Annotated in this window: 44 protein-coding genes and 3 pseudogenes (2 of these 47 cut by a window edge); 30 read left to right on the forward strand and 17 right to left on the reverse strand. The window is 64.1% G+C overall.

The features are described 5' to 3' along the window. Positions 1–48 carry the 5' end (the start) of a YhdP family protein gene (locus ABIA96_RS08250; RefSeq protein WP_354136548.1) on the reverse strand. Its footprint begins 3,774 nt before the window's first position, so only the first 48 of its 3,822 coding nucleotides appear in the window; its start codon is at positions 46–48; its stop codon lies beyond the left edge, outside the window. A gap of 195 nt (positions 49–243) precedes the next feature. On the opposite strand from ABIA96_RS08250, the gene ABIA96_RS08255 reads away from it, so the two are divergent. Together ABIA96_RS08255 and ABIA96_RS08260 are read left to right on the forward strand one after the other, a co-directional pair. Further along, positions 244–978, forward strand: coding sequence for a peroxiredoxin (locus tag ABIA96_RS08255; RefSeq protein ID WP_354136549.1), 735 nt, complete (start codon positions 244–246; stop codon positions 976–978). A gap of 111 nt (positions 979–1,089) precedes the next feature. Next, positions 1,090–2,457 (forward strand): M23 family metallopeptidase, encoded by a 1,368-nt coding sequence (locus ABIA96_RS08260; RefSeq protein ID WP_354136550.1) that lies wholly within the window; start codon positions 1,090–1,092, stop codon positions 2,455–2,457. A 67-nt stretch (positions 2,458–2,524) separates the two neighbouring features. On the opposite strand, the gene ABIA96_RS08265 is transcribed toward ABIA96_RS08260, so the two are convergent. From ABIA96_RS08265 to ABIA96_RS08295, 7 genes are all read right to left on the reverse strand, one after another. Further along, positions 2,525–3,760 (reverse strand): ABC transporter substrate-binding protein, encoded by a 1,236-nt coding sequence (locus tag ABIA96_RS08265; protein WP_354136551.1) that lies wholly within the window; start codon positions 3,758–3,760, stop codon positions 2,525–2,527. A 110-nt stretch (positions 3,761–3,870) separates the two neighbouring features. After that, positions 3,871–4,782: a DMT family transporter gene (locus ABIA96_RS08270; RefSeq protein ID WP_354136552.1), complete on the reverse strand. Its 912-nt coding sequence runs from the start codon at positions 4,780–4,782 to the stop codon at positions 3,871–3,873. A gap of 123 nt (positions 4,783–4,905) precedes the next feature. Next, complete coding sequence (locus ABIA96_RS08275) at positions 4,906–5,094, reverse strand: hypothetical protein (RefSeq protein ID WP_354136553.1); 189 nt, start codon at positions 5,092–5,094, stop codon at positions 4,906–4,908. A 14-nt stretch (positions 5,095–5,108) separates the two neighbouring features. Continuing rightward, positions 5,109–5,990 (reverse strand): NAD(P)-dependent oxidoreductase, encoded by an 882-nt coding sequence (locus ABIA96_RS08280; RefSeq protein ID WP_354136554.1) that lies wholly within the window; start codon positions 5,988–5,990, stop codon positions 5,109–5,111. Further along, positions 5,990–7,121, reverse strand: a protein-coding gene (gene prfB / locus ABIA96_RS08285) for a peptide chain release factor 2 (protein ID WP_354136555.1) whose coding sequence is annotated in 2 segments (ribosomal slippage) — positions 5,990–7,051 and positions 7,053–7,121 — 1,131 coding nt in all. Because the reading frame shifts where the segments join, the coding sequence is not laid out codon by codon here. Before prfB ends, ABIA96_RS08280 begins: the two co-directional genes overlap by 1 nt. Positions 7,122–7,234: 113 nt before the next feature. Next, complete coding sequence (locus tag ABIA96_RS08290) at positions 7,235–9,742, reverse strand: penicillin-binding protein 1A (protein ID WP_354136556.1); 2,508 nt, start codon at positions 9,740–9,742, stop codon at positions 7,235–7,237. 228 nt (positions 9,743–9,970) lie between these two features. Further along, positions 9,971–11,269, reverse strand: a complete 1,299-nt coding sequence (locus tag ABIA96_RS08295; protein ID WP_354136557.1) for an N-acetylmuramoyl-L-alanine amidase — start codon at positions 11,267–11,269, stop codon at positions 9,971–9,973. Positions 11,270–11,973: 704 nt separating this feature from the next. Here ABIA96_RS08295 and ABIA96_RS08300 point away from each other — a divergent pair. Beyond that, positions 11,974–15,057: an Rne/Rng family ribonuclease gene (locus ABIA96_RS08300; protein WP_354136558.1), complete on the forward strand. Its 3,084-nt coding sequence runs from the start codon at positions 11,974–11,976 to the stop codon at positions 15,055–15,057. A 64-nt stretch (positions 15,058–15,121) separates the two neighbouring features. Continuing rightward, on the forward strand, positions 15,122–16,354 hold the full coding sequence (locus tag ABIA96_RS08305; RefSeq protein WP_354136559.1) for an NAD(P)/FAD-dependent oxidoreductase: 1,233 nt from the start codon (positions 15,122–15,124) through the stop codon (positions 16,352–16,354). A 123-nt stretch (positions 16,355–16,477) separates the two neighbouring features. On the opposite strand, the gene ABIA96_RS08310 is transcribed toward ABIA96_RS08305, so the two are convergent. Then, complete coding sequence (locus ABIA96_RS08310; RefSeq protein WP_354136560.1) at positions 16,478–17,311, reverse strand: helix-turn-helix transcriptional regulator; 834 nt, start codon at positions 17,309–17,311, stop codon at positions 16,478–16,480. Positions 17,312–17,402: 91 nt separating this feature from the next. Here ABIA96_RS08310 and ABIA96_RS08315 point away from each other — a divergent pair, with 91 nt between their 5' ends. After that, on the forward strand, positions 17,403–18,281 hold the full coding sequence (locus ABIA96_RS08315) for an SDR family oxidoreductase (protein WP_354136561.1): 879 nt from the start codon (positions 17,403–17,405) through the stop codon (positions 18,279–18,281). Positions 18,282–18,311: 30 nt separating this feature from the next. Here the strand turns inward: ABIA96_RS08315 and ABIA96_RS08320 are convergent, their stop codons facing one another. The 3 genes from ABIA96_RS08320 to ABIA96_RS08330 all read right to left on the reverse strand — a co-directional run bounded on the left by ABIA96_RS08320 (position 18,312) and on the right by ABIA96_RS08330 (position 21,560). Continuing rightward, positions 18,312–19,646, reverse strand: coding sequence for a dicarboxylate/amino acid:cation symporter (locus tag ABIA96_RS08320; protein WP_354136562.1), 1,335 nt, complete (start codon positions 19,644–19,646; stop codon positions 18,312–18,314). Between the two features lie 84 nt (positions 19,647–19,730). After that, a complete protein-coding gene (locus tag ABIA96_RS08325) occupies positions 19,731–20,285 on the reverse strand; it encodes a biotin transporter BioY (protein ID WP_354137113.1) in 555 nt (184 codons plus the stop codon). Positions 20,286–20,372: 87 nt separating this feature from the next. Beyond that, positions 20,373–21,560, reverse strand: a complete 1,188-nt coding sequence (locus ABIA96_RS08330; protein WP_354136563.1) for a pyridoxal phosphate-dependent aminotransferase — start codon at positions 21,558–21,560, stop codon at positions 20,373–20,375. 189 nt (positions 21,561–21,749) lie between these two features. Between ABIA96_RS08330 and ABIA96_RS08335 the strand changes: the two genes are divergently transcribed. The 10 genes from ABIA96_RS08335 to aat all read left to right on the forward strand — a co-directional run bounded on the left by ABIA96_RS08335 (position 21,750) and on the right by aat (position 31,662). Continuing rightward, positions 21,750–23,153 carry a M48 family metalloprotease gene (locus ABIA96_RS08335; RefSeq protein WP_354136564.1) on the forward strand — a complete coding sequence of 468 codons (1,404 nt, stop codon included), beginning with the start codon at positions 21,750–21,752 and terminating at the stop codon, positions 23,151–23,153. Positions 23,154–23,305: 152 nt separating this feature from the next. Further along, positions 23,306–24,073 (forward strand): DsbA family protein, encoded by a 768-nt coding sequence (locus ABIA96_RS08340; RefSeq protein ID WP_354136565.1) that lies wholly within the window; start codon positions 23,306–23,308, stop codon positions 24,071–24,073. 209 nt (positions 24,074–24,282) lie between these two features. Further along, positions 24,283–25,065 carry a DUF1236 domain-containing protein gene (locus tag ABIA96_RS08345; protein ID WP_354136566.1) on the forward strand — a complete coding sequence of 261 codons (783 nt, stop codon included), beginning with the start codon at positions 24,283–24,285 and terminating at the stop codon, positions 25,063–25,065. A 256-nt stretch (positions 25,066–25,321) separates the two neighbouring features. After that, positions 25,322–25,789 (forward strand): type II 3-dehydroquinate dehydratase, encoded by a 468-nt coding sequence (gene aroQ, locus ABIA96_RS08350; protein WP_354136567.1) that lies wholly within the window; start codon positions 25,322–25,324, stop codon positions 25,787–25,789. A 37-nt stretch (positions 25,790–25,826) separates the two neighbouring features. Beyond that, on the forward strand, positions 25,827–26,318 hold the full coding sequence (accB, locus tag ABIA96_RS08355; protein ID WP_354136568.1) for an acetyl-CoA carboxylase biotin carboxyl carrier protein: 492 nt from the start codon (positions 25,827–25,829) through the stop codon (positions 26,316–26,318). Between the two features lie 82 nt (positions 26,319–26,400). Next, positions 26,401–27,759, forward strand: a complete 1,359-nt coding sequence (accC, locus tag ABIA96_RS08360) for an acetyl-CoA carboxylase biotin carboxylase subunit (protein WP_354136569.1) — start codon at positions 26,401–26,403, stop codon at positions 27,757–27,759. Between the two features lie 104 nt (positions 27,760–27,863). Continuing rightward, a complete protein-coding gene (locus tag ABIA96_RS08365; protein WP_354136570.1) occupies positions 27,864–29,381 on the forward strand; it encodes a sensor histidine kinase in 1,518 nt (505 codons plus the stop codon). Beyond that, positions 29,378–29,818: a response regulator gene (locus ABIA96_RS08370; protein ID WP_354136571.1), complete on the forward strand. Its 441-nt coding sequence runs from the start codon at positions 29,378–29,380 to the stop codon at positions 29,816–29,818. Before ABIA96_RS08365 ends, ABIA96_RS08370 begins: the two co-directional genes overlap by 4 nt. After that, the gene (locus ABIA96_RS08375) at positions 29,815–30,918 is read left to right on the forward strand and encodes a sensor histidine kinase (RefSeq protein ID WP_354136572.1); all 1,104 of its coding nucleotides are present in this window, start codon (positions 29,815–29,817) and stop codon (positions 30,916–30,918) included. Before ABIA96_RS08370 ends, ABIA96_RS08375 begins: the two co-directional genes overlap by 4 nt. 63 nt (positions 30,919–30,981) lie before the next feature. Continuing rightward, positions 30,982–31,662: a leucyl/phenylalanyl-tRNA--protein transferase gene (gene aat, locus ABIA96_RS08380; RefSeq protein ID WP_354136573.1), complete on the forward strand. Its 681-nt coding sequence runs from the start codon at positions 30,982–30,984 to the stop codon at positions 31,660–31,662. Positions 31,663–31,665: 3 nt separating this feature from the next. On the opposite strand, the pseudogene ABIA96_RS08385 reads toward aat, so the two are convergent. Further along, positions 31,666–32,684 (reverse strand): annotated as a pseudogene (locus ABIA96_RS08385) (DUF2155 domain-containing protein). Positions 32,685–32,893: 209 nt separating this feature from the next. On the opposite strand from ABIA96_RS08385, the gene lipP1 reads away from it, so the two are divergent. Both lipP1 and ABIA96_RS08395 read left to right on the forward strand, forming a co-directional pair. Next, complete coding sequence (gene lipP1 / locus ABIA96_RS08390; RefSeq protein ID WP_354136574.1) at positions 32,894–33,841, forward strand: LipP1 family hormone-sensitive lipase; 948 nt, start codon at positions 32,894–32,896, stop codon at positions 33,839–33,841. A gap of 16 nt (positions 33,842–33,857) precedes the next feature. Next, a pseudogene (locus tag ABIA96_RS08395) lies at positions 33,858–34,865 on the forward strand (Na+-dependent transporter). Positions 34,866–34,914: 49 nt separating this feature from the next. Here the strand turns inward: ABIA96_RS08395 and ABIA96_RS08400 are convergent. Continuing rightward, the gene (locus ABIA96_RS08400; RefSeq protein WP_354136575.1) at positions 34,915–35,817 is read right to left on the reverse strand and encodes a LysR substrate-binding domain-containing protein; all 903 of its coding nucleotides are present in this window, start codon (positions 35,815–35,817) and stop codon (positions 34,915–34,917) included. A 99-nt stretch (positions 35,818–35,916) separates the two neighbouring features. Between ABIA96_RS08400 and bla the strand changes: the two genes are divergently transcribed. After that, complete coding sequence (bla, locus tag ABIA96_RS08405; protein ID WP_354136576.1) at positions 35,917–36,801, forward strand: class A beta-lactamase; 885 nt, start codon at positions 35,917–35,919, stop codon at positions 36,799–36,801. A gap of 18 nt (positions 36,802–36,819) precedes the next feature. Here bla and ABIA96_RS08410 read toward each other — a convergent pair whose 3' ends face one another. Beyond that, positions 36,820–37,758, reverse strand: a complete 939-nt coding sequence (locus tag ABIA96_RS08410; RefSeq protein WP_354136577.1) for a GlxA family transcriptional regulator — start codon at positions 37,756–37,758, stop codon at positions 36,820–36,822. 91 nt (positions 37,759–37,849) lie between these two features. On the opposite strand from ABIA96_RS08410, the gene ABIA96_RS08415 reads away from it, so the two are divergent. Then, positions 37,850–38,536, forward strand: a complete 687-nt coding sequence (locus tag ABIA96_RS08415; RefSeq protein ID WP_354136578.1) for a DJ-1/PfpI family protein — start codon at positions 37,850–37,852, stop codon at positions 38,534–38,536. A 293-nt stretch (positions 38,537–38,829) separates the two neighbouring features. After that, positions 38,830–39,498: a glutathione S-transferase family protein gene (locus tag ABIA96_RS08420; RefSeq protein WP_354136579.1), complete on the forward strand. Its 669-nt coding sequence runs from the start codon at positions 38,830–38,832 to the stop codon at positions 39,496–39,498. A 490-nt stretch (positions 39,499–39,988) separates the two neighbouring features. On the opposite strand, the gene ABIA96_RS08425 is transcribed toward ABIA96_RS08420, so the two are convergent. Then, positions 39,989–40,396, reverse strand: a complete 408-nt coding sequence (locus ABIA96_RS08425; RefSeq protein ID WP_354136580.1) for an NADH:ubiquinone oxidoreductase subunit NDUFA12 — start codon at positions 40,394–40,396, stop codon at positions 39,989–39,991. 246 nt (positions 40,397–40,642) lie between these two features. On the opposite strand from ABIA96_RS08425, the gene ABIA96_RS08430 reads away from it, so the two are divergent. The 3 genes from ABIA96_RS08430 to ABIA96_RS08440 all read left to right on the forward strand — a co-directional run bounded on the left by ABIA96_RS08430 (position 40,643) and on the right by ABIA96_RS08440 (position 44,398). Next, positions 40,643–41,278: a BA14K family protein gene (locus tag ABIA96_RS08430; protein WP_354136581.1), complete on the forward strand. Its 636-nt coding sequence runs from the start codon at positions 40,643–40,645 to the stop codon at positions 41,276–41,278. Positions 41,279–41,729: 451 nt separating this feature from the next. Next, complete coding sequence (locus ABIA96_RS08435) at positions 41,730–42,143, forward strand: response regulator (protein ID WP_354136582.1); 414 nt, start codon at positions 41,730–41,732, stop codon at positions 42,141–42,143. Beyond that, entirely contained in the window at positions 42,140–44,398 is a 2,259-nt protein-coding gene (locus tag ABIA96_RS08440; protein ID WP_354136583.1) for a CHASE3 domain-containing protein, read from the forward strand. The genes ABIA96_RS08435 and ABIA96_RS08440 overlap by 4 nt, the downstream gene beginning before the upstream one ends. Here the strand turns inward: ABIA96_RS08440 and ABIA96_RS08445 are convergent. Then, on the reverse strand, positions 44,395–45,291 hold the full coding sequence (locus ABIA96_RS08445) for a DMT family transporter (protein ID WP_354136584.1): 897 nt from the start codon (positions 45,289–45,291) through the stop codon (positions 44,395–44,397). The two genes, ABIA96_RS08440 and ABIA96_RS08445, sit on opposite strands and share 4 nt — an antisense overlap. A 766-nt stretch (positions 45,292–46,057) precedes the next feature. Between ABIA96_RS08445 and ABIA96_RS08450 the strand changes: the two genes are divergently transcribed. The 7 genes and pseudogenes from ABIA96_RS08450 to ABIA96_RS08480 form a co-directional block, all read left to right on the forward strand. Continuing rightward, positions 46,058–49,831, forward strand: coding sequence for a vitamin B12-dependent ribonucleotide reductase (locus ABIA96_RS08450; protein WP_354136585.1), 3,774 nt, complete (start codon positions 46,058–46,060; stop codon positions 49,829–49,831). 410 nt (positions 49,832–50,241) lie between these two features. After that, on the forward strand, positions 50,242–52,533 hold the full coding sequence (locus ABIA96_RS08455) for a P-loop ATPase, Sll1717 family (protein ID WP_354136586.1): 2,292 nt from the start codon (positions 50,242–50,244) through the stop codon (positions 52,531–52,533). Positions 52,534–52,934: 401 nt separating this feature from the next. Further along, positions 52,935–53,347, forward strand: a pseudogene (locus ABIA96_RS08460) (zinc ribbon domain-containing protein). A gap of 1 nt (position 53,348) precedes the next feature. Continuing rightward, complete coding sequence (locus ABIA96_RS08465) at positions 53,349–54,077, forward strand: SOS response-associated peptidase (protein WP_354136587.1); 729 nt, start codon at positions 53,349–53,351, stop codon at positions 54,075–54,077. 152 nt (positions 54,078–54,229) lie between these two features. Further along, a complete protein-coding gene (locus ABIA96_RS08470; RefSeq protein ID WP_354136588.1) occupies positions 54,230–54,733 on the forward strand; it encodes a hypothetical protein in 504 nt (167 codons plus the stop codon). A gap of 3 nt (positions 54,734–54,736) precedes the next feature. Continuing rightward, positions 54,737–56,518 (forward strand): ATP-dependent nuclease, encoded by a 1,782-nt coding sequence (locus ABIA96_RS08475; RefSeq protein ID WP_354136589.1) that lies wholly within the window; start codon positions 54,737–54,739, stop codon positions 56,516–56,518. Beyond that, positions 56,511–57,671, forward strand: partial view of an ATP-dependent helicase gene (locus ABIA96_RS08480; RefSeq protein ID WP_354136590.1) — the 5' portion only. 618 nt of this gene lie beyond the right edge of the window; the window shows 1,161 of its 1,779 coding nt (coding positions 1–1,161); the start codon lies at positions 56,511–56,513; the stop codon falls past the right edge of the window. Before ABIA96_RS08475 ends, ABIA96_RS08480 begins: the two co-directional genes overlap by 8 nt.

Genomic DNA, 57,671 nt, shown 5'->3' on the forward strand with positions numbered 1-57,671 from the left:
GCAGCCGTCGACGGGAATCGACGCTCCCCGCCCCGGCGTTGCCGCCATACCTCGAATGTTCCTGCTGTTCGTCATTTCGCCCCGGGAGCGCGTTCAACGAGCAGTGGGGTGGTGCGTGGAATTCCTTGTAACCATACCGCGGCGCCGTAAAACTTGCCCAGCCGAGGGCGCGAATCCGGCACGCCGGACGAGAGCTGCAATACCGCTTTGGTTGACCCGCCGAAAGCGACGAAAGGAAGGCGTATGTCCAAGAAATCCCGAAAGAAATCGTCCAAAAGGCCCTCCGGCAGTCCGACCGCAAAAAAGAAGCCCCTGAAAACACGGGCATCGTCTCAAACGCGTGGCGCGAAAACACAGCCGACATTGGCAAGCAAATCGAGCAAAGCAGCCGCTGAGGCAGCATCGCACACGGCCGCATCGAAACGGTTAAAATCTTCTGAAAAGGCCTCCAAGCCCCCCGCTTCAGCGTCCGCCGTGTCAGCAAAATCCTTGTCAGCAAAATCGCTGTCGGCAAAGTCATTGGCCGAGGGCCAGAAGGCGCCGGCCTTCCGCCTGCTCCGTGACGGCGGCAATGTCGTCACCCTGTCGGACTATGCCGGCCAGAAGCTCGTCCTGTTCTTCTACCCCCGCGCCGACACGCCGGGCTGTACCCGCGAGGCGATCGACTTCACCCGGCTGAGAGACGCCTTTACCGCTGCCGGCGCCGCCGTGCTCGGCATTTCGGCCGATCCGTTAAAGGCCCAGGAGAAGTTCCGCGACAAGCACAGCCTCGGCATCCCTCTGATCTCGGACGAACAGCACGAGATGCTGGAGGCGTATGGCGCCTGGGGCGAAAAATCTATGTATGGCAAGAGTTTCCTCGGGGTTCTTCGCACCACGGTTCTGATCGGATCCGACGGTAAAGTGGTCAAGGTCTGGCGCAATGTCCGGGTCGACGGCCATGCCGATGACGTGCTGGCTGCAGCAAGAAGTCTTTAACCAGCCCGTTAAAATCGAGCGCCCCCGTTTCCGGAAAATTAACCATGACCGGCCCAGATTGCTGCGGCAATTAAGCCGCAAGGAACCGTTCCGACCGGCGCGGGAGTGCCGATGTCGAAAAGTTCTGCCCAATATTCGCAGTACCCCCAGCATCAGCCCCACGACCACGGACGTGCCTTCCACCGTCGTCCTGTCACTGCTGCGGCAGCTGCTGCGATCCCTCTTCCCGACGCCGACGACGCCTACACCATCGTGCATCATGGCAAGCAGGTCCGCCTCGGGCCCGTGGTGTTCTGGATCGTGGTCGGAACTGTCGTTCTGCTCGGCCTGTGGTCGGCCGCGACCGCCACCTATTTCGCCTTTCGCGACGACGTCCTGACCCGCCTGATCTCCCGTCAGGCCGAGATGCAATACGCCTATGAGGACCGCATCGCCGAGCTGCGCGCCAAGGTGGACCGCACCACCAGCCGCCAAATGCTCGACCAGGAGCAGTTCGACCAGAAGCTCGATCAAATCATGAAGCGCCAGACGGCGCTGGAGTCCCGGGCCACGGCGCTTGGCGCCATGCCAGATGTCACCGGATCGATCCCACGCTCGACGCCGCAGCGCGGCGATGCCAACCAGACGACGACGCAAGGCACGCCCAAGCCGTCGCCGATCAGCGATACCGTGATCTTCGTGGCGCCGCCCGACCGCGAAGCGCGGCTCGAATCGCGCGCGCCGGCCGTGATCGCCCCGCCCGTCAATCAATTCGCCAAGAACCAGGGTTTTGACAATGTCCTGGTCCGGCTCACGAACTCGCTTGATCAGGTCGAGCGCCGCCAGGTTGCGGCGCTCGGCGCCGTCGAGGAAGGCATGGATTCGCGGATGCGGCGGATGCGTGGCGTGGTCAGCGACCTCGGCCTGAACCTCGCCAATCTCGAGGCCTCCGTGCCGCGCGCCGCGATGGGCGGCCCGTTCGTGCCGGTGAAGCTCACCGCCAATGCGGGCCCGTTCGAGAAGCAGCTCTATCGCATCAACATCACCCGCGCCGAAATGGACCGGCTCAACCGCACGCTGGCGCAGGTGCCCTATCGCAAGCCTGTCGTCGGCGAGGTCGAATTCACCTCCGGCTTCGGCGTGCGCAGCGATCCCTTCCTCGGCCGGCCCGCGATGCATACCGGCCTCGATTTTCGCGCCGCGACCGGCGATCCCGCGCGCGTCACCGCGAACGGCAAGGTGGTCTCGGCCGGCTGGTCAGGTGGTTACGGCCGCATGGTCGAGGTCGATCACGGCAACGGACTGTCGACCCGCTACGGCCATCTCTCCGAGATCAACGTCAAGGTGGGCGAGATCGTGAAGATCGGCCAGGTCATCGGCCTCGTCGGCTCGACGGGACGTTCGACCGGTCCGCACCTGCACTACGAAACCCGCATCGATGGCGAGGCCGTCGACCCCCAGAAGTTTCTGCGCGCCGGCGTGCGTCTCAGCGCGGGCTAAGCGCACCTCGGCATAGTTGTCCAGCCTCCAGGCGAAAGCAGAGCACACGAAAGGCAGCCGCCCCTGACTATTGGCTCCGCTCGTGGCCGACCTCGCCGGTGATGACGTCGCCGAACAGCTCCCAGGCCTGTCCGTTGAAGCGCATCAGCTGCATCTGCTCGATCGGAAAATAGTCGTCGGCTGAGGTGTTGACCATGATGCCGGGCAGCATCAGGTCGGTGTGGAAATTCTTCAGGCTTGCGGCCTGCTTCATGACATTGTCGCGCGTGAGAGTGTCGCCGCACTGCTTCAGGACCTGCGCCATCGCCTCCGCCTGCACATAGCCATAAAGGTTATTGGCGTTGGCCTTGTCGCCTTCGGGATAGTACTTGTCCATGAACGCGCGCCACGCGATCACGGCCGGATCCTTGTCCCAGGTCGGATCGGTGGGATCCTTCAGATACGCGGTCGAAATGATATTCTTGGAATAGTCGAGCCCGGCCGGCTTGAGCACGGATGCGATGGACGTCGCAGTGTTGGCCAAAAAGAACTTCGGCTTCCAGCCGAGCTCGCCGACCTTCCGGATCGCCTGTGCCGAACCCTTGGGCGCGGCCCACGAAAAGAAGATGTCGGCCCCTGAATCATGCAGCGCGACGATCTGCGAGTCGATCGAGGGATCGCTGACCTCGTAGGATTTGTCGGCGATGATCATGTTGGCCTTGTCGCCGAGCCCATCCTTCAGGCCCTTGAACTGATCCTTGCCGGCATCGTCGTTCTGCCAGAACACCGCGATCTTGCCGTTCGGGAAATTGTCGCGAATGTACTTTGCGTAGATCCGCCCCTCGCTCTGGTAGTTGGGCTGGAAGCCCATGGTCCACGGGAAGTTCTTGGGATCTCCGAACTTGGTGCCGCCGGAAGCAACGAACAGCTGCGGCACCTTCTTGGCGTTCATGTATTTCATGATCGCGGAGTTCGAGGGCGTGCCGAGCGGCTGGAAGATCAACAGCACCTCGTCGCTCTCGACCAGCTTGCGCGCCTGTTCGATCGCCTTTGGCGGCGAGTAGGCGTCGTCATAGCTGATGAAGTTGACCTTGCGGCCGTTGATGCCGCCCTGATCGTTGATCATCCTGAAGAACGCGGCCTCGGTCTTGCCGATCACGCCATAGGACGATGCCGGTCCGCTGTAGGGCATGATGTTGCCCATCTTGATTTCGGTATCGCTGGCACCGGGATCGTATTTCTTCTGCGCCAAAGCCGGTGTCGTGACGAGCACTCCGGCCGCAAGCATGGCGAGGGCAGCAAGGCTTTTGCGACGACCCGACATCGTTCTCTCCCCTATATTTTATCGTTCTTATTGTGAGGGAGTGTCGCAAGCAGGCCCGACGCTGGCAAGCGGCAGTATTTTCCGCAAGGTGAAACGCGAAAGACAGGAACTTATGCGACGCGCTGCAGCATGCTCACCGCTCGCCCATCAATCACGAGCAATGCGCTGCCGATGATGGTCGCACCCGCGATCTCGCGCACCGAGATCGGCTCGCCCAGCACCAGCCACCCCAGCAGGATCGCGGTTACGGGAATGAGCAGTGTCACCAGCATGACATTGGTTGGACCCGAACGCCGCAGGATCTGAAAGAACACGATATAGGCCAACGCCGTCGAAAGACTGGCGAGGCCAAGCACGGCAAGCCAGGTCGCGATGCCGGGCATCGGCAAGCGCCACGGCTGCTCCACTGCGCCGGCGACGATCGCCATCATCACTGTCGACGCCATAAGCTGGAACGTTGCCGTCCCAAGCGGTGGCGAATCCTTCAGCAGTCGCCGCGCAGCCAATGCCGCAAGCCCATAACTGAAGGCGCCGCCGAGGCAGAGCAGAATGCCAAGCCCCTGCCCCGCGCGCGACTCGACGCCCCATCCCCTCAGGATGATCACGCCCACGAGCCCCAGCGCCACCCCGGCCACGCGCCGCACCTGCAACGCCTCTTGTCCGGCTGCCGCCATCACCAGCACGGTGAACAACGGCGTGGTCGCATTGAGGATGGAGGCGAGCCCGCTCGGAATGAAAGTCTGTCCGATCACGATCAGCGAGAACGGAATGACGTTGTTGACCAGTCCGATCACGACAAAAGCTCGCCAGCCCGCCAAGCCCTTGGGAAAGCTGATCCCCTGCACACGCAGCAACGGCAGCAGAATGGCCGCGCCAAGCGCGACGCGCAGGAACACCAGCGTCAGCGGTGGCAATTCCCGCAACGCCGCACCATTGAAGAAGAACGAGCCGCCCCAGAGGATCGAGAGCACTGCGAGCAGCGACCAGTCTCGCGCGTCGATCCGGTTGTCGTTCGGGGGCATGCGTTTTACCTCGGCGGTCGGGCCTGCCGCCTAGGCCAGCGCGACGCATCTCGCCACCCGATTTCCGACAAGACGATGCTCATGAAGATTCACGCATCCGCGCACCCCACGCGATATCAGCGATCACCGCCCCGACCACCAGCGCGCCGCCAATGAGCGCATGCACGGCAGGCACTTCGCGAAAGCCGATCCAAGGATCGTCCAGGCATCGAACGGCAGGAGCCGCGTGAAGAACGGCGCGGTGCTCCAGGCAATCGCCGCTGCGGCAACGAGGGCAATACCGAGACCGCGTTCCGATCGAGGCTGCCCCATCTCGAATTGCCCGGTTAGGACGGCTTCTTCGGCCGCGACACCAACTCGATCATCTTGCCTTCGTCGTCGTCGGGCATCGCAGCCTTGGCCTGTGCGTAGGACTCAACCGCGGCGCGCGAGACCAGCGGCTTGTCAGCCAGCAGGCTCTCGGCGAGCTTCACGGCGTAGGCGGCATCCTTGTGCCGCAGCGCGGCCGTGAACGTCGCGCCGCTGAAGTCGCGGGCGACCATGCGCTTGGAGTGGCGCTGTACCTGCGGGCTCGCGGCAACGCCGGCCTGGATCGACTCCAGCACCAGATTCATGTCGAGCCCGGCCTGCTCGGCGATCGCGAGGCCCTCGGCGAGGCCCGCAATCTGGATCGCACCCAGGAGATTGTTGATGAGCTTGTAGACCGTGCCGGAACCAACCGCGCCGAAATGGCGGATCGTCGAGCCGATCGGTTCGAGGAACGGCCGCGCCCGCTCGAGGTCGGCCGCGTTCGCGCCGGCGAGCAGCGTCAGCTTTCCGCTGGCTGCCGCATCCGGCAATCCGGTCACGGGGCAATCGATGTAGATCAGCCCGCGCGCATTGAGCTCGCGGCCCATCTCTCGCGCATGGTCATAGGACACGGTGGAGCACTCGATGGCGACGCTGCCTGCCTTGGCCGTCTTGGCCGCGCCGTTGGGCCCGAGCCAGACCGCGCGCGAGGCCTCGTCGTCGGCGACCATGGTCACGACGGCGTCGGCATCGATCGCGGCATCCTCAGGCGAGGTCGCCCAATGCGCGCCGCGCGCGATCAGGTCTTCGGCTTTGGCCTTGCTGCGATTCCACAGCGTCACCGTGAAACCGGCATCAAGATAGCGGCCGGCCATGCCGTGGCCCATCCGCCCGAGGCCGATGAACGCAACACGCGGCATCAGTCCACGTCCTCGATGTCAGCGCCGGTGGTGCCGAAGGCGCGCTGCGCCAGGGTCGCGGCCATGAAATCGTCGAGCTCGCCATCGAGCACGCCGGATGTATCTGACGTCTGCACGCCCGTGCGCAGATCCTTCACCATCTGGTAGGGCTGCAGCACATAAGAGCGAATCTGGTGGCCCCAGCCGATATCGGTCTTGGCGGCCTGGTCGGCGGCGGCCTTTTCCTCGCGCCTCTTCAGCTCCATCTGGTAGAGCCGCGCACGGAGCATGTCCCACGCTTGCGCCCGGTTCTTGTGCTGGGAGCGGCCGGCCTGGCAAACCACCGCGACGCCGGTCGGGATGTGCGTCAGCCGCACCGCGGATTCGGTCTTGTTGACGTGCTGGCCGCCGGCGCCGCCCGAGCGCATGGTGTCGGTGCGGACGTCGGATTCCTTGATGTCGATCTTGATGCTGTCGTCGATCACCGGAAACACGGCGACCGACGAGAACGAGGTGTGCCGCCGCGCGTTGGAATCGAACGGCGAGATACGCACCAGCCGGTGTACGCCCGCCTCTGTCTTCAGCCAGCCATAGGCGTTGTGTCCGGAGACCTGAATGGTCGCGGACTTGATGCCGGCCTCTTCGCCCTCGGACTCTTCGAGGAACTCGACCTTGAAGCCGTGGGTCTCCGCCCAGCGCGTGTACATGCGCAGCAGCATCTGCGCCCAGTCCTGGCTCTCGGTGCCGCCGGCTCCGGCATGCACCTCGAGATAGGAATCGAAGCCGTCGGCTTCGCCCGACAGCAGCGCCTCGAGCTCGCGCCGCGCGACTTCCTTCTTGAGCGCTTTCAATGCAGCTTCAGCCTCGGCGACAACGCCCGTATCGCCCTCGGCCTCGCCGAGCTCGATCATGCCGATGTCGTCTTCGAGCTGCCGCTCGACCTTGCCGATGCCCGAGAGCGAGTCCTCCAGCGAGGTACGCTCCTGCATCAGCTTCTGGGCTTTTTGGGGATCATTCCAGAGGTTGGGATCTTCTGCGAGCTTGTTCAGCTCAGCGAGGCGCGCCGTCGATTTATCGACGTCAAAGATGCCTCCTCAGCAGCCCGACTGACTGCTTGATCTCTTCCACCAACCGCTCGATTTCGGCGCGCATGTCGTTCTCTGGTCTCGCGGAATTTGCCCGCGCGTAATTCAGTTGGGGGATGTAGCGGCGGCGGCTGCAAAGCGCAACCGCCGGAACCGCAATCGTCTGCCTTATCCGCTAGCCTAGTACAGGCCGCCGGTACCCGGCCGCATGAAGAAGCCGGAATCCGGCTGCTGTTGCTGCGACGCCGGCACGCCGCGGCCGTCAGCATCAGCGACACCAATGACGGAGTAGTTGTCCGGCGGCGCCGTACCCGGCTTGAAGGCTTCCAAAATGGTTCCACTGGTCTCGCCTGGGCCGGCGCGCATGCCGGTCTTGGCGACGACGCGGATCAGCTTGATCCCGGCCGGCACCTTGAACGGAACAGCGGGCTTGTCGGCGAGCGCGAGCTTGAGGAAATCGCGCGCGATGGGAGCGGCCAGATGGCCACCGGTCGCGGCGTTGCCTTTGCCGAGCGGACGCGGCTTGTCGTAGCCCATGTAGATGGCGACCGCGATATCAGGCGAGAAGCCGACGAACCAGGCGTCCTTGGCCTCGTTGGTCGTACCAGTCTTGCCGGCGATCGGCTTGCCGACTTCCCTCACAACGGTCGCCGTACCGGCCTGGACGACGCCTTCCAGCAGCTCGGTGATCTGGTAAGCGGTCATGGAGTCCAGCACCTGCTCGCGGCGGTCGATCAGCTGCGGCTCTGGCTGGTTCTTCCAGCCGCCGGGCGCGTCGCAGCCGCGGCATTCGCGCTGGTCGTGCTTGAAGATGGTGTGGCCGTAGCGATCCTGGATACGGTCGATCAAGGTCGGCTTCACGCGGCGGCCGCCATTGGCGAGCATCGAATAGGCCGTGACCATGCGCATCGCCGTGGTCTCGCCCGCGCCGAGCGCGTAAGAGAGATAGTTCGGCAACTCGTCATAGACGCCGAAGCGGCGGGCATATTCGCCGATCAGGGGCATGCCGATGTCCTGCGCGAGGCGCACCGTCACCGTGTTGAGTGACTGCCGCAACGCGTTCCGCAGCGTCACTGGTCCCTGATATTTGTTCACCGAGAAGTTTTCAGGCCGCCACACGCCGGCGCCCTGGCCCTGGTCGATTTCGATCGGCGCGTCGAGCACGACGGTCGACGGCGTGTAGCCGTTATCGAGGGCTGCCGAATAGACGATCGGCTTGAACGACGAACCCGGCTGGCGATAGGCCTGCGTAGCGCGATTGAACTGGCTCTGGTCGAATGAGAAGCCACCGACCATCGCGAGCACACGGCCGGTCCAGGGGTCCATCACCACCATCGCACCTGACACTTCGGGGATCTGGCGCAGACGGTACTGACCTTCGACCGGCTGTCCCTCCTTGCTGTAGAGCGGATCGGCATAGATCACGTCGCCGGGCTGGAGCACCTGCGCCACCGACGTCGCCGCCCTGCCCTTCGCGGCTCCTTGCGCCGCCTTCGCCCATTTGACGCCATCGAGCGTGATGAGGCCGGTCTCGCGCTGCTTACTGACGGCGCCGCCGAGTTCGCGGCTCGGCTGGAAGCCGACGCGCGCCGACTGGTCGCTGGTTTCCAGCACCACCGCCATCCGCCACGGTGAGATATCGGAGAGCGACTTGATCTCGGCGAGCTTCACACCCCAGTCGCCCGAAATATCGAGCTTGCTGATGGCGCCGCGATAGCCCTGCTGCTCGTCATAGTTCACGAGGCCGGCAACCATGGTCTTGCGCGCCATGACCTGGATCTTCGGATCGAGCGTGGTGCGCACCGAGAGACCGCCCTCGTACAGCTTCTTCTCGCCGTAGCGCTCGAAAATATCGCGGCGGACTTCCTCGGCGAAATATTCGCCGGCGAAGGTGTGGGCACCGTTGGAGCGGTTGGTGACGGCCAGCGGCTCCTTGCGCGCCTTCTCGGCGTCGGCCTGCTTGATCCAGCCGTTCTCCTGGAGACGATCGATCACGTAATTGCGGCGCTCGATGGCGCGGTCGCGGTTGCGCACCGGATGCAGCGTCGCCGGCATTTTCGGCAGCGCCGCGAGGTAGGATGCTTCGGCAACGGTGAGTTCGTTCACCGACTTGTCGAAATAGACCAGCGAGGCGGCTGCGATGCCGTAGGCGCCGAGGCCGAGATAGATTTCGTTCAGGTACAGTTCGAGGATCTTGTCCTTCGAATAGGTCTTCTCGATGCGCATCGCGAGCAAGGCTTCCTTGATCTTGCGCGCGAACGAGACCTCGTTGGTCAGCAAGAAGTTCTTGGCGACCTGCTGGGTAATGGTCGAGGCGCCCTGCGGACGGCGGTTGGAGCCATAGTTCTGGAGATAAACGAGACCCGCGCGCGCCATGCCGGTGTAGTCGATGCCGCCATGCTCGTAGAAATTCTTGTCCTCAGCGGCAAGGAACGCGTTGATCACGAGCTTCGGCACCGCCTGGATTGGCAGGTAAAGCCGCCGCTCCTTGGCGTATTCGCCGAGCAGCGAGCCGTCGACCGCGTGCACGCGGGTCATCACCGGCGGCTCGTAATCCTGAAGCTGAGAGTAATCGGGCAAGTCCTTGGAGAAATGCCAGATCAGGCCTGCCACGGCACCGACACCGACAAGGAACACCACCGTTCCCGCAGCGAACAGGAAGCCCATGAACCGCACAAGCAAGCGCATTATGTGTTTATCCGTTCAATCCCTGGATCAGCCCAAGATCAGCCTAAGGCGCCCCAAACGGACGCCATCCTCACGTCGCGAATTCACCGGCCTACTCAATACCATCCATGCCGGACCGAAAGACGCTTGCCGGACGGGATTCTCGTCGATTCCGGAACCCGCTACGTCGTTTTTATAAGGCGTCCGCTGTGGCCAAACTAGGGCTTAACACCGGAACCGGCATCCCGCTCAATTGCCAGCCCCCGCCGTGGCCATCCGCCTGGTCACGAACGTGTCGATCGCCTGGGCCATCGAGCCCACCGCACGCGACCGCCAGCCCTCGGACACGAGGTGCTCCAGGTCGCCCTTGTTGGAGACATAGCCGATCTCGACCAACACCGAGGGCACGTCGGGCGCTTTCAGCACCCGGAAACCGGCCGACTTCAGGGGATGCTTGTGCATCCGCATGGTCGACTTCATTTCGCCCATCAGCAAATGCGCAAAACGGTTTGAAAAGGTGCGGGTTTCCCGCTGCGTGAGATCGATCAGGATGTCGGCGACGTCGGTCGGCTCTTCCGCCAGATTGAAGCCGGCAATTGCGTCCGCACGGTTTTCGGCATCAGCCAGGCGCTGGGCCTCGGCGTCGGAGGCCTTGTCCGACAGCGTGTAGATGGTGGCGCCCTGCGCGTCGCCCTCGGCCTTCGGCAGCGCGTCGGCATGGATCGAGACGAACAGCGCGGCGTTCAGATTGCGGGCGACTTTAGATCGATCATTGAGCGGGATGAAGGTGTCGTCGTCGCGCGTCATCACCACCCGGTATTTGCCGGCCTTTTCCAGCCGGTCGCGCAGCGCCAGACCAAAGGCCAAGACTAGGTTCTTTTCGCTCTCGCCGCTCGACTGGGTGCCGTTGTCGATGCCGCCATGGCCGGGATCGATCACGACGACCGGACGGCCATCGGCCGGCGTCCCAGGCTTCTGCGGCGCCGTTTCGGGTGCGGCAAGAATCGTTGCCGGCGGCGCGGCGGCAATCGTCGGCCGCAGCTCGGGACGATTCTCCGGCGCGGGCGTCTGCACGAAGGCCGCGCGGTCGACCTCCTCCAGCTCGAGCACCAGCCGGGCCGGCTGGCCATTGGCCGCTTCGAGCACATAGGAATTGGTGATTTTGGCGGGCCCGGTCAGGTCGAACACGATTCGGGAGCCGCCGGGCATCACGAGGCCGTAGCGGAAGGCCTTGACCAGCCCTCGCCCGGCCCCGGTGCCGGGAGCCAGCTGAAAATTCACCTGGGGAACATCAACCACCACCCGGTAAGGATCGGCGAGCGTCGCGGCGCGGAAGCTGACGGTCCGGTCGAGGTCGAGAATAAAGCGGGTCTGCTTGCCGTCGCCGGCTAGGCGTGCGGCCGTGGCAATCGGAAAATTCACCGTCGCAACAGAGGGTTGCGATGGGCTCTCGGCCGCGCTCAGACGAGAAGAATCGGCGCACGGCAATGCTACGGCGCACAATAGCGCAACCCCCAGCAAAACCCGTTGATTTGTGCGGCTCGCCACCGAATCCGTGCCTCCGAGCGGCCCTCTTTAACGCAATAGAACCACAGGGTTAATCGATCCTTAATGACGAAAGCGCGAAACTCTCCGACTGTGACCGGCGTGCGACGCTCCCTTGCACGGATGGCCCATTCCTCGTATGTACGGATTGCTGACGGCCAATAATTTCCGGTTGTGTCGCATTCAGCCTCCCGGTGCAGCGCCGGAACTCCCAAGGTTTGGGAATTCCAGCGTTTTTCTGTTCCCCTCTAAGACCAGCGCGGTGCGCGGCAGCGAGGCGGAACGGGGCAAGCCCCGGCGGCGGACGGTTTCCGGTTACCACACTGTTTCCGGGACAGTTTTGACAGCGACGCGGCCAGTTACCCGGTCCCTTAATCCCAAGGGAGCGGTTCGTAATCCAGGGCGAGCGCGCACGCGCCATGCCTGGCTAGCAGCAACTGATTAGGGGCGGCCCCGCCGCCCGATGTTTCATACGGGCCGACGCTTGATGCGCCAGACTGTGCCGACGAATTCTGAAGGACCTTTCGCGACGCTGCGGAGTGACACTCCCGCGCGCCGCCTTGGTCCTCCGGCTTCCGATTCGGCAAGGCGCGAGAGACGGCGTTTCGGCCTTCCCCTCACCCCCGAATCAGGTGGACCGTCGCGTCACCCGGCAGCGCTCTTCGCGCCCACGGTCGATCGCGCCCGCCGCCGCCAAGAGTTAAGACATGCCCAACAAGATGTTGATCGATGCCACCCACCCGGAAGAGACCCGGGTCGTCGTGGTCCGCGGCAACCGCGTCGAAGAGTTTGATTTCGAGACCGCGCAACGCAAGCAACTGCGCGGGAATATCTACCTCGCCAAGGTCACAAGGGTCGAACCCTCGCTTCAGGCCGCCTTCGTTGAATATGGCGGCAACCGCCACGGCTTCCTCGCCTTCAGCGAAATCCATCCCGACTACTACCAGATCCCGGTCGCTGACCGGCAGGCGCTGATCGAAGCCGAGGAACAGGCCCATCGCGAAGCCGAGGAAGAGAGCGAGAATCGCTCCCACGGCCGCCGCCGCTCGCGCCACCGCAACTCCCGCCGCCGTGGTCACGGCGAACGCGTCCGCAGCGACGTCGTCGAGGGTGCCGATCCCGCGGCCCAGCCGGTCGAGGGTCAGGCACTGCCGGAGCACGTCGACGGCGCTCCGCATGACGGCGAACACCTGCACGCCGACGCCGAACATCATGGCGAGCACGAAGGCCACGATCATCACGACCACGATCATCATGACCATGATCACGGGCATGACGATCATGAGCACGACGATCATCATCATGCCCATGATCATGACGACCATGGTCATGGCGATCATGGTCATGACCATGAGCACGACCATCATGACCATGATCATGCCGACGAGACGCCCATGCCTGTCGCGGCTATCGGCGCTGAGCCCGTCGTCGCGGCCGAGACGGTTGCCGAAACCTTTGAAACGCACGCCGAGGCTCTCGCCGAAGCCGTGACGTCCGCCGCCGCTGAACCTGCCGATGCAGTGTACGGCGAGAGCGCCGAAGCGCCGCATGCCGAGGCCACGGAAGCAGCCGGCGATGACGACGAGGACGAAGACGACGAGGACGCTGAAGAGGAAGTCGTCGAATCCGTCGGCGGTGACGACGTGCTCGAGGAAGTGCCGGAGCGCACCTTCCGTCCGCGCCGCCAGTACAAGATCCAGGAAGTCATCAAGCGCCGCCAGGTGATGCTGGTGCAGGTCGTCAAGGAGGAGCGCGGCAACAAGGGCGCGGCGCTGACGACTTATCTGTCGCTGGCCGGCCGTTATGCCGTGTTGATGCCAAACACCGCCCGCGGCGGCGGCATCAGCCGCAAGATCACCTCTGCCCAGGACCGTTCGCGTCTGAAGGAAGTGGTGCAGGATCTCGACGTGCCCGAGGGCATGGGCATCATCCTGCGTACCGCAGGCGCCGCCCGTACCAAGCCCGAGATCAAGCGCGACTTCGAGTACCTGATCCGGATGTGGGAGACGGTGCGCGACCTGACGCTGCAATCACAGGCCCCGACCCTGGTCTACGAGGAAGGCTCGCTGATCAAGCGCTCGCTGCGCGACCTCTACAACAAGGAGATCGACGAGATCCAGGTTGCCGGTGAAGCCGGCCACCGCGAAGCGCGCGACTTCATGAAGATGCTGATGCCCGCCAATGTCGGCGCGGTGAAGCAGTATCGCGACGGCCAGCCGCTGTTCTCGCGGATGGGTGTCGAAAGTCAGCTCGATGCGATGTTCTCGCCGACTGTCCAGCTACGCTCCGGCGGCTACATCGTGATCAACCAGACGGAAGCGCTGGTCTCGATCGACGTCAACTCCGGACGATCGACGCGCGAGCACCACATCGAGGACACCGCGCTCAAGACCAATCTGGAAGCGTCCGAAGAGGTCGCCCGCCAGCTTCGCCTGCGTGACCTCGCCGGCCTGATCGTCATCGACTTCATCGACATGGACGAGAAGCGCAACAACCGTGCGGTCGAGCGCAAGCTGTCCGATTGCCTGCGGCAGGATCGCGCGCGCATCCAGGTTGGACGCATCTCGCATTTCGGCCTCTTGGAGATGTCGCGCCAGCGCATCCGCGCCAGCATGCTGGAATCCTCGACCGATCCCTGCCCGCATTGCGGCGGCACCGGCCACCTCCGCTCGGTGTCGTCGGTCGCGCTGCAATTGCTGCGCGGGCTCGAAGAGATCCTGATGAAGGGCGCGACCCACAATCTCGTGGTCCGCACCCGCACCGACGTTGCACTCTATGTGCTGAACCACAAGCGCGGTCATCTGCGCGATCTCGAAAATGGCTTCAAGGTCGCGCTGTCTGTCATCGCCGACCCCAGCGTCAGCGGGCCGCAGGCCTACATCATCGACCGCGGCGAACCGGTGCATACGCTCGAAGCCGCCAAGGCGCTGCTCGCAGCACAAGCAGCTACAAGCCCGCCGCCGCTGGTCGACGAGACCTTTGACGACGAGGAATTCGATCCGGAGCTGGAATCCGAGGTCGAAACCGAAGAGACGGAAGGTCTCGCCGAGGAGCAGGCCGCAGGCGAAGCGGCCCCAGATCAGGACGGCCAGCGTGGCCGGAAGCGCCGCCGGCGTCGCCGCGGCCGCGGTGGCCCGCGCGAGGGTGAGCCTCGCGAGGACGGCGCTCCCGCTTCTCCGGAGGGAGCCGTGACGGCCGCCGAAGGCGATGAGGATACCGAGTCCGAACAGGACGGCGAGGAAGGCGAGGAGCAGGCCGCCCGTGGCGACCAGCAGGGCAGCAGCGATCGCCGCCGCCGGCGCGGTCGTAGGGGTGGGCGTCGTCGGCGCGGTGGCAGCGAGGACGGTCTCGCCGGCTCCATCGGCGACGAACTCGGCAGCAATCCGCCATCGGAAGCGACCGAGGCAGTGGCTGATTTCGATAACTCCGGCAGTGAGACGGCTCCGTCGATTGCTCATTCGGACCACATCGCCCCGGTTGAGCCCCAGACAACTGAGCCCGAGCTTCAGTTCCAGGCGCCAGTTGAAACACCGGTGCAGCCCGCGCCTTCTGCCGCTGTTGCTGAGGAAGAGGCCGCGTCCGACGACAAGGCGGCACGACGCCGCTCCACCGTCCGGGAAAAAGTGAGCTTCCTGTCTAGCGCTCCGCCGGAGCTTGCGGCGCCCGTCGCGTCAACGCCGGAGCCCGTTGCTCCGCCTGCGCCTGAACCAGTGCCGGAAGCAACCGACGAGACACCGGGCGCACCGCGTCGCGCCGGCTGGTGGTCACGCCGTTTCGGCGGCGGTGAATAGAACGAAATCCAGATGAAACCGCCCGGCAAAGCCGGGCGGTTTTGATTTGGCGAGGTCAGATCCAATGCAAAGCGCAATTGTTCTCGGCGGCGGCATGGTAGGTATCGGCGCCGCCTTGCATCTGCGGCAGCGCGGCTGGACTGTGACGCTCGTCGACCGCAGGGAGCCGGGGCGCGAGACCAGCTACGGCAATGCCGGGATGATCCAGGCGGAGGCGGTGCGGCCCTATCCGATGCCGCGTGATCTCGCCTCCCTCCTCAAGATCGCGACCGGCCGCACCAACGACGTGCGTTACAGCTTCTCGTCGCTTCATCGCCATGTCGAGCCCCTGCTCCGCTATTGGTGGCATTCGGCGCCGAAGCGGCATCGAGAAGCAATCGCCGCCTGGGCGCAGCTGATCGCCTATGCGACGCCCGAGCACGACATCCTCATCCGCGAAGCCCATGCCGACAATCTGATCCGCCGCGCCGGCTATCGCGTGCTGCATCGCGACCCCGCGTCTTTCGACGCCGCGATCAAGACCGCGGAAGAAGATCGTCGCGAGTTCGGCGTGAATTTTCGTGTGCTGTCGGGCAGCGAGCTGACCAAGGCCGAGCCGATTTTGCGCGACGACCTGCCCGGTGCGATCCATTGGCTCGACACATGGACCGTGTCCGATCCGGGCGCGCTGGTCACGGCCTATGCTGACCTGTTCCAGCGCCTCGGCGGCACCATCGTGCTCGGCGACGCGCAGTCGCTGCAGCAGACCGACACCGGTTGGTCAGTCAACACCGACAACGGACGCATCGATGCAGCCAACGCCGTCGTCACGCTCGGGCCGTGGTCGCCGGACCTCCTGCACAAGTTCGGTTATCGGATTCCGCTGGTGCGCAAGCGCGGCTACCACATGCATTACAGCGGCGGTGCCGCGCTCGATTTGCCGCTGGTCGACAAGGGCGGCGGCTATGCCATGGGCCCGATGGCCAAGGGCATTCGCATCACCACTGGCGCGGAGCTGACCGGACCGGATGCGCTGGCAACGCCCGTGCAGCTCGCCAGTGCCGAGGCCTCTGCGCGCGAACTGATCGATCTCGGCAAGCGCGCCGAACCGGAGCCATGGTTCGGTACCCGCCCCTGCACGCCCGATATGGTGCCGGTGCTCGGTCGCGCCCCGCGCCACCCCGGCCTTTGGATGAATTTCGGCCACGGTCATCAGGGATTTACGCTCGGTCCCGCCACCGGACGCCTGCTCGCGGAGATGATGAACGGCGAGACGCCGTCGATCGATCCGACGCCTTACCGGCCGGAGCGGTTTTAGCACTCCGCTTTCGCGGCAAGCACCGCGAGCGGGGCCGTCAGACGCATCAGCGGGTCATCGCCCACGATACCATCGCCCCCGACATCAGAGATGCCGGTTAAACGCGCGAGGCCGTCAATTCCGTCAGTCGATATGTGTGGCAAGGACTTTTCTGATGCGCTCGGCGTCCACCGGCGTCGCCGGATTGTAGACGACCATGCCGAGATCGGGCCGGCCGTCGACCGAGAAGGCCGAATATTCGAACGCGATCGGGCCCAGCACAGGATGACGCAGATGCTTGACGCCCTCGCCATAGGAGCGGACGTCGTTGTCAGCCCACAGCCGCGCGAAGTCGGGGCTGAGACGACAAAGCTCGTCGACCAACTCGGCGACATGCGAGACCGCGCCGGCGCGCGCCGCGTCGGCCCGGAACGCCGCGACCACGAAGCGGGCGACGCTCTCCCAATCATATTGCGCGGCGCGCACGCGCGGCTCGCAGAAGATCAGGCGCAGGATGTTGCGCCGTTCCGGTGCGAGTTTGGAATAGTCGGTCAGCACGAGCGTGGCCGCGCGATTCCAGGCGACGACATCCCAGGTCACCGTCCTGATGATGGCGGGACTCGTCTCCAGCGCGTCGAGCACGCGCTGAAGCCGTGGCGATACACTTTCACTTGCCTGGTAGCGGACCTCGGGCGGACGGCCGAGCCCGATCAGGAACAGATGCTCACGCTCGACGTCGGTCAGCATCAGCGCGACTGCGATGCGGTCGAGCACGTCGGCTGACGGCGCGCCGCCACGGCCTTGCTCCAGCCATGTGTACCAGGTCGGGCTGATGTTGGCCCGCTGCGCCACCTCCTCGCGCCGGAGCCCCGGCGTGCGTCTGCGGCTGCCGGCAAAGCCGAACGCCGCCGCGTCGAGCCGGGTGCGGCGGTCCTTCAGGTAGGTCCCGAGCAGGTTCTCGCTGGTGGCGTCGCTCATCCTGTTAGTTATTATACCCTGATATTGTCACTACTTTACCCGGATAAGTCTAACGCAGATGCTGCTCTCCACCAACACTGGAGAATTGCTCATGCGTGTCTTCGTCACTGGCGCCACCGGCTTTGTCGGCTCCGCCGTCGTTGCCGACCTGATCGCCGCCGGCCACAGCGTCACCGGCCTTGCCCGCTCGGACGCCGGCGCCGCATCGCTCGCCACGATGGGAGCCAAAGTCCATCGCGGCTCGCTGGAGGACCACGCCTCCTTGCGCAGCGGCGCGGCCGGCTCCGACGGCGTGCTCCATCTCGGCTTCAACCACGACTTTTCGAAATTCCTGGACAATTGCGAGCTCGACCGCCGCGCCATCCTTGCGCTCGGCGAGGAACTCAGGGGTTCCGAGCGTCCCCTCATCGTCACCTCCGGCGTGGCCTTGCTGGCGCCGGGGCGCCTCGCCACAGAAGACGACGAATCCGCGCACCGCTTTCCACGCGTGTCGGAATCCACAGCGCTGTCGCTGGACGGCGTCCGCGCCGCTGTGGTTCGTCTGCCGCCGACGACTCATGGCGAAGGCGACCACGGCTTCGTTCCGATCCTGATCAACCTCGCGCGCGAAAAAGGCGTGTCGGCCTATGTCGGCGACGGCAGCAACCGCTGGCCGGCCGCACATCGTCTGGACGCGGCACGTGTCTACCGGCTCGCCCTCGAGCAAGGCGCAACTGCGCCGCGCTATCATGCGATCGCCGAGGAAGGCGTGCCGTTCAAGGCGATTGCCGAGGTGATCGGCAAAAGGCTCGGCGTGCCCGTGGCCTCGAAATCGCAGGACGAAGCGGCCGACCATTTCGGCTGGTTCGCACAATTTGCCGGCGTCGACGTGCCGACATCGAGCGCGAAGACGCGCGCCCTGCTCGGCTGGGCGCCAAAGGAAATAGGGCTGATCGAGGATCTCGACCAGCCCTATTACTTCAAGTCCTGACGGCGCACGCCGTCAGATGCAGCTGGCAGATCAGTCCGTCGTGACAGCGGTTTCCATGTCCGTCGGGTCAATCTGCCGGCTCAGCAGCGCATTGAGCTTGTCACGATCGAGTTCGCCTTCCCACCAGGCGACGATCACGCACGCGACACCGTTGCCGCAAAGATTGGTCAGCGCGCGGCACTCGCTCATGAACTTGTCGATGCCGAGCACGATCGCCATGCCCGGCACGAGCCGCGGATCGACCACGGCCAGCGTCGCCGCCAGCGTGATGAAGCCCGCACCGGTGATGCCGGAAGCGCCCTTCGAGGTCAGCATCGCCACGACCAGGATCGTGAGCTGCTGGCCGAAGGTAAGATCGAAGCCGAGCGCCTGCGCGATAAACAGGGTTGCCAGCGTCATGTAGATGTTGGTGCCGTCGAGGTTGAACGAATACCCCGTAGGTACGACGAGACCCACCACCGATTTGGAGCAGCCGAGACGTTCCAGCTTCTCCATCAGGGACGGCAGCGCGCTTTCGGACGATGACGTGCCGAGCACGATCAGGAGTTCGTCCTTGATGTAGGCCAGGAACTTGAAGATCGAGAAGCCTGCGAAACGCGCGATGGTGCCGAGCACCACGATAATGAACAGCGCAGCGGTCAAATAGAACGTCGCGATCAGGCCCATCAGATTGAGGATTGCACCGGTGCCGAACTTGCCGATGGTGTAGGCCATCGCACCGAACGCGCCGAGCGGCGCGGCGCGCATCACGATGGAGATGACGCCGAACACCGCATGCGCTGCATCGTCGATGAAGCTGCGGATGACGTGGCCGCGCTCGCCGAGTCCCATGACGGCGAAGCCGAACAGCACCGAGAACAGCAGCACCTGCAGGATTTCGCCTGTCGCGAAGGCGCCGACCACGGTGTCAGGTATAATGTGCAGGATGAAGTCGACGCTCTTCTGGCCCTCGGCCTGCTTCGCGTAGGTGGCAACGGCTTGCGCGTTGGCGGCGGTATTGCCGAAGCCTGCGCCGGGCTTCACGACGTTGCCGATGATAAGGCCAATCACCAGCGCGAAGGTGGAGACGATCTCGAAGTAAAGCAGCGCCTTGACGCCGATCCGTCCGACCTTCTTGGCGTCCTGGATGTGGGCGATGCCGGAGACCACGGTGCAGAAGATGATCGGTGCGATCACCATCTTGATCAGCTTGATGAAGCCATCGCCGAGCGCCTTGACCCAGTCATTGGTGGCAATTGACGGCCAGAGCCAGCCGACGATTGCGCCGAGCACGATGGCAATCAGCACCTGGACGTAGAGAACTTTATACCACGGCTTGGCCGCGCTCGGTACGGCCGGCGCGCCGGCCATCGTTGTCGTTGTCATTGTTTCACTCCCCCTCAAAGCTTAGAGCCAGCCAAGATCAACTTGGCCGGCTCTGTCAATTGGAACAGCTTGGACGTGCGCGCTTTACCGGCGGTCGACGATGCGCCGTGCCGCCGGCATCAGCGCAGCCCCAAGTGCGTTCTTGATGACCGACGTCGCAATGAACGGCGTAACGCCGACCAGCCAGGCCTTGGTCACGCCAAGGCCGATGCCGTAAGCCAGCCAGCCGAAACCAGCGATGAAAATGACGACATGGCCGACAGCCATCGCGACAAACAACACCGCAACGTTGCGATCCCAGCCGCGCTCGGCGAGCCAGCCGGTGATGAAGGCAGCCAGCACGAAGCCGTAAAGGTAGCCGGCAGTCGGGCCGATCAGCGGTGCAATTCCACCGACCGGGCCGGCAAACACCGGCAGCCCCATCGCACCTTCGGCGAGATAGGCGATCATGGTTGCGCTGCCAAGGCGCCAGCCATAGGCCGCGCCGATCATCAGCACGACCAGGGTCTGCAACGTCATGGGCACGTAAGGCAGCGGCAGGTTCACCTTGGCCGACAGCGCCATCAGCGCGGTGCCGAGCGCGATCAGCACGAAGGCGCGTAGCGCGCCGACGGCTTCACCCGGGCGGATCGGCCACATCACTGCGGCGAGAGGAGAATGCGTGGCGGCGGACTGGACGGTTCGGTCAGACAAGATGCACTCCGGATGGCTGTTCGAAACTGGCGGCTATTTAAGCCAGTCAGCGATCCGGTCAACTGCCTCCCGCATCTCCGCGGCCGACCGCGCGTAGGAGAGTCGAATGAACGAGCGGCCATGGATCGGATCGAAATCGACGCCCGGTGTTGCCGCAACGTGGGCCTTCTCCAGCATCTGCTTGGCGAAGTCGAAACTGTCGGACGTGAAATCCGAAACGTCGGCGTAGAGGTAGAAGGCGCCGTCCGCCGGCAGGAACTTGCTGAGGCCCGCCTTGGGCAATCCCTCGATCAGAATGCGTCGATTTTCCTGGTAGCCGTGCTTGATCTCTTCCATCTCGGCCACACCGTCGAAGGCGGCCTCTGCGGCGATCTGCGATAGCGACGGCACCGAGATCGAGAGGTTCTGCTGTAGCCGCTCGATCGGGCGCACCAGGATGTCGGGCACGACCATCCAGCCGACGCGCCAGCCCGTCATGCAAAAATACTTGGAGAACGAGTTGATCACGAGTGCGTGCTTGGACAGCGCCGCCGCCGTCACTGCCGGAAAGGCATAATCGAGCCCGTGATAGATCTCATCGGAGATGAAGCGGATGCCGGCATCCTCGGCAGCCGCGATCAGGCCAGCGAGCGCCTCCCGGGTCATCATCGTTCCTGTCGGATTGGCGGGACTTCCGACCAGCACGCCCTTCAGCGGCGCCTTCCGATGAGCGGCCAGCAGCGCCTCGCCGGTCAGCGCGTGGCGGGTGTCGTTGGTGGTTTCGATCAGCACCGGCTCGCAGCCAAGCGCGGTGAGGATATGACGATACGGCGGATAGCCCGGCACCGTCACCGCGACGCGATCGCCGGGCTCGAACATCGACAGGAACGCCAGGATGAAGCCGCCAGAGGAGCCCGTGGTCACCACGACCCGCTCCGGGCTGACGTCACAGCCATAGACGTCGCGATAATGCCGCGCGATGCGCTCGCGCAGGCTGGGGATGCCGAGCGCGGAGGTATAGTCGATCCGCCCCGCTTCGAGCGCCGCATGGGCGGCCGCAATCGCCGTTCTGGGCGCGCCGGCCGCGGGCTGGCCGACCTCCATGTGAATGACATGACCGCCGGCCGCCTCGATCCGGGCCGCCGCAGCCATCACGTCCATCACCATGAACGGGGGAACATCACTGCGGCGGGAGGGCTCGAGCCACTGCCCCAACCGGTTCCTCAATGTCGCATCGTGCATCGATTTCTGCTATTTCGCTGGCGGGCCGGTCTTTCCGGTCCGAAAACGGGGCGCTTATGCCCCAGACTAGCCGCATTATACGGCTCATAAGGGCATATCGCGTATCCGGTCCGCCGCCAATCGCCAAAACCAATCACAAAAACTGCTTTCCAAGTCCGCTTGCAAAGCCCGTTTGATCCAGACCGTTTGATGTTGCTCCAGATCGCATTGCGCAAGAAAGCCTCTGCCCTCACCGCCCTCGTCACGGCGGCTGCGATCGCGCTGCTGCCGATCCCGGCGACGCAGGCGCAGGAAGGCCGAGGGCCGCCGGTTCTGCGCGACACCGAGACCGAGCAGCTGCTGCGCGAATATACCCGCCCGATCCTGCGGGTTGCCGGTCTGGAGAAGCAGAACATCCAGATGGTGATCATCAACGACAACTCGTTCAACGCGTTCGTCGCCGATGGCCGCCGCATCTTCGTCAATTACGGCGCGATCCTCCAGTCGGAGACGCCGAACCAGCTGATCGGCGTGCTCGCGCACGAGACCGGGCACCTCGCGGGCGGCCATCTGTCCAAGCTGCGCCAGCAGCTCGCCAATGCCCAGACCCAGATGATCATCGCCATGCTGCTTGGCGCCGGCGCACTCGTAGCGGGTGCGAGCCGCGGCTCCAGCAGTGGCAATAACGGGCTCGCCAATGCCGGCGCGGCCGCGATCGCCGGACCGCAGGAGATGATCCGCCGCTCGCTGTTGTCCTACCAGCGCCAGCAGGAGGAGAACGCCGACCGCGCCGGCGTGAAATTCCTGACCGCGACCCAGCAGTCGCCAAAGGGCATGTACGAGACCTTCAAGCGCTTCACCAGCGAGAGCCTGTTCGCGGCGCGCGGCGCCGATCCCTATCTCCAGTCGCACCCGATGCCCGCCGAGCGCGTCGCAGCGCTCCAGGAGTTCGCCAGCACCAGCCCCTATTGGGACAAGAAGGACGACCCCGCGCTCCAGCTCCGCCATGACATGGTGCGTGCCAAGATCTCCGCCTTCATGGAGCGGCCGGAGACGGTGTACCGCCGCTATCCCCTGACCAATGACAGCATGCCGGCGCGCTATGCCCGCGCCATCAGCACCTATCTGCACGGCGACTTACGCAGCGCGCTTGCCCAGATCGACGCGTTGATCGCGGTGCAGCCGAACAACCCGTACTTCTACGAGGTCCGCGGCCAGGCCCTGCTGGAAAGTGGCAAGCCGGCCGACGCGATCGCTCCCCTGCGCAAGGCTGTCGCACTCTCGAACAATTCACCCCTCATCGAGATGTTACTTGGGCAGGCTCTGGTTGGAACCGATAATAAGGCCTACACGGACGACGCCATTCGGATTCTCCGTGCCGCGGTGGCACGCGAGCCCGAGGCGCCAATCGGCTACACGCAGCTCGCGATGGCCTATGGCCGGAAGGGAGACTATGCCGAGGCGGATCTCGCCTCCGCCCAGGCCGCTTACTTACGCGGCGACAACAAGACCGCTCGCGAGCTCGCCACGCGCGCGAAGACCCGTTTCAGTATCGGCACGCCCGGATGGGTCAAGGCCGACGACATCGTGGCGTCGAAACCGCCGCGCAACTAGACCCAAGGCAACTGTCACTACAAGGCAACTATCACTACAAGGCAACCATAACTGCGCCTGATCACGACAACCGCCACTTTGACGTCACGACACTCCGATTAAGTCCGCCGGGACGTTTTTTCGAAACCTGCTCTGGATAAGAGGATTTGCCAATGCCTTCGCTGCGCCTGCTTGCTCCCGCGCTGTTTGCGCTCGCCATCTTCGGCGCAACGGGACCGGCTTCGGCCGACAGCTTCTCGGATGCCCAGCGCACCGACATCGAGGCTATCATCAAGAACTACCTCGTCAGCCATCCCGAGGTGCTCGAAGAGGCCATGACCGAGCTCAGCAAGCGCCAGGCCGCGGCCGAGACGGAGAAGCATGAATCCAGCATCGCGCAGAACTCGGACGCGATCTTCAACTCGCCGCGTCAGGTCGTGCTCGGCAACAAGGACGGCGACGTCACCTTCGTCGAGTTCTTCGATTACAATTGCGGCTACTGCAAGCGCGCGATGGGCGACATGCTCGACCTATTGAAGTCCGATCCCAAGCTCAAGATCGTGCTGAAGGAGTTTCCGGTGCTGAGCCAGGGTTCGGTCGAGGCCGCGCAGGTCGCTGTCGCCGTGCGCATGCAGGATCCCACCGGCAAGAAATATCTCGACTTCCACCAGAAGCTGCTCGGCGGCCGTGGCGCCGCCGACAAGGCGCGCGCCATGCAGGCAGCCAAGGAGGCCGGCCTCGACACCGCGAAGATCGAGAAGGACATCGCGAGCCCCGAGGTGCGCGCCACCATCGAGGAGAACTTCAAGCTCGCCGAGGCCATGGGCATGAACGGCACCCCGAGCTACGTGATCGGCAAGCAGATCGTCGTCGGCGCCGTCGGCCTCGACGGCCTCAAGGAAAAGATCGGCGTTGCCCGCTGCGGCAAAGCGACCTGCTGACCACGCTCCACAACGTTACGCATGCGACGAGGCCGGCTGAAAAGCCGGCCTTTTCCTTTCGCGTCAAACCTTGGCGCAATCCTGCAAACTCATTCATCTGGCGTTCAACAAACAAATACCGCGGAACAGCAGATGTTCCGGAACAAGTGACACCTCCTCCCGTTGTCGGCGCGGGCAATGACGCAAAAGAAACACGTGAGGAGAATTCAATGTCGAACCGCTTTATGATCTCGGTTGCCGCAATCGCACTGATCGCCGGTACCGGTCTGGCGAACGCACAAGGCACGATGAAGAACGACAACGGCGGCGCTGGCGCGCAGCCGATGCAGCACTCGCAGCCGGCAGGCGGTGCAGCCGAGCGCGGTGGCGCGATGGGCAAGGAAGCGGCTCCCGAGAAGGGCACCGTGGGTCAGGCCGGCGGCTCCATGAAGCCCGGCGAAGAGAAGTCCTCTGGCGCGATGGAAAAATCCGGCGGTATGGAGAAGTCCGGCGCGATGAACAAGAACGCGGCTGACGAGAAGGCTGGCGCGGCGAAGGGTGAGCACGCGCAGGACAAGTCAGTCCAGGACAAGTCGAAGAGCATGAGTTCGGACTCGTCGACCAAGTCCGGCAGCAAGGACATGAAGGCCGAGGACAACAAGGCCGGCGCCGCCAAGAGCAACAATGCCGAGAACCGTCCGGCTGCAACCGGCAGCAAGTCTCAGACCACGACCGGCAACGCCGCCACGTCGGCGACCGCTGCTCCGCCGGCCGAAAAGCGGAGCCAGATCTCTTCGGCAATCAAGTCCGAGAAGATTGAGGAGACGACCAACGTCAACTTCAACATTTCGGTCGGCACCGCCATCCCGGCGAGCGTCCATTTCCATCCGCTCCCGGCCCGGATTGTCGAAATCTATCCGGAATGGCGCGGCTATGACGTGATCTTCGTACACGGCCAGTACATCATCGTCCGTCCCCAGACGCGCGAGATCGTCTACATCATCGAAGGCTAAGCCGCCTCGCTGATGCCCAAATGAGCCCCTGCCGAGCGATCGGCAGGGGCTTTGGCCTGTTGGGCGGCCTCCCCCGTCCGCCCGGGCCGGCAGCCATGATTAGAACTGGTTAACAAGCAATTTCCGCGGCTTCCGCACAGGTTTTTGCACCCCGGATGAGGTGCCTGAACCCCCTTGGGAGGCCCTTCAAGGCTTCCCCTCACGCGCTTTGTTACCTATAACCCCCGCCACGCCGAAACACCTTGCCGGGACAGGAATGGCCGAGCCAGCAACCGACACGATCCTCGTTCTCAACGGGCCGAACCTCAACATGCTGGGGACCCGCGAGCCCGAGAAGTATGGCCATGCGACGCTGGCCGACGTCGAGGCGCTGTGCCGGGAGACGGCGGCGACCTTCGGCCTCAAGGCCGATTGCCGGCAGTCCAATCGCGAAGGCGAGCTGATCGACTTCATCCACGAGGCACACGCCCGCAAGATGAAGGGCATCATCATCAATGCCGGCGGCTATTCGCACACCTCGATCGCGCTGCACGACGCGCTGCTCGCGGTGCAGATCCCGACGGTCGAAGTGCACGTGACCAACATCCACGCCCGCGAGAGTTTCCGTCACCACTCCTACACCGCCCGCGCGGCCTTCGCCTCGCTCTGCGGCTTCGGTATCGAGGGCTACCGCCTCGCCATCCAGGGCCTTGCCGCCAAGGTCGGCATCAAGCCCGAAGCCTGACGCCCCCTCTTCCCACAGAACATTCGGATCAAACAACATGGCGCGCCAGCCAGACGACAAAGCAGCCGCAAAGTTTTCCAGTGAGGATTCCGCGCTCGTCCGCGAGCTCGCTTTGCTGCTCGATGAGACCAGCCTGACCGAGATCGAGATCGAACGCGCGGGCCTGCGCCTGCGCGTCGCCCGCAACATCAGCGTCGCCGCGACCATGCCGGTCGCGGTCGCACATGCTGCGCCCGCGCTTGTCGCTGCACCTGCCGCAGCACCCGCGGCCGCCGCGGCGGACTTGTCGAAGCATCCGGGCGCCCTGACCTCGCCGATGGTCGGCACCGCCTATTGGTCGCCGGAGCCCGGCGCCAAGCCGTTCGTCGAGGTCGGTTCGAAGGTCACGGTCGGCCAGACCCTGCTGATCATCGAAGCGATGAAGACCATGAACCAGATCCCCTCGACGCGCGCCGGCACGGTGACCCAGATCCTCGTCGAGGACGGCCAGCCGGTCGAGTTCGGCGAGCCGCTGGTCATTATTGAATAAGCGAGCGGCGAATGGCGAATAGCGAATGGTCGCCATCCTGCCATTTGCCATTCGCTACTCCCTATTCGCCCCCTGAGGCACCATGTTCGACAAGATCCTCATAGCCAATCGCGGCGAGATCGCCCTTCGCATCCTGCGGGCCTGCAAAGAGCTCGGGATCGCGACCGTCGCCGTGCACTCCACCGCCGACGCCGACGCCATGCATGTGCGCCTGTCGGACGAGAGCGTCTGCATCGGGCCCCCGCCGTCGAAGGACAGCTATCTCAACGTGCCCGCGCTGCTGGCGGCCTGCGAGATCACCGGCGCCGACGCCGTGCATCCCGGCTACGGCTTCCTGTCGGAGAACGCGCGCTTCGCCGAGATCCTCAGCGAGCACAACCTGCAATTCATCGGTCCCAAGGCCGAGCACATCCGCCTGATGGGCGACAAGATCGAGGCCAAGAAGACCGCCAGGAAACTCGGCATTCCCGTGGTGCCCGGCTCCGACGGCGCAGTGGGCCCCGGCGACGACGCTCTGGCGATCGCCAGGACGATCGGCTTTCCCGTGCTGGTGAAGGCGGCTGCGGGCGGCGGCGGTCGCGGCATGAAGGTCGCGCAGAGCGAGGCCGATCTTCAGGTGGCGCTGTCGACGGCTGCCAATGAAGCGAAGTCCGCTTTCGGCGACGCCTCCGTCTATCTCGAAAAATACCTCCAGAAACCACGCCACATCGAGATCCAGATTCTCGGCGACGGGCGCGGTGGCGCGATCCATCTCGGCGAGCGCGACTGTTCGCTGCAGCGCCGGCACCAGAAGGTCTGGGAGGAAGGTCCCTCGCCCGTGCTGGCCGCGGCTGCGCGCGCCAAAATCGGCGAAACCTGCGCCAAGGCGATGCGCGAGATGAAGTATCTCGGCGTCGGCACCATCGAGTTCCTGTTCGAGGACGGCGAGTTCTATTTCATCGAGATGAACACGCGCATCCAGGTCGAGCATCCCGTCACCGAGAGCATCACCGATATCGACCTCGTGCTGGAGCAGATCCGGATCGCCGCTGGCGGCGATCTGCCGGCCAAGCAGAGCGAGGTCCAGATCATCGGCCACGCGATCGAGTGCCGCATCAACGCGGAGAACCCGCAGACCTTCCGCCCCTCGCCGGGCCGCATCACGCAGTATCATCCGCCCGGCGGCCTCGGCGTCCGGATCGATTCCGCAGTCTATCAGGGCTACACGATCCCGCCCTATTACGATTCCCTGGTCGGCAAGCTGATCGTCCACGGCAAGACCCGTGCCGAATGCCTGATGCGGTTGCGCCGGGCGCTGGACGAGATGGTGGTCGAAGGCATCGAGACCACGTTGCCGCTATTCCGTGACCTGGTTCGTCAGGACGACATCATCAATGGCGACTATCACATCCATTGGCTGGAACAGTATCTCGCGGGCAAGCCGGAACCGGCCGCGAAATAATCTTCTCTCATGGAACCCTTTGGCCCCAATCGCATTATGGACGATTGGGGACAGTTCCAAGGGGGCGTTTTGAACTCCGCTACACGTAACAAAGCGAGACCGGCGTGACGGCTGGGGAACAGCGACGGCGCGCATTTTGGCAGATCCTGCTGCTTGCGGCAGGACTTCTCGTGCTGACCGTGATCAGCGCGGGGTCCGTCTATCTCGTCAACGAGGCCCGCGAGGACAGCAAATGGGTGGTTCACACCCTCGAGGTGGAGAACCAGATCAATGCTCTGCTGCTCGAAGTCCGTCGCGCCGAGAGCGCCCTGCGCGGCTATCTCCTGACGCTGGGGCCGGAATTCCAGGGCGACCACGAGAAGGCCGTTGCCGCAATCATTCCTGCACTTGGCCGGGTCACGCGCCTCACCGGCGACAATCCCGCACAGCGCGATAGCATCGAGAAACTGAGCGCGGCGATCAAGACGCGCCTCGGTCAATTCGCGCGCGAGATCGACCTCGTCCGGCAGGGCCAGCCGGCCCAGGCCGCTACGCTGGCTCGCGAGACGGCCGCCGGCGACACGACCGCCACGATCGGCAGCATCGCGAGCGCAATGATCGTCGAGGAGGAGCGATTGTTCCGGCTCCGCTCGGCGAATGCCGATCGCAGCCAGACGCTCGCTGCGTCGATGACCGGCATCGGCTCGGGTCTCGTCGTGTTGCTCGCTTTGATCTCGCTCTGGCTTGTGCGGCGTTCTGCCCGCGCCCGCGACGACGCCGAAAGCCGGCTGCGCGACGCCAATCTCAACCTGGAGGCCACTGTCGACGAGCGCACGGCAGACCTGCGCGAAGCCAACGACGAGATCCAGCGCTTTGCCTATATCGTCAGCCATGACCTGCGCTCGCCGCTGGTCAACATCATGGGCTTCACCAGCGAGCTCGAAGAATTGGGCAAGGACATCTTTCGGCGGATCGGAGGGCTCACGGGCGTGCCGGCAGGCGGTCCGCCCGTCGATGTCGCGGACATTCCGCTCGACGGCCCCGACAAGCAGATGTCGGCGGATTTTTCCGAAGCGCTCGGCTTCATCAAATCCTCGATCGCCCGGATGGACCGGCTGATCTCGGCGATCCTCAACCTCACCCGTGAGGGCCGGCGCGAGTTCCAGCCGAAGAAGATCGACACGCGCGATTTCGTCGAGACCATCGTATCGTCGCTGGCGCACCAGGCCGCCGAAGCGCAGGCCGAAATCCACATCGAGCCGCTGCCCAATATCGTCAGCGACCGCCTTGCGCTGGAGCAGATTTTTTCCAATCTGATCGACAACGCGATTAAATATCTGAAAAGCGGGGTGCCCGGCGAGATCAGAATTCGCGGGCGCACCAAGCTCGGCTACGCTATCTTCGAAATCAGCGATAACGGCCGTGGCATCGATCCGAAGGACCACCAGCGGATTTTCGACCTGTTCCGCCGTGCGGGAACCCAGGACAAGCCCGGTCAGGGCATCGGTCTTGCGCATGTGCGTGCACTTGTGCGCCGCCTCGGCGGCACGATGTCCGTATCGTCGGAACTGAACGCCGGCAGCACCTTCACGATCACGCTGCCCATCGCCTGGAACGCCAGCAACCGGAACGCCGACACATGACGCTGCCCGTGACCATCATCATGATCGAGGACGACGAGGGACACGCCCGGCTGATCGAGCGCAACATCCGTCGTTCGGGGGTGAACAACGAGATCATCTCGTTCGCCAATGGCACCGAGGCGATGAAGCATTTGTTCGGCGCCGACGGCAGCGGCCTTAATCAGAAAGGCAAAGCGCTTCTGATCCTGCTCGACCTCAATTTGCCCGACATGAGCGGGATCGATATCCTGAAGCAAATCAAGGAAAACAAATATCTCAAGGCCTCGCCCGTGGTGGTGCTTACCACGACCGACGACAGCCAGGAGATCAAGCGCTGCTACGAGTTCGGCTGCAACGTCTACATCACGAAGCCCGTCAATTACGAGAATTTCGCCAATGCCATCCGGCAGCTCGGCCTGTTCTTCTCGGTCATCCAGGTCCCGCCCGCCGCCTCATGACCCAGCACACGCCAACACTGCTCTATATCGATGATGACGCAGGACTTGCGCGCCTGGTCGATCGCGGCCTGACGCGGCGCGGCTACAAGGTCATTCACGCCGCAAGCGGCGAGGAAGGCCTTGAGCGCATCCGCAGCGCCAGCAGCCAGGGCTGCATCGATGTCGTGGCGCTCGACCAGTACATGCCGGGTCTCGACGGGCTCGAGACGCTCGAGCAGATCATGGCGATCCCGGACGCCCCGCCGGTGGTGTTCGTCACGGCCTCGCAGGATTCCAGCATCGCCGTCACCGCGCTGAAGGCAGGCGCGGCCGACTATCTGGTCAAGGACGTCAAGGGCGACTTCATCCCGTTGCTGCATGTCGCGGCCGAAGGCGCGCTGCGCCAGGCCGAGGTGCAGCGCGCGCGCGAGGAAGCCGAGGCGGAGATCCATGCCTCGCGCGACCGCTACGCCGCGCTTGCCGCCGAGCGCGAGCTGCTGCTGCGCGAGGTCAATCACCGCGTCGGCAATTCGCTCCAGATCATTGCTTCGCTTCTGCATCTGCAGGCGAGCTCCGCCGCACAGGAAGAGGTCAAGGCCGCACTGACCAACGCGATGGGCCGTGTCGCCGCCGTCGCCCAGGTGCACCGCCGCCTCTACACCTCGCAGGACCTGAAGAGCGTCGTGCTCAACCAGTATCTTGACTCCCTGCTCGAGGATCTCAGGCGCTCCGCCGAAGGCAACCGGATGTCGCGCCTGACGGTGAAGGCCGAGCCGATCGAGATCGACCCGGACCGCGCGGTCGCCGTCGGCATCATCGTCAACGAGCTGGTGATGAACGCGGTGAAATACGCCTATCCGGATGGCGCCGGCCCCATTCATGTCGAGCTGACATCGCAGGGCGAGGATCTCCTGCTGTCGATCACCGACAACGGCGTCGGCGACGCCGTCAAGGCCGATCCGCGCTCCACCGGCATGGGCCAACGCATCGTCGCGGCCATGGCGACCAAGCTCGATGCCACCGTCGAGCGCGATCCCGCGCATTCCGGAACTCGCATCATCCTGCGGTTCCCACGCACCGCCGCCGTATCAGGTAAGGCGAACAGCGCGGCGGCGGGCTGAGCGTTCGCATCCGGAATTGCCCCCCATCGCACGCGCGTCGCGATCCTGCTATGATCGGTCGCTATGACTTCGCGCGACTCTGCCTCGTCTGAAATCACGCCGGCCGTGCTGCTGCGCGCCTATGCCTGCGGCATCTTTCCGATGGCCGAGAGCGCCGACGACCCGACGCTGTTCTGGGTCGAGCCGGAAATGCGCGGCGTCATTCCGCTCGAAGGTTTTCGCCTCACGTCGCGGCTTGCGCGTACCGTGCGCTCGGATGCGTTTCGCGTCACAGTCAACACCGCGTTCAAGGCGACGATCGCCGGCTGCGCCGCGCCGCAGGCCGGACGCGAGGACACCTGGATCAACAAGCGCATCCGCGACCTCTATGGCGGGCTCTACGAGCTCGGTCATTGCCACAGCGTCGAGGCCTGGCAGGGCGACGACCTGGTCGGCGGCCTCTACGGCGTAAGCCTGGGGCGCGCCTTTTTCGGCGAGAGCATGTTTCACACCGCGCGCGACGCCTCGAAGGTCGCGCTGGTGCATCTGGTCGCGCGTCTCATCCATGGCGGCTTCGAACTGCTCGACACGCAATATGTCACCGAGCATCTCAAGAGCTTTGGTGCGGCGGAGATCTCGCGGCGGCGCTACACCGGCCTGCTCGACAAGGCACTCGCCGGCGAGCCCGGCGATTTCCTGAGACTGTCTACCGGTGACGCGATCCCGGGCGCGCGCGCGCTCGAGATCATCGCCTCACGGCAATAGGGCCTAGCGGCCAAATCCGGGGATACCGAACAGACCCGGCCGCTGTTCCGGCGGCGGAGGTGGCGGTGGCGCCGGCTGTTGCTGCTGGATCGGCGGCAGAGGCTGCGGCGGACGCTGCACGGCCTGCCTGGGTGCGGCCTTCTTTTGCGCCGCAGGCGGCGGTGGCGGCGCAGGCTTGGTCGCGGGATCGGGTGCGGCAGTCGCGATGGTCTGTTGCGGCTCTTTGCAGTCGGTGAGCCAGATGTCGTAAATCGGGTGCTCGACGCCGTGCAGGCCCGGGCTCGCCGCATACATCCAGCCGGAGAAGATCCGCTTCACCTCGCCCTGCAAGGTGATCTCGTCGACCTCGACGAAGGCGTCGGTGTTGGCGGCTTCCGTCGCGGGCCGCGTGTAGCAGGCGTCGGTCTTCACCCGCAGCGCGCCGAACTGCACGGTCTCGCCGATCTCCTCGTCGAAATTGATGATGCGCCCGGTGATCTTGTCGAGGCCGGAGAAGGTCGCCTTCTTGTTCACGATCTTCTGGGCCGGCGGCTCGGTGACGACCTCGTCGCCCGGCTGAAGGCTCGCAGGCGCCTGCGGCACGGAGCCCTGCTGGGGTCCGCCCTTCTGCTGCGGCTGACGCTGGCCAGGCGCTCCCGGAGGCGCAATCGCGACGGGGGGCTGATTCTGCGGAGCGATGGTGGTGCCCGGCGGCGGCGCCAGCGGCTGGGTCTCGACCGGCCCGGGCATGGCATTGCCTTGGCGTGGCATCGGGCGCGACGGCAGCACGCGGCCCTGCGGCGGCAGCTCGGGCACCTCTTCGTCGTCGTCGGGGGTGGGCTGCGGTTGCGGCTGTCCGCCGCGGGGGATCGTCCCCGGCGGCCGCAGCGGCGGTGGATCGGAGAAGATCGTGCCGATCTGCGCCTGCGCAGGCGTCGCCACCGTCAAAGCGGTAGCGGCCAAAAGCGCCGCAAGACCTGTCAGAGTAATGGTTCGAAACATATCTCGCGCGGCTTCAACAGCGAATCGGGCTTGTTGGACATTCTACAGGGCATACCGCCGCTCGCAGGCCACCCGGTTAACACGGCGAATACGGCGGGGAAAGGGCGGCAGCATTCCTACCCTGCCCGGCGCCGGCGTGACAGGCCGGCGCCCGGATGGGATAGTCGGGGGCCTCCTCCCGGGGCCGAAGCGGGCATCGCCCCCTGAAAATCACTCCAACGACAACCAGAACCTCAAGGGTCGCTCCCCCATGCCCGTCGTGCTCGATCCCGATGCTGCCGCCGTCTACAAGGCCTTCCAGGAGGCCGGCCGCCCCGCCTATGAAACGCTGACCGCACCGGAAGCGCGCGCCTATTACCTCCAGGGCCGCGTTGCCACCAATCCCGAACCGCCGGAACTGGCGAACGTCGCATCGCTGTCGATCCCGGCGCCGCACGGGGCAATCCCCGCCCGCATCTATGTACCGAAGCAGCCGCGCCTCCAAAATGGCCTGGCGCCCGCGCTGGTGTTTTTTCATGGCGGCGGCTGGGTGATCGGCGATCTCGACAGCCACGACGTCGTCTGCCGGCAGCTGGCCGATGCCGGCACCCTGATCGTGGTCGCGGTCGATTACCGCCTCGCGCCCGAGCACAAATTTCCCGCCGCTATCGACGACGCGGTCGCCGCCACCAAATGGATCGACGCGAATGCGCGCGAACTCGGCATCGACGCCGCGCGCCTCTCGATCGGCGGCGACAGCGCCGGCGGCAATCTGGCGGCGGTCGTTGCCCTCGCCGCGCGCGACGGCAACGGCCCGAAGCTCGCAGGTCAGGTGCTGATCTATCCCGCCGTCGATTTCGCCATGACCCACGGGTCGCACAGCGAGCCCGAAACCAGCGTGCTGTTGACACACAGCGTGATCCGCTGGTTCCGCGACCACTATCTCAATGGCACGACCGACATCCACGACTGGCGCGCCTCGCCCGCGCGCGCGGAAAGTCTTGGCGGACTGCCGCCAACCTATGTGCTCACGGCCGGTGCCGATCCCTTGCGCGACGAGGGCGACGAATACGCTGCGCGCCTCAAGCAGTCCGGCGTGCCCGTCACGTACAAGCACTTCCCGGGTCAATTCCACGGCTTCCTCACCATGGGCAAATTGCTGCAACAGGCCAATGTCGCCGTGAACGAGATCGGCGCATGGCTGAAACAGTTGGGCTGAGAACGCCATCATCCGAATGTCATCTGCACTCAAAACTGTCTTCGCCCTTCCGCTGCGCGGCCTGACCTGGCTTGGCGGCCAGGGCACGCGTGCGGTGGCAGCCGTCGTGTTCATTGCGGCCGCCGTGCCGCCGCTCGGCGCTTTGCTGCGTCCCTACGTCACCGAGGCGATCCTCGTTCTGCTCTGCATCTCCTTCATGCGGGTCGACCTGACGGCGCTGTACGGCCATCTGCGCCGGCCGGCGCTGGTGGCGACCGCCACGGGCTGGACCACGATCGGCGTGCCGCTGATCGTCGGACTGATCGCGCACGCGACCGGACTCACGGAGCGCGCGCCCGGCCTGTCGCTCGCGCTGATGCTCCAGAGCATGGCCTCGCCGATGATGGCCTCTCCGGCGTTGGCCGCGCTGATGGGCCTCGATGCCACGCTCGTGCTGGTCACGCTGGTGAGCGCAACCGCGATCGTGCCCTTCACCGCGTCGCTGTTCGCGAGCCTGTTCCTCGGCGACATGCTGAGCATCTCGCCGCTCACGCTCGGGCTGAAGCTGCTTGGCATCCTGGCAGCGTCGCTGCTTGCGGCAACCGCCATCCGCTGGATCTTCGGCGCTGAGGCGATCCAGCGTCATAAGCAGCCGATCGACGGCTTCAACATCATCATCCTGTTGATCTTCGCGTCCGCTATCATGGGCGATGTCGTGAGCGATCTGGTGGCGTAGCCGGTTTTCACGATCAGCCTCGCGCTCTTGTCCTTCGCGATCTATTTTACGCTGCTCGCCGTCACGACCTTGCTGTTCCGCCGCATCGGCTATCAACGCGCACTGGCGCTCGGGCTGATGGTGTCACAACGCAATCTCGGCCTGATGCTGGCCGCGACCGCCGGCGCGCTGCCGCCCACCACCTGGCTCTATTTCGCGATGACGCAGTTTCCGATCCATCTTTCGCCGTATCTGCTGACGCCGATCGCACGGCGGCTGACGGCAAGGGCGGGCAAATCCGGCGCGGTGGCTGCAGATAGCGCGACCTAAAGCCTGCCCGGTGGACCTCGCGAGCAGCCTTCGGCCTGACTCCTCTCCGTCATGGAGGTCGCGATCTCTTTTCCTTGCACTCGGCCAATATCCAGTCGCGGAACGATGTCATCGCGTGCGACAGCCTTTTTGATTTCAAGGACGAGAGCCAATACGATCCGAGATGGACTTGACTGTCATAGGGGCAAGCCAGCCGCTTGCGCGCTAGATCACCCGAAAACAAGGCGACCGGCAACAGCGCCACCCCGGCGCCCTGCGCTGCCGCGTGCGCCAAGGAGACTGATGAATCGAATGTCGGACCGGTCATCCGGGGTTGCCTGCATTCCGCCACGTCGAACCATTGCGCCCACTCGCCCGCACGATATGAGCGCAACAGCACCTCCTTATGGAGGTCGACCGGGTTCTTGAGTCGTTTCGCGATAGTCGGCGCGCACATTGGCGTGAAATGGGCATCGACAAGGCGCTCGGCGTTCGTTCCGTGCCATGCGCCGTCGCCAAATCGAATGGCGTAGTCCAGCCCTTCGCCGCCGAGGTCCACGCGATTGTTATTCGCGAAGATCCTGATGTCGATGTTCGGATGGCTCGAGGTGAAGCTCTTGAGACGCGGGAGGAGCCAGCCGGACGCGAACGTCCCAACCACGCCAACCGTCAGCGTTTCGCGCATACGACCGTTCTCGAACCGGTCCAGGACCTGGTTGATCTGGCCAAACGCATCCGAGATTGCGGGCTGCAGTGCCTCGCCTTCTTCCGTGAGCGCCAGCCCTCGGGTCAATCGCCTGAACAGCTTCACGCGCAGGCTGTCTTCCAGAACCCGCACCTGCTGGCTCACGGCAGCCTGCGACACCCGAAGTTCCAGACCGGCCTTGGTGAAGCTGAGATGGCGAGCGGCCGCTTCGAATGAGCGGAGCGCGTTCAGCGGCAGACTGGAAATGTTGGCAGGGCGGCGGGCCACGTCTGATCCAAGTTTTGCTTATGGATGGCCTTACGAACCATCGTTTGTCAATTGCCGGAGCACGACGCAAAACCTGCCCGCAATTCACGGGAGATCTCGATGCTTACACGACGTCAGTTCGGCTCATCGGCATTTGCGGTCGCCGGAAGCCTCTTGCTGCCGAACGTTGCGGGTGCTGCGTCGGGCGGAACAGCCCCGCTCATCAAAGCCATCGAACAGCTGGAACTGAAGAGCGGAGGCCGGCTCGGGGTCTCTGTGCTCGATACGACAACGGGAGTTCCGATTCATCACAAGGGAGACGAACGCTTTCCCATGTGCAGCACGTTCAAGCTGCTGGCGTCGGCAGCCATACTCAAAGACGCGGGCAACAAGCTGGAACGCCTTGAACGGCGCGTTCGTATTGAGCAGGCCGACATTGTCGAGAACTCGCCCCTGACCCGCGAGCGTGTCGGTGGAGAAGGAATGTCGCTTCGCGAACTTTGTGACGCCGCCATTACCATGAGTGACAACACGGCCGGTAACGCGCTTCTGAAAAATATTGGCGGTCCCGCCGGGTTGACCAGCTTTGCACGTCACCTCGGCGACAAGGTGACACGATTGGATCGAATTGAAACCGAACTGAACGAGGCCACGCCGGGCGACCCCCGCGACACGACAACCCCAAATGCGATGGCGGCAAATCTGAGACGCCTGCTGCTGAGTGATGCGCTCCTCCCGGAAGGCCGCGATCAGCTCGCCAAATGGCTCATCGCGAACAAGACGGGAAATAGCCGTTTACGCGCCGGCCTACCGCAAGACTGGCGTGTGGGCGACAAGACTGGAGCAGGCGAACACGGCACCACCAATGACGTCGCCATCGTATGGCCGCCTGAGCGTTCGCCGATCATCATCGCAGTCTACCTTACCGGCGCCGCACTCGATGCGAATGGGCGAAACGATGTGATTGCATCTGTTGGACGTGAGATCGGCAACAGCTTGGGTTGACAATCGCGTCGACCGCCCTCACCCCGCCCGCGCCGCGCGCCGCAGCGCTTGCGGCGGCTGGCCGAAGGCGCGGATGAAGGCGCGGCGCATGCGCTCGGGGTCGCCGAAGCCGGTCGCCTCTGCCACGAGCTCGATTGCTTCGCGTGACGACTGCACGCGCTCGCGCGCGACCTCGATCCGCAACCGCTCGATCGCCTTGGACGGCGTCGTGCCGGTCTCGGCGGCAAAGGCGCGGGCGAAATGTCGCGCGCTCATGCCGGCGCGGTCGGCGAGGTTTTCCACCGTCAGCGGCGCGTCGAGATTTTCCCGCGCCCAGGACAGCAGCACGCCGAAGCGGCCGTTCGGCGTCTTCAGTTCCAGCAGCGAAGAGAACTGCGACTGGCCGCCGCTGCGGCGATGATAGAGCACGAGCTGGCGCGCGGTCGCCTGCGCGATCTCCTCGCCATGATCCTCGGTGACCATTGCGAGCGCGAGGTCGATGCCGGCGGTGATGCCCGCCGATGTCCAGATATTGCCGTCGCGGGTAAAGATGTGGTCCGGCTCGAACTTGATCTTCGGATAGCGCGCGACGAAATCGCGCGTGCGGCCCCAATGCGTGGTGGCGCGGCGGCCGTCGAGCAGGCCGGCCTCGGCGAGCACATAGGCGCCCGAGCAGACGCTAGCGATCCGTACGCCGCGCCTGGCCAGCCGCTGCACGAAGGCGAGCGTGGCCGGACAGCGCGCCGCTGCCGAGACGCCGGCGCCACCCGCCACGACCAGCGTCGTGATAGCGTTGGCCGATTTGAAATCGCGCGCCATCATCTCGACGCCGGAGGACGAGCGCACGGCGCCTGCGTTCACCGCCAGCACGCGGAGCGAAAGCGCCTTGTCGCTGGCACGTGCCGCGATCTCGAACACCGAGATTGGGCCGGCCGCGTCGAGCAACTGAAAATCCGGGAAGATCAGGATGCCGATCATGCCTATGTCCGAAAGCGAGGGAAATACGTCATTTCGGACAGCAGAGCATCATGCCAGTTTGCGCCCGTCAAGCTTTTCAATGGAGGCTCCCATGTCGGCACCGCTCCAAATCGGACTCCTGGTGTTTCCGCGCGTCACCCAGCTCGACTTCACCGGGCCTTTGCAGGTGTTCTCGTCGGTGCCCGGCGCGACGGTGCACCTGATCTGGAAAACGCACGATCCCGTGCCGAGCGACTCTGTGCTGATACTGAAGCCGACCGTCACGTTCGCCGACTGCCCGCAACTGGATGTGATCTGCATTCCCGGTGGCTTCGGCACCGATGCGCTCCTCAATGACGAGGAAACGCTCGATTTCGTGCGCAAGCAGGCTGCAGGCGCCAAATACGTCACCTCGGTCTGCACGGGATCGCTGGTGCTGGGCGCGGCCGGGCTATTGAAGGGCTACAACGCGGCCACCCATTGGAGTGCGATGGAGATGCTGACGCTGTTCGGTGCAACGCCCACGAAGACGCGCGTTTGCATCGATCGAAACCGGGTGACCGGCGGCGGCGTCACCGCCGGAATCGATTTCGCCTTGAAGCTGGTGTCATTGCTGGTCGATCGCACCACCGCAGAGGCCATCCAGCTCCGCCTCGAATACAACCCCGCGCCGCCCTTCAATGCCGGCTCACCGGAGACGGCTCCAGCCGAGGTGCTCGCACTGATGAAGGAGCGCGTCGCGCCATCGCAGGCGCGGCGTCTTGATGCCGCCAAGCGCGCCGCCGAGCGGGTGATGTAGCCATCTCTCGTGTCCCGGATGCGGTGCAGCGTGTAACGCTGCGCCGCTGAGCCGGGACCCAGAAAGCCACACCACACGACACCGAGACATGGGCCCCGACTCAGCAGCGCATCACTCCGTGCTGCGCTGCGTCCGGGGCACGAGACCGGGGCTTGGCGCAAACGATATCAACATCGTCATTTGCGAGTGAGGCGATGTTGCTGACACGACGCTGTCAGGAGCCTGTGGGGATAATTGGGATCGCGACAGGCAATCGCTACCTCTTGCTGGTCGCGCGCACAGGAGGACTGACCATGGCGCGATACCGGCTGCACTGTGTCGGAGCTTCGGGCAATTCGTTCAAGGTCGCGCTATTCCTCAGCTGTGCCGGCCTCGACTGGGAGCCCGTCGGCGTCGACTTCGCCGGCGGTGAGACCCGCAGCCCCGACTGGCGGGCCACAACCAACGTCATGGGCGAGGTCCCGGTGCTGGAGATCGACGGCCGGCAGATGAGCCAGTCGGGTGCGATCCTGCTGTGGCTCGCCGAAACTCACGGCGTGTTCGCTCCGACGCACAAAGAGACTTTCGAGACGGCGCGCTGGCTGCTGTTCGACAACCACAAATTCACGGGGAATTTTGCGCCGCACCGGTTTCAGCGCTGCTTCATGCCGGAGCCGGCCCACCCGGCCGTGCTCGCTTTTCTGCGCGCGCGGACCGAGAGCGCATTCTCGATCGTCGATCGACATCTCTCCGACCGCCGCTTCATTTTGGGCGACCGGCCGACGATCGTCGATTTCTCGCTGCTCGGCTATTTGTACTATCCGGCGGAAGAGACGGGTTTCGATCTCGCCGCGACCTTCCCGGCCATCGATGCCTGGCGCCGGCGCGTCGCCGAACTGCCGGGCTGGAAGCCGCCTTACGAGATGATGCCGGTCGGCAACTCCCCGCCCCTGCATCTCCATCTCTGGAAGCGGAAGCGCTGATGGGCGGCCGCATTCTCGGCCTTCTTGTCCCGGACGCGGTGCAGCGTGCAACGCTGCTCCGCAGAGCCGGGACCCAGAAGCGGCACTGGATGCGGTTAAATGGGCCCCGGCTCTGCAGCGCACCGCTACGCGCTGCGTCCGGGGCACGAGACCATCATACGGCTCCAACAGAAAAAGGCCGCTCGGTCTCCCAAGCGGCCTTTCCTGCCTCACGGCGGCGCACATTCTCATCGGGCGATGTCGGAGCTTCCAGACCGGGGGCCTATCTCCCGATCGAGTCCTTCCTCGGCGGCCGCTGCATTTCGGGACAGTCGCGAACTGTTGCCCGAACCGAACGCGATGGTCTCCCATCTCCGTAAGATGCGTTCATTGAGCCGCATCGCCAGTGCAGGCGCAACGCCCGCGCAAGCAACATCCCCGCTGTTCCCGTTGTCCACAGCGGCGTTAGGCGGATGCGTGTGCATCCAACGTGAACGGGGAATGTGTCGGCTTAGCCGGGTGTCCAGGGCTGATAGTCGCCGGTTGCCTTCGGCCGCTTGCCGCTGGCGAGCGTCGAGCCGGACGGCCGGTAGGCCTTCGCCGTGCCGGTGAGATTCGGCTGGTGCGGCTTTTCCCACTCGCGCGGCTGGTAATTGTCCTGAGTCGGCGGCACGTCGACGGTGTGATGCATCCAGCCGTGCCAGGACGGCGGAATGCGGCTCGCTTCCGCATAGCCATTATAGATCACCCAGCGCCGCTCGAAGCCGAGCGTCGGGTCGATCTTGCCACCGGCCGTGCGGTAGTAGCGATTGCCCTGCTCGTCCTGGCCGACCAGCTCCCCGAACCGGCGGGTCCAGAGTTGCGTGCCAAAGGTCTGGCCGTTCCACCATGTGAAGAGCTTCAGGAAGAATTGTTTCATGCGCCAAGGGCCCTGCTTCGTGGGTCCTGATGCCATCCGGACGGCCAAATGTCCAGTTCGGCCGGTGTGGCCGTGCCAAGCCCAAACGCGGAGACACGGTCATTCGGACCGCCGCAAATCGGTCGTGATCCGTTCATGCCAGGTACAGCGGCGACAGGGAAATCTGCACCTTATGCGTAAACCGGCGTGTTCCAAGGAACTCTAGCCCTTTCAAGGGATTTGCTTCCGGGAATAAGGAGTCTGAACATGAACAGTCTGAGAATTTTGAGTGCGGCCGCAGCGCTTGCGCTGGTTCTACCGATGGCAACCCCAAGCTTCGCCCAGGGCCATGGTGGCCACGGCGGAGTTGGTGGCGGCGGTGGCCATATGGGTGGCGGCGGTGGCCACATGGGCGGCGGCGGTGGAGCTCACTTCGGAGGTGGCGGCGGTGCTCATTTCGGCGGTGGCGGCGCCCGCATGGGTGGCGGCGGCGGCAATTTCGCGGCCAGCGCAGCCGCGCGCCCGAGCGGCGGAGCCGGCTTTAATGGTGGCGGCCGCAACTTCGCGGCAGCCGGGGGCCATTGGAATGGTGGCGGCGGCCACTGGAATGGTGGCGGCGGCAATTGGCATGGTGGCGGCTGGCGTCGCCACGGCGGCGGCTTCTGGCCCGGCGTCGCGGCCGGTGCGGCGATCGGGGGCCTCGGCTCGTACGCCTATTATGGCGGCGGCTATTACGATGACCCCTCCTACTATGGCGACAGCTATTATGACGATTCATCAGTGGCTGTGGTACCGGACAGCGGAGATGATTCCGCAGGCTATTGTGCGCAACGCTTTAAGTCGTACGACCCGGCCTCCGGCACCTATCTGGGCTATGATGGCCAGCGCCATCCGTGCCCGTAACGCGGTCTGAAAACCAGCATTCATGGGCGGCGCCGACCATCGGCGCCGCTCATGTGTTTTGGCCTCACGGCGAGGTTCCAGTTTTCGATTGAGCGACCGTCACGGTGCGCTCGCGAATCCAGAAGCTGGCGCAAAGCACGGTGAGAACGATCGCATGAGCGCGCATGAACGGCGCGCCCATCGTCGATACGTCCCGCGATCATGTTCGCTGAGGTCTTGCACGTCTCGCTGCGAACGCAGTCCATGACGTGCAATTCGGGCATCGCAGATTCTCCGGGATTGCATCAACCTGTCATTGAAATCCGAAGGAATTCATCTGCCACCCGGAACCTGCAGAGGCGCTATGCATTCCGCCGTGCATATCTACTGCGGCCCAATCCAAAATTGACCCGGCGCACGATTCGCCTATATCACCAATCGCTGTGGGGACTTCGATCTGCTGGGAAAGGTCATGCCGCGTATTCTCGTGGTCGACGACGATCCGATGGTCGGCGCGACCATCGAGGTTCTGCTCCTGCGTCAGGGCTTCGATGTCACGCTCACCGACGGAGGCGAAACGGGGCTTGCTGCGCTGGAAGCGCAGACGTTTGATGTGATGCTGGTTGATATCTTCATGCCGCATATGCGCGGCTTCGAATCCATCCGCATCTTTCACGAGCGTGCGCCGGCGATTCCGTTGATCGCCATGTCGGGCTACGCCTTCGCCTCATCCGCCTCGCCCTCCCCGGATTTCCTCCGCATGGCGCTGGAGCTCGGTGCTGCACGCTGCCTGCGCAAGCCGTTCACGCCAGAGACGCTGTTGACGACAATCCGGGAATGCCTCGGCGAGATCGCGCCGCCGAAGGACCAGAAAGAGGCCCCTTGAATTCCTCGCAGCGCGTCATTCTCGGTGCTGGACTTGCCGTCCTCCTGCTCATCACCGCCGCCTCGATCGGACTCGACGTCAAGTCGCGGGCGGATTCGGCCTGGGTCAAACACACGGTCGAGGTCCTGAAGAAGATCTCGGAGGTGCGCCTCTGGGTCAGCCGCGCCGAGAGTGCCGCACGGGGCTACGAGATTTATCGCACCGCAAGTTTTCTCGAGGAATTCCAGGCTGCACGAAGCCGTATGACGCCGGCGCTGGCCGATCTCAAGATCGCGATCGGCGACAATCCCGATCAGGTACGGCTGTTCGAGGCAACCGAACCTCTGATCACGCGGCGCCTGGACGTGGCCTCCGGGGTAATCAAGCTGCGCGCGAATGACGATCAGGCGGGGGTCGAGGCCTTGGCGGGCCGCGCCGAGGGCCGCGGCCTGATGGAGACCCTTACCGCCAATCTCGAGCAACTGGCCGCGGGCGAAGAGAAATTGCTGACCGCGCGCGAAGCGGATTCGCGCCGCACCGGCATCGTGCTGCTCGGTATCGACGTGATCGGCGCGCTGGTGATCCTGCTATTGGTGCTGATCGTCATGCGCGAGAGCCAGCGGAACACGGTCGCGCTGAAGAGCACGCTGCTGGAAACCACCGCGGCCAATCAGCAACTCGAAGCCGCGGTCGCGGAACGCACCGAGCATCTCGTGACCGCCCATGACGAGCTGCGCCTGTCGGTCAACGTGCTCCAAAGCACGTTCAGCAGCATGGCGGAGGCGGTGCTGGTGATCGACGCCGAGGGCACCGTGCTTCTGTCCAATCCGGCAGCGGAGCGGATGCTGCTGCATCGGACCGGCATGAGCCTGCGCAATCTGCGCGCGCTGTCCGACGTCTTCCACGGCGACGGCGTCACGCCGCTTGGGGCCGACGAGCTGCCGTCCGTGCGCGTGCTGCGCGGCGACGCGTTCGAAAATCTCGAGATGATCGTCCGCCCGCACAGCGGCGGCACGCTCCGCCATCTCATGATCAGCGGCCGGCCGATGCACGACGGGCAAGGCAACGTCTCCGGCGCCGTGCTGGTCTATCACGACGCGACCTCGTCGCGCGAAACCGAGCGGCAGTTGCAGCAGTCGCAGAAGCTCGATGCCATCGGAAAGCTGACCGGCGGCGTCGCACACGACTTCAACAACATGCTGACCGTGATCTCGGGCAATACCGAGACGCTGGTGGCAAGCCTGAAGGAGCAGCCGGAGCTCCAGCGCACCGCGCGCCTGATTGACGATGCCGCCGAACGCTGCGCCGAGCTGATCCAGCACCTGCTGGCGTTCGCGCGCAAGCAGCCGCTCCAGCCGCGGGACGTCGAGATCAACGCCGCCATCGCCGATATCACCAAGCTCTTGCGCCCCACCCTCGGCGAGCAGATCCAAATCGAGACGGCCCTGCAGCAGGGACCGATGACCTCGCACATCGATCCGTCAGGGCTCACCAATGCCGTGCTCAACATGGCGATCAACGCCCGCGACGCCATGCCGAACGGCGGCAAGCTCCTGCTCGAGACCCACCGGGTGGTGCTGGACGAGGCCTACGCGCAGGCCAACGCCGACGTGCGGCCGGGCCCCTACGTCATGTTCGCCGTCAGCGACACCGGCACCGGCATGCCGCAGAGCGTCCAGGATAAAGCGTTCGAGCCGTTCTTCACCACCAAGGAGGTCGGCAAGGGCTCGGGTCTCGGCCTCTCCATGGTCTACGGCTTCGTCAAGCAGTCCGGGGGCCACATCAAGATCTACAGCGAGGACGGCCACGGCACCACGATCAAGCTCTACCTGCCCCCGGGCGAAGGCACGACGGAAGCGGCTGCGGCGATCGCGCCGCAGGCGGAAGGCGGCGCCGAGACCATTTTCGTGGTCGAGGACGACACGCTGGTGCGAAACTTCGTCATCGCGCAGCTCCAGAGCCTCGGCTACAAGACGGTCGCCGCAGGTGACAGCCGCGCCGCGCTGCAATTGATCGAGGCCGGCCAGACCTTCGACCTGCTCTTCACCGACGTCGTCATCCCCGGCGGCATGAGCGGACGCGAGCTCGCCGACGAGGTCGCCAAGCGCCGGCCGGGCCTCAAAGTGCTCTACACCTCCGGCTACACCGACAACGCCATCGTCCACCACGGCAAGCTCGACGACGGCGTGATGCTGTTGACAAAACCCTATCGCCGCAACCAGCTCGCCGAGATGATCAGGAAGGCATTGGGTGGCGGCGGGATGGCGGCGGGCTAACGCGTCGCCAGCACCACGGCCGCGAGCGTAAAGATCAGCGATGCGATCTGGCCCGGCCCGAGCGGCTCGTGCAGCGCAAGCGCGGACGCCACGACGCCAATCACCGGCACCGCCATCGTCCCGATCGCCGCGACCGAGGCCGGCAGGCGCGCGAGTGCTGCGAACCAGCTGACATAGGCGATGCAAAACTGCACGACGGTCGAATAGACCAGCAGCCACCAGCCGACCGGCGTCACCTTGTCCAGATGCGAGGTCTCGATCAGGAGGCCGATGATCGAGATCGGCAGGCAGCCGATTCCGATCTGCCAGGCGGCGGCCGTGACCGGCGGCAGGTGGATCGGATACTTCTTCGAGAACACCGTGCCGACGGCGAAGCCGATCGCACCGCACAGCGCCATGATGATGCCCGGCAGCTTCTCCGCGCTGGCGGCAATGCCGTTGCCGCCCATGATCGAGGCGAGCCCCGCAAAGGCCATCACCAGCGCCAGCGTGCGCAGCACGGTCGGCCGCTCGCCGAGCACGGGCCAGGCGATCAGCGAGGCCCAGACCGGCATGGTGTAGGCGATCAGCGCCGCCTCGCTCGCCGGCAGCCAGAGCAGCGCCAGCCCCATCAGCACCATCCAGCCGGTGACGTTGAGGATGGCGGCCGTGATCAGGCGCGGCCAGATCCCGGGCGGGACCTTCAGGCTGTTGCCGCGGACCAGCGCGAGCGCGGCCAGCAGCACGGCGCCGAGCACGCCGGTCACCCCGCGCAGGGTCAGCGGCGGCAGTTCACCGAGCAGGAACTTCGTCACCGGCCAATTGAAGCCCCAGCCGATCGAGGTGATGGCGAGGAACATCAGGCCGGCCGGGGCGATGCGCGGTCGCAGCACCGGCCGAGTCGAATCAAGCATGTGGGTATCCGGCAGAAATCGGGGTCAGATTGGCGCGGATTTGGGCCCCGCACCACCACCCCGGCAGGCATGCCTGCCCTCACCGTCCGTAGCCCTACGTGAGTCCCGCCCACGCAACCCCGCGCCTCAAAAATATACCTGCCCTGTGAACAGCGGGATGAAGCCTTGGGAACACCACGGGATGCAAATTTTTTCGGTTGGGAATCCCTGAGGACTCACTGATACTTGGCCCAACAACAGGTGAGGGCTTGCCCCCTGTTATCCCCCGCAATCCACCATATTTAGTATTTGATTCAGGAACTCGCACTAGTTCTTGACGGGCGCAATGGAGAGTCCTAGTTTTCGATCCGTTCGGCGCGAGTGAGTTTGCGTCCCGCCGGCACTCCCCCAAAGGGTCCGCAAAACTGCACTCCGCCAAGCCAGACGAAGGCAGCGGGATGAGGGCTTGTCTGCCCGCAGTGAGCTGACTTTTCGGGCGCCAGAACGGGCCGGCAACAGGCTCGGAAGGCAACAGTAGACGTTGTGACGGTGTGGGGCGTTTGAACGCATGTCGGGCTCATCGCTTTGGGGCGGATGGGCCTGGACATGCCGGCGGGTGATCGATGCGCGCATCGATGAATCGCGTCGGGAGAAAACTGGGCCGGATCCACCGGCTGAACTGCGGTGCCTTTGGGCCGATGAGGCCTGGGTGGAAACGCGAAACGAAATGTCGACCGGCACGCCTGAACGGAGGCGGTTCGGCCAAAGAATAGGACGGGGCAAGACCATGCGGATTGAGCGGCGCCACACCACCCAGGGACAGTCACCTTATGCGGGAATCGAATTCCGCCTGACCACGTCGGAGATCAGGAATCCCGACGGCTCAGTCGTGTTCAAAATGGACGGCGTCGAGGTCCCGGCCGCATGGTCGCAGGTCGCCTCCGACGTGCTCGCCCAGAAGTATTTCCGCAAGGCCGGCGTCGCCGCGCGCCTGAAGAAGGTCGAGGAAGAGTCCGTCCCCTCCTTCCTGTGGCGCTCCGTGCCCGACACCGAAGCCCTGGCCCTCCTGCCCGAGAAAGAGCGCTTCGTCAGCGAACTCTCGGCAAAGCAGGTGTTCGACCGCCTCGCCGGCTGCTGGACCTATTGGGGCTGGAAGGGCAATTATTTCTCCTCCGACGCGGACGCCCAGACCTTCTACGACGAGCTCCGCTACATGCTGACCATGCAGATGGTCGCGCCGAACTCGCCGCAATGGTTCAACACCGGGCTTCATTGGGCCTATGGCATCGACGGCCCCGGCCAGGGCCATTATTACGTCGACCCCTTCACCGGCAAGCTGACCAAGTCAAAATCGGCCTACGAGCATCCGCAGCCGCACGCCTGCTTCATCCAGGGCGTCGGTGACGATCTCGTCAACGAGGGCGGCATCATGGACCTCTGGGTCCGCGAAGCGCGCCTGTTCAAATACGGCTCCGGCACCGGCTCCAACTTCTCGCGCCTGCGCGGCGAAGGCGAAAGGCTCTCGGGCGGCGGCCGCTCGTCCGGCCTGATGAGCTTCCTCAAGATCGGCGACCGCGCGGCGGGCGCGATCAAGTCGGGCGGCACCACGCGCCGCGCCGCCAAGATGGTCGTGGTCGATGCCGATCATCCGGATATCGAGACCTATATCGACTGGAAGGTGAAGGAGGAGCAGAAGGTTGCCGCCCTCGTCACGGGCTCCAAGATCAACCAGAAGCACCTCAAGCTGGTGCTGAAGGCCTGCGTGAACTGCGAAGGTTCGGGCGACGATTGCTTCGATCCCGAGAAGAACCCGGCGCTCCGCCGCGAGATCAAGCTCGCGCGCCGCAGCCTCGTGCCCGACAATTACATCAAGCGCGTCATCCAGTTTGCCAAGCAGGGCTACAAGGACATCCAGTTCGACGTCTATGACACCGACTGGGATTCCGAAGCCTACCTCACGGTCTCCGGCCAGAACTCCAACAACTCGGTCTCGCTGAAGGACGACTTCCTGCGCGCTGTCGAGACCGACGGCGACTGGAATCTCGTGGGACGCACCACCAAGAAGATCACCAAGACGCTGAAGGCGCGCGACCTCTGGGAAAAAATCGGTTACGCCGCCTGGGCGTCGGCCGACCCGGGCCTGCACTTCAACACCACCATGAACGACTGGCACACCTGCAAATCGTCCGGCGACATCCGCGCGTCCAATCCGTGCTCGGAATACATGTTCCTGGACGACACGGCGTGCAACCTCGCCTCCGCGAACCTGCTGACCTTCTACAACACCGACACGAAGCAGTTCGACGTCGCCGGCTACGAGCACCTCTGCCAGCTCTGGACCATCGTGCTCGAAATCTCGGTGATGATGGCGCAGTTCCCGTCCCGCGCGATCGCCGAGCTCTCCTACGAGTTCCGTACGCTCGGCCTCGGCTACGCCAACATCGGCGGCCTCCTGATGACCATGGGTCTGTCGTATGACAGCAAGGAAGGCCGTGCGCTCTGCGGCGCGCTGACCGCCGTGATGACCGGCATCACCTACAAGACTTCGGCCGAGATGGCTGCCGAACTCGGCACCTTCCCCGGCTACAAGAAGAACGCCGCGCACATGCTGCGCGTCATCCGCAACCACCGCCGCGCCGCGCATGGCGAGGTGAGCGGCTACGAGGCGCTCAGCGTCAGCCCGGTGCCGATGGACCTCGTCTCCTGCCCGCAGGCCGACCTGGTCAGCCACGCGCAGGCCGCCTGGGATGCGGCGCTCGAGCTCGGCGAGAAGCACGGCTATCGCAACGCCCAGACCACGGTGATCGCGCCCACGGGCACGATCGGCCTGGTCATGGATTGCGACACCACCGGAATCGAGCCTGATTTTGCGCTGGTGAAGTTCAAGAAGCTCGCCGGCGGCGGCTACTTCAAGATCATCAACCGCGCGGTCCCCGCCGCGCTGCGTGCGCTCGGCTATCGCGAAGCCGATATCGCGGAGATCGAGGCCTACGCCGTCGGCCACGGCTCGCTCTCCAACGCGCCCGGCATCAACGCCTCGACGCTGAAGTCGAAGGGCTTCACTGATGAGGCGATCGCCAAGGTTGAGAAGGCGCTGCCGACCGCCTTCGACATCAAGTTCGCCTTCAACAAGTGGACCTTTGGCGAGGACTTCATCCGCGACCAGCTCGGCATCGGCGCTGAAGCAATCGCGGCCCCCGGCTTCGACCTGCTCCAGGCCGTCGGCTTCACCAAGCGCGAGATCGAGGCGGCCAACGTCCACATCTGCGGCGCGATGACGGTCGAAGGGGCCCCGCATCTGAAGGCGGAACATTACTCCGTGTTCGATTGCGCCAATCCCTGCGGCAAAATTGGAAAACGCTATCTGTCGGTCGAGAGCCACATCCGCATGATGGCGGCGGCCCAGCCCTTCATCTCGGGCGCGATCTCAAAGACCATCAACATGCCGAACGACGCCACTGTCGAGGACTGCAAGTCCGCCTACATGCTGTCGTGGAAGCTGGCGCTGAAGGCCAACGCGCTCTATCGCGACGGCTCGAAGCTCTCGCAGCCGCTCAACTCGCAGCTCATCAGCGACGATGAGGACGAGGACGATGCGGTCGAGGCGCTCTACGAGAAGCCGATGGCGGCGCGGACCGCCCAGGTTTCGGAAAAGATCGTCGAGAAGCTGGTCGAGCGCATCATCGTGATGCGCGAGCGCGAGAAGATGCCGGATCGCCGCAAGGGCTACACCCAGAAGGCGGTCGTCGGCGGCCACAAGGTTTACTTGCGCACCGGCGAATATGACGACGGCCGCATCGGCGAGATCTTCATCGACATGCACAAGGAAGGCGCGGCGCTGCGCTCCTTCATCAACAACTTCGCCATCGCGGTGTCGTTGGGTCTGCAGTACGGCGTGCCGCTCGAAGAATATGTCGACGCCTTCACCTTCACCCGCTTCGAGCCGGCGGGCCCTGTGCAGGGCAACGACAGCATCAAGTACGCGACCTCGATCCTCGACTACGTCTTCCGCGAACTGGCGGTGAGCTACATGTCGCGCTTCGACCTCGCCCATGTCGATCCGACCGAGTCGAACTTCGACGCGCTCGGCAAGGGCGTCGAGGAAGGCAAGGAGCCGGAGGAGCCGAGCCACCAGGCGACCAGGCTGGTCTCGCGCGGCCTCACCCGCTCCCGCACCGACAATTTGTTCGTGATGCGCAGCGGCTCCGCCGCGGTCGCATCCGGCAATGACAGCGCGCCTGCCGGCGGCAGCAAGGTCACCTCGCTCGCCTCCCACGGTGCCACCGCCCGCGGCGCCGGCGATACCAGCGAAGGCGCGGTCGCGCTGAAGCAGGAGGTCAGCCACGACCTCTCTCCCACGGAGAAGCTAGAGGCGCTCCAATGGAGCAAGTCCGGCAGCGCCGCGCAGACCGCCGTGCCCTCCAAGGCCGAGCGCCGCGCGGAAGCCAAGGCCAAGGGCTACGAAGGCGAGATGTGCGGTGAGTGCGGCAACTTCACGCTGGTGCGGAATGGGACTTGTATGAAGTGCGATACCTGCGGGTCCACGACGGGGTGTTCGTGAGTTGAGGGCGAATTGTAACGCACCTCAAAAGGCTGCATTCCACCCCAATAAATCGCGCGATGCACCCCGATTAAGTGTAACGCGCGGTGCAACCGGCGGCATAGTGAGCTTGGGCTTATGCCGAAGATGCGAGCACTCCGGAAGTACAACCGGGTGCAGTTGATTATGCCGACTGACGAGATGGAGGCGGACGGTGCGGCGACGACCATAAAGCGCCCCCGAATAACAGGCCCCCTACCTCGGTTGGGTGCCGTTTCCCGGCCTTCTAAGCGCCGGCAGTGACAACAAAGGATCGCGGCGAGCCATCGGCTTCGCCGCGATATCGGCAACCGAACGAAACATGAATCAAGCGAGCTTCAACGAGCGCGGCCTCTTAAGGCTGAACGTTGAGCGACCTCTGGATGCGAAGCATGACGACAGTTTTCGTAGCGTATGCCTCAGGGAACGACTTTCATTCCAACCTCATCAAGAAGGCTTGCGAGGCTGCGAGCACGCCGGATCGTCGGGTAATTCCTTGGAGCGATCTCGACACTTCGGGGGCGCCGATCGCGCGCTCCGTCGAAAGTTGGGTCGAGGACGCCGACTCGTTCGTAGCCGACGTCTCCAAGGTCAACCACAACGTGACTTACGAATTGGGGTTCGCGATAGGTCTTGGGCTGCCGACAAGACTGATCCGCTCGACCCACGAAAACTTCCAGCCCGTCCGCGATATCGGACTGCTCGACACGCTCGGCTACGACGGGTACGACTACGAACGACCGCTGACCAAGATACTCGGCAAAGCCGACGAAACTTCGCGCTGGGGCGACGTAGCCAAACACAAAGATCAGCCGCTTTTCATCCTGCAGCCATCGACGCCGACAGACTCAAGCCTTCGGACGACGAGCGCCGTCAAGAAGATCGCTCGCATCAAGTTTAGGAATTCCAATCCGGCGGAGATCAGCCGGCTAAACGCCAGCGAGGCATACGAGAACGTCGTGAGTTCGTTCGGCGTCATCGCATTCTGGATGGACGGCACGTCGGACGAGGCGATGCGCAACAACCAGCGGGCCGCGTTCATCTACGGAATCGCTCAAGGGCGCGGGATTCCCGCCCTTCTCGTCGCGCACGAATCCCTGTCGCTACCGCTCGATGTCCAGGATAAGGCCGACCGGTGGTGGAAGCTCGAAGATATCGACAACCTTATCGCTGCGTTCAGGACGACTGTGGCCGACGCGCAGAACGAATTCGTGACCGTCAAACAGCAAACCGACGGCTTGCTGGAACGCCTAAGTTGTGGAGATCCGGTTGCTGAAAACGAAGCAGCGGCGCTCGCAGATCATTTTCTGGAGACCGACGCTTACCGTAGAACGCTCGGCGGAGAAGCCAACGTTCTGGTAGGCCGTAAGGGAAGTGGCAAGACAGCCGTCTTCCTCCAGGTCCGCGATCGCACGCGGGCCAGGAAAGAGAATATCGTAATCGACCTGATCCCTGACGGACATCAGCTCGTCAAGATGAAGGAATTCATACTCGACAAACTGAGCCGTGGGACGCGAAAAGAGGTTATCGCGGCGTTCTGGGAATACGTTCTCTGGCTCGAGATCGCCTACAAGCTCCTCGAAAAGGATCAGGTTAGGGCTTTCAGAGATCCGCGGCTGCTCCCCGGCTACAACAAGCTCAAAGGCCTATTCGAGTCGCGGGTCGACACCGGCGTCGGCGATTTCTCCGAGCGCCTCAAGCGGCTATCCCAGAATGTGATCGATCGTTTCGGGAAAAGCAGCATCGTAAACGACGACCTGCAGCAAATCGACTCTAGCAAGGTCCTGGAGGCGATCTACGGAGAGGACGTCCGGAAGCTGCGCGAGGAGGTCCTTGGGTACCTGAGGCTGAAAGGTGTCGTGTTCTTCCTGTTCGACAACCTCGATCGCTTCTGGACGCCCGGCGGCTTCACGGACGACGACGCGCTGATCGTCATCGGCTTGGCGGAATCCATGCAGGAGATCGCCCGGAAATTCAGTCGACAAAAGCTGGATTTCTCCTGGGCTATCTTCGTCCGGAGCGACGTTTACGAATTCCTGGTCCGTGGGATGGCGGATTACGGCAAGCTTGCTGTCCAAAGCTTGGAATGGACAGATCGAGCCCTGATGAAGACGCTTTTCGAAGACCGGCTCCGGTCGAGCGCCTCGCAGATCACCGGGGACTGGTCGACGATCTGGTCGCGGGCCTCGGTCTCGACCGTCAAGGGCAAGCCGGTGCTGGATTTCCTCATCGACGGCAGCCTGATGCGTCCGCGGTATCTCATCCGCCTGTTCGAGACCGCTCGACGCCGTGCCTTGACGTTCGGCCGCGATCGGATTGAGGAAGAAGATTACTGTCAGGCGCTGACCGAACTCGGCTGGCAAGTGCTGGAAGACCTAGATCGCGAGATCTCGGATCTTGTCATCCACGGCGCAAGCCTTCTGTTCGAGATCGTGCAACAAAAGAACGGGCTGACGCGCGGGAAAATAAAATATATCGCAGGCAAGAAAATTCAGAATAGCGAAGACGTCGACAAGCTGATCGACGTGATGCTCTGGAACGGAAGCCTGGGCGTGCTCGACAACGGGGCGCCCCGGTACATCTTCGATGTGGGATACAAGCGGCAGTACCTCGCCTCCCTCATCCGGGACGACGACACCGTCGAGTTCGTGCTCCATCCGACGTTGGTTGCAACCGGGGGCTAACCGATCGCCGCGTAGTCGCGGCGCCTGGCTGCTTCGGTCGGCCGCGAATTCACTTTTGCAGCTTGTAGGTGCCGTTCAGCCACCCCTTCAGCAATTCTTGGGTCACCTTCGAGACGTTCGTTCCCTGTCGAATCGCCTCGATCTTCGCCTCCTTGATCACGTCCTCTTGGATGATGGCTGTGAGCGGCTTCTTCCCTGCGGGCGCGCGGGGGCCGCTCCTGCTGGTCTGTGACTTTGCCGGTTCAGAACCCCCACCTAGGGCAACATGACCCGCTGCGGCGGGCTGTTCCGGGAGGCGCTTGCGGCATGTGTAGTGAATGCCGGGTACTGAGGAGCTCAAGGCCGCCGGCGTGAAGTCGGCACTCGATCTGGAGACGGTAGAACGATTTACATCAAACAGGTTGTTAACACCATATCGACAACCAAAGTTTGACAGCGCGCTTCAGTCTGAACTCGGCCGCGCCTGGGTCATGACAACGATTGTCGCCGCCCAGTCGGCCGAGGCCCGGGCCAACGGCGAGGGGCTGATCCGGACGGCGGACAAGCTGCTCGCGGAAAGCTGGAACGAGCGCATGTGGGCCCCCCCGTCGATCAGGCCATCAACGGCGGCTATGCCTGGCTTGAAATCGAATGCTCGCGATGCAAGACGAAGCGGGAGGTCGATCTGGCCGCGCTGCGCCAGCCGCCAACGACGGCCGTCCACGATCTTGCGAGCCGGCTCCGCTGCAGCAAATGTACTAAGGCCGGCCGACGTCCCGCCGCAACCCTCCTGCAATTGACGCCCCGCCCCCACCAGGCCGCTCCGGAAACCTGAGATGTGCAACCTTTACAGCATGACCAAGAACGTCGACGCGATCCGACGATTGTTCGGAGCCCTCAACAGCAGCGTCGGCAACTTACCCACCATGCCCGGCATCTTCCCGGACTATCCGGCGCCGATCGTCCGGAACGCGGCCGGCGGTCGCGAGATCGTCATGGCGCGGTGGGGCATGCCGAGCTCGCAGCGGGCGCTGATGGACGCGACCAAGAAGCGCGCCGAAAAGCTGCAAGCCAAGGGCAAGACCGTCGACTTCAAGGAACTGCTCCGGATGGAGCCTGACTCTGGAACGACCAACATCCGCAACGTGAACAGCGCGCACTGGAAGCGGTGGCTCGGTCCGGAGCATCGCTGCCTGGTGCCGTTCACCTCGTTCAGCGAGTACGACACCATCGACGGCAAGAAGGTACCGGTCTGGTTCGCTCCGGACGAAAGCCGGCCGTTGCTCGCCTTCGCCGGCCTCTGGACCAACTGGACGTCGGTCCGCAAGGCCAAGGAAGGCGAGGTCACCGCCGACATCTACGCTTTTCTCACGACGGAGCCGAACGCCGAGGTGAAGCGCGTGCATCCGAAAGCGATGCCGGTGATCCTGACGACAGCCGAAGAGTACGACGTCTGGTTGCGCGCGCCGTGGGACGAGGCCAAGGTGCTGCAGCGGCCGTTCCCGGACGGCGCGCTGCGGATCGTCGCCAGCGGCGAAAAGGAAGACCCGGGACCGGCGACGTAGCCGCGGGACACGCGCTGCGGATAAGTGCTGAAAAACCTTCACGAGCAGACAGGGAGACGAACTTGTTCCAACTAATCGAATTGCCCCAGGGTGCCTCGGGCTATGTGCACCTGTCGACCGCCGCGGCCTGGCAAGCCTGGATACGGAAATGTTTGCCCGACGGCCTGCATGAGGACGTGCGGCTGCGTCTGATCTCGAATCTCAAGCACGTCTTGGTCGCGCTGGAGATGAAGGCCGCACTGATCGTCCCGCACGCTAAGCGGGGCAGGCTTCTGTTCGAATCCTACTTCCACATGCTCAATTTCGAATTCTGCGTCGGCACGTTCTCGGTATGCGAGGGTCTCGGCTCCGCGCTCTGGCTGAGGGAAAGCGGACTGGACGGGTCGAAGGCCGAACGCATCGGCATCGAGCAGTGGAAGGCGTCCCTGGAAAAGAAGTTCGATCCCGAGAAGGAGCACGGCCTCGCCGCGGACGTCGACAGCGTTAAGGGCGTCAGGGACAAGCTTCACCAGGATAAGCTAGGCGCCCGCGAGAATATCGACTGGCACGCGTTCTCATACGACAGGGCGTTCACGCCGGCGGCGCGCGCGATGCGATCTCTGCTGCGCACGAACGCCGACGAGGTGCCGAAAGAGACGAACCTAACTGCCGAGTAAACCATGCGTCTCGCCAAACTTAGCATCCGGAATTTTAGAAACTTCCGCGCGATAGACGTTCCGCTTTCCGGGAACGTCGTGGTTCTGGGAGAAAACCGCGTCGGGAAGAGCAATCTGCTGTTCGCGATCCGACTCATTCTGGATCCGGCCCTACCGGACGCGGCCCGTCAACTCAGGCTGTCCGATTTCTGGGACGGCTGCGCTCCGAACTATGACGATCCGATCGAAGTGCACCTCGAGCTCGCCGACTTCATGGGAGATCCGGCGCTCGTCGCCCTATTGACCGACTTCAGAACGCCACTCGATCCGACGACTGTCCGGCTGAGCTACGTCTTCCGCAAGAAGGCCGGGGTGACGGGCGTCCCGCAGACCAGCACCGACTTCGACTTCGTCGTGTTCGGTGGTGGAGACGAGACCCGCGCCGTGCCTGGCCGCGTACGCCGGAGGGTCGCGATCGACGTCCTGGACGCCTTGCGCGACGCCGAAAATCAGCTGGCGAGCTGGCGAAATTCGCCTCTCCGTCATCTACTGGAGGAAGCCGTCATCGCCATTCCGTCGGCGGATCTGGGCGCAGTGGCTGCGGAGCTCGACAAGGCCACGGAGGCGTTGGAGAGCTTTCCGACGATCAAGGCGCTCGAAGACGAATTGAGGGCGGGTATTCTTCACTTGTCCGGTAAGGCGCACGACATCGATGCCAGGCTTAGGTTTGCTCCCTCCGATCCGCTGCGGCTCTTCCGGGCGATCGCGATGTTCATCGATGGAGGAAGACGGGGGATAGCCGAAGCCAGCTTGGGGTCGGCCAACGTGGCGCTGCTCGCGTTGAAACTCGCGGAATTCGCCTGGCGCCGCAAAAAGAACGACCGGAATTTCTCGCTTCTGTGCATTGAGGAGCCCGAGGCGCACCTGCATCCGCAACTGCAGCGATCAGTGTTCAAGAAGCTATTCGGCGGTGCCGATCCCACGCAGGCGCTGATCGTGACGAGCCATTCGCCGACGCTGGCCGCGGTGACTCCCTTGCGGTCGATCATACAGCTGAGAGGTCGAAACGGCGCAACGGAAGCGTTTTCACTGGCGGCACTCCCGGTCGGCGCGGACCAACTCGATGATCTCGAGAGCTATCTGAACGCGACCCGCGCGGAGCTACTTTTCGCCCGGGGCGTGCTCTTCGTCGAAGGCGACGCGGAGGAAGCCTTGGTTCCAGTGTTCGCGCAGTCGATGGGGCGGCCGCTGGACGAACTCGGGATCACGGTCTGCAACGTAGCGGGCATCAATTTCAGCCCTTATGTCAAGCTCGCCGAGTCCCTGAGCCTGCCTTATGCCGTGATCACCGATTGGGATCCGCTGGACGGATCGAAACCGCCATTGGGCCGAAAACGGACGATCGATCTTTGGCAAGACATGCTCGAGGTACGTCGGCAACCCAAGCTGACACCGGTTCAACTGGCGGAGTTCGAAACCAAAACCTTTGCCAAGTTCGCGCCCGCGGCGGCCAATTCGGGCGTCTTCCTGAACGATCGAACTTTCGAGGTGTCAATCGCCAACACGTCAGCGCTTCTGAATCCGCTCCTCGACATTCTCGACCAACAGGGATTCGGTTCGACGCGAACCAACCGGATCGCTGCTTGGCGCGCCGGCGCGGCACCAGTGGATCCGACGCAGCTGCTCGCGATGATCGCCGATATCGGCAAGGGACGATTGGGCTCGAGATTGAGCAGGAAAATGATCGGTCTTTCTCCGCCACAATACATCGCCGACGCGATCACGAATGTGGCTAACCGTGTCTGATCCCCGTCGTCTTCTCGGGGCGCTCAAGGAACTCGAGGGCAACCCCGAGCAGCTCGCCGCCGCCCGCGAAACCGGGCACTGCGTGGTCTTGGCCGGCCCGGGCAGCGGCAAGACCAAGACCCTCACGACAGCCATGGCGCGGGCCCTGGTGAAGGACGTAGTCGATCCCCGCGGCGTGGCCTGCATCACCTACAGCAACGAGTGCGTCGCCGAGCTTGAGGCCCGTCTGTCGACGCTCGGAATAGGCACTGGCGACCGTGCTTTCATCGGTACGGTCCACGGGTTCGCGTTGAGCCAGGTCATCTCGCCCTATGCGCGCTGCGTTCCGGTCGGCCTGCCCGCAGACTTCAAGGTCGCGACGCGGGCGCAATCGCGCGCCGCTGTGGAAGCAGCCCATGCAGCCGTGATCGGTGGCGCCGAAGATCCGCATCGGCGCTGGCAGTTTGCCGTCGAGAAGCGGCGACGCGACGTCGATCGCAGCCGGCCGGAATGGAGAGGGCAGAATCCCGAACTGACGAACTTCATCGAGGCTTACGAAGCGGAACTGCGAAATCGAGGGCTCATCGACTACGACGACATGCCGCTCCTCGCCTACCGCATGATCAAGGAATACGGGTGGATACGGGATGCCATCAGGGCGCGCTTCCCGGTATTGTTCGTCGACGAATATCAGGATCTAGGTCATGCGCTGCACGAGCTCGTCCTGCTGCTCTGCTTCGGCGGAGGCATCCGATTGTTCGCGGTCGGCGACGCAGACCAATCGATCTATGGATTCAACGGCGCCAACCCGGACCTTTTGGCGAGCCTTACGGAGCGCGCGGATGTCCGAACGATCCGACTGCGCTTCAACTACCGGTCCGGCAAGAAGATCATCAGGGCCTCGCTCGGTGCACTCGGCGAGGAGCGTGACTATCGGGAAATCGATGGGGCGCCCGACGGGGAGTTGGCGTTCTACGCCGTCCCGCTCGGTCTGGATCAGCAGGCGCAGACCATCGCCACGACCATCATTCCGAATATTCTCGCGAAGGGCATCCCGCCGGGCGAGATCGCCGTCCTGTATCGGGCGGGTTGGCATGGTGACAAGGTCGCTGAGGCCCTGAGAGAGGCGGACATTCCCTTCGTCCGGGCAGATCCTAAGGGACTGGTTCGACGA

It is taken from the genome of Bradyrhizobium sp. LB11.1 (assembly GCF_040549385.1).
GTDB lineage: Bacteria > Pseudomonadota > Alphaproteobacteria > Rhizobiales > Xanthobacteraceae > Bradyrhizobium.

Bases quoted from the DNA above. Each gene is read 5' to 3' on its own strand.
- ABIA96_RS08325 (WP_354137113.1), bottom strand. From the start codon at position 20,285: ATGTGGCCGATCCGCCCGGGTGAAGCCGTCGGCGCGCTACGCGCCTTC.
- ABIA96_RS08430 (WP_354136581.1), top strand. From the start codon at position 40,643: ATGAACAGTCTGAGAATTTTGAGTGCGGCCGCAGCGCTTGCGCTGGTT.
- accB (WP_354136568.1), top strand. From the start codon at position 25,827: ATGGCGCGCCAGCCAGACGACAAAGCAGCCGCAAAGTTTTCCAGTGAG.
- ABIA96_RS08260 (WP_354136550.1), top strand. From the start codon at position 1,090: ATGTCGAAAAGTTCTGCCCAATATTCGCAGTACCCCCAGCATCAGCCC.
- ABIA96_RS08340 (WP_354136565.1), top strand. From the start codon at position 23,306: ATGCCTTCGCTGCGCCTGCTTGCTCCCGCGCTGTTTGCGCTCGCCATC.
- ABIA96_RS08345 (WP_354136566.1), top strand. From the start codon at position 24,283: ATGTCGAACCGCTTTATGATCTCGGTTGCCGCAATCGCACTGATCGCC.
- ABIA96_RS08265 (WP_354136551.1), bottom strand. From the start codon at position 3,760: ATGTCGGGTCGTCGCAAAAGCCTTGCTGCCCTCGCCATGCTTGCGGCC.
- ABIA96_RS08425 (WP_354136580.1), bottom strand. From the start codon at position 40,396: ATGAAACAATTCTTCCTGAAGCTCTTCACATGGTGGAACGGCCAGACC.
- ABIA96_RS08330 (WP_354136563.1), bottom strand. From the start codon at position 21,560: ATGCACGATGCGACATTGAGGAACCGGTTGGGGCAGTGGCTCGAGCCC.
- ABIA96_RS08410 (WP_354136577.1), bottom strand. From the start codon at position 37,758: ATGATCGGCATCCTGATCTTCCCGGATTTTCAGTTGCTCGACGCGGCC.
- aat (WP_354136573.1), top strand. From the start codon at position 30,982: ATGACTTCGCGCGACTCTGCCTCGTCTGAAATCACGCCGGCCGTGCTG.
- ABIA96_RS08435 (WP_354136582.1), top strand. From the start codon at position 41,730: ATGCCGCGTATTCTCGTGGTCGACGACGATCCGATGGTCGGCGCGACC.
- lipP1 (WP_354136574.1), top strand. From the start codon at position 32,894: ATGCCCGTCGTGCTCGATCCCGATGCTGCCGCCGTCTACAAGGCCTTC.
- accC (WP_354136569.1), top strand. From the start codon at position 26,401: ATGTTCGACAAGATCCTCATAGCCAATCGCGGCGAGATCGCCCTTCGC.
- ABIA96_RS08315 (WP_354136561.1), top strand. From the start codon at position 17,403: ATGCGTGTCTTCGTCACTGGCGCCACCGGCTTTGTCGGCTCCGCCGTC.
- ABIA96_RS08465 (WP_354136587.1), top strand. From the start codon at position 53,349: ATGTGCAACCTTTACAGCATGACCAAGAACGTCGACGCGATCCGACGA.
- ABIA96_RS08455 (WP_354136586.1), top strand. From the start codon at position 50,242: ATGACGACAGTTTTCGTAGCGTATGCCTCAGGGAACGACTTTCATTCC.
- ABIA96_RS08375 (WP_354136572.1), top strand. From the start codon at position 29,815: ATGACCCAGCACACGCCAACACTGCTCTATATCGATGATGACGCAGGA.
- ABIA96_RS08445 (WP_354136584.1), bottom strand. From the start codon at position 45,291: ATGCTTGATTCGACTCGGCCGGTGCTGCGACCGCGCATCGCCCCGGCC.
- ABIA96_RS08255 (WP_354136549.1), top strand. From the start codon at position 244: ATGTCCAAGAAATCCCGAAAGAAATCGTCCAAAAGGCCCTCCGGCAGT.
- ABIA96_RS08290 (WP_354136556.1), bottom strand. From the start codon at position 9,742: ATGCGCTTGCTTGTGCGGTTCATGGGCTTCCTGTTCGCTGCGGGAACG.
- ABIA96_RS08420 (WP_354136579.1), top strand. From the start codon at position 38,830: ATGGCGCGATACCGGCTGCACTGTGTCGGAGCTTCGGGCAATTCGTTC.
- ABIA96_RS08370 (WP_354136571.1), top strand. From the start codon at position 29,378: ATGACGCTGCCCGTGACCATCATCATGATCGAGGACGACGAGGGACAC.
- aroQ (WP_354136567.1), top strand. From the start codon at position 25,322: ATGGCCGAGCCAGCAACCGACACGATCCTCGTTCTCAACGGGCCGAAC.
- bla (WP_354136576.1), top strand. From the start codon at position 35,917: ATGCTTACACGACGTCAGTTCGGCTCATCGGCATTTGCGGTCGCCGGA.
- ABIA96_RS08270 (WP_354136552.1), bottom strand. From the start codon at position 4,782: ATGCCCCCGAACGACAACCGGATCGACGCGCGAGACTGGTCGCTGCTC.
- ABIA96_RS08275 (WP_354136553.1), bottom strand. From the start codon at position 5,094: ATGGGGCAGCCTCGATCGGAACGCGGTCTCGGTATTGCCCTCGTTGCC.
- ABIA96_RS08305 (WP_354136559.1), top strand. From the start codon at position 15,122: ATGCAAAGCGCAATTGTTCTCGGCGGCGGCATGGTAGGTATCGGCGCC.
- ABIA96_RS08310 (WP_354136560.1), bottom strand. From the start codon at position 17,311: ATGAGCGACGCCACCAGCGAGAACCTGCTCGGGACCTACCTGAAGGAC.
- ABIA96_RS08280 (WP_354136554.1), bottom strand. From the start codon at position 5,990: ATGCCGCGTGTTGCGTTCATCGGCCTCGGGCGGATGGGCCACGGCATG.
- ABIA96_RS08475 (WP_354136589.1), top strand. From the start codon at position 54,737: ATGCGTCTCGCCAAACTTAGCATCCGGAATTTTAGAAACTTCCGCGCG.
- ABIA96_RS08320 (WP_354136562.1), bottom strand. From the start codon at position 19,646: ATGACAACGACAACGATGGCCGGCGCGCCGGCCGTACCGAGCGCGGCC.
- ABIA96_RS08335 (WP_354136564.1), top strand. From the start codon at position 21,750: ATGTTGCTCCAGATCGCATTGCGCAAGAAAGCCTCTGCCCTCACCGCC.
- ABIA96_RS08450 (WP_354136585.1), top strand. From the start codon at position 46,058: ATGCGGATTGAGCGGCGCCACACCACCCAGGGACAGTCACCTTATGCG.
- ABIA96_RS08415 (WP_354136578.1), top strand. From the start codon at position 37,850: ATGTCGGCACCGCTCCAAATCGGACTCCTGGTGTTTCCGCGCGTCACC.
- ABIA96_RS08300 (WP_354136558.1), top strand. From the start codon at position 11,974: ATGCCCAACAAGATGTTGATCGATGCCACCCACCCGGAAGAGACCCGG.